57 protein-coding genes, 1 tRNA gene and 1 pseudogene (2 of these 59 only partly in view) are annotated in these 55,666 nt (G+C 60.3%); 35 read left to right on the plus strand and 24 right to left on the minus strand.

Annotated elements, in window-relative coordinates; translation table 11 throughout:
- Positions 1–173 carry the end of a hypothetical protein gene (locus G6M89_RS01395; protein ID WP_165160014.1) on the plus strand. It extends 406 nt beyond the left edge of the window, so the window shows 173 of its 579 coding nt (coding positions 407–579); its start codon lies beyond the left edge, outside the window; the stop codon is at positions 171–173.
- Between the two features lie 11 nt (positions 174–184).
- Here G6M89_RS01395 and G6M89_RS01400 read toward each other — a convergent pair whose 3' ends face one another.
- Positions 185–424, minus strand: a complete 240-nt coding sequence (locus tag G6M89_RS01400) for a hypothetical protein (protein WP_165160015.1) — start codon at positions 422–424, stop codon at positions 185–187.
- Between the two features lie 127 nt (positions 425–551).
- Between G6M89_RS01400 and G6M89_RS01405 the strand changes: the two genes are divergently transcribed.
- The 3 genes from G6M89_RS01405 (at position 552) to G6M89_RS01415 (ending at position 1,898) form a co-directional block, all read left to right on the plus strand.
- On the plus strand, positions 552–1,106 hold the full coding sequence (locus G6M89_RS01405) for a hypothetical protein (protein ID WP_165160016.1): 555 nt from the start codon (positions 552–554) through the stop codon (positions 1,104–1,106).
- 61 nt (positions 1,107–1,167) lie between these two features.
- Complete coding sequence (locus G6M89_RS01410) at positions 1,168–1,602, plus strand: nuclear transport factor 2 family protein (RefSeq protein ID WP_165160017.1); 435 nt, start codon at positions 1,168–1,170, stop codon at positions 1,600–1,602.
- On the plus strand, positions 1,599–1,898 hold the full coding sequence (locus G6M89_RS01415) for a hypothetical protein (RefSeq protein WP_165159607.1): 300 nt from the start codon (positions 1,599–1,601) through the stop codon (positions 1,896–1,898). The genes G6M89_RS01410 and G6M89_RS01415 overlap by 4 nt, the downstream gene beginning before the upstream one ends.
- A 5-nt stretch (positions 1,899–1,903) precedes the next feature.
- Here G6M89_RS01415 and G6M89_RS01420 read toward each other — a convergent pair whose 3' ends face one another.
- Positions 1,904–2,866: a zinc-dependent metalloprotease gene (locus tag G6M89_RS01420; protein WP_165160018.1), complete on the minus strand. Its 963-nt coding sequence runs from the start codon at positions 2,864–2,866 to the stop codon at positions 1,904–1,906.
- Positions 2,867–2,930: 64 nt separating this feature from the next.
- Positions 2,931–3,284 (minus strand): hypothetical protein, encoded by a 354-nt coding sequence (locus G6M89_RS01425; protein ID WP_165160019.1) that lies wholly within the window; start codon positions 3,282–3,284, stop codon positions 2,931–2,933.
- A gap of 216 nt (positions 3,285–3,500) precedes the next feature.
- Here G6M89_RS01425 and G6M89_RS01430 point away from each other — a divergent pair, with 216 nt between their 5' ends.
- The 4 genes from G6M89_RS01430 to G6M89_RS01445 all read left to right on the plus strand — a co-directional run bounded on the left by G6M89_RS01430 (position 3,501) and on the right by G6M89_RS01445 (position 6,068).
- Positions 3,501–3,743, plus strand: a complete 243-nt coding sequence (locus tag G6M89_RS01430; protein WP_165160020.1) for an LSM domain-containing protein — start codon at positions 3,501–3,503, stop codon at positions 3,741–3,743.
- Positions 3,740–3,916, plus strand: a complete 177-nt coding sequence (locus G6M89_RS01435; protein ID WP_165160021.1) for a 50S ribosomal protein L37e — start codon at positions 3,740–3,742, stop codon at positions 3,914–3,916. The genes G6M89_RS01430 and G6M89_RS01435 overlap by 4 nt, the downstream gene beginning before the upstream one ends.
- Positions 3,917–4,111: 195 nt before the next feature.
- Positions 4,112–4,810, plus strand: coding sequence for a DUF4013 domain-containing protein (locus G6M89_RS01440; protein WP_165160022.1), 699 nt, complete (start codon positions 4,112–4,114; stop codon positions 4,808–4,810).
- A 67-nt stretch (positions 4,811–4,877) separates the two neighbouring features.
- Positions 4,878–6,068, plus strand: coding sequence for a threonine synthase (locus G6M89_RS01445; RefSeq protein WP_165160506.1), 1,191 nt, complete (start codon positions 4,878–4,880; stop codon positions 6,066–6,068).
- 18 nt (positions 6,069–6,086) lie between these two features.
- Here the strand turns inward: G6M89_RS01445 and G6M89_RS01450 are convergent, their stop codons facing one another.
- A complete protein-coding gene (locus tag G6M89_RS01450) occupies positions 6,087–6,407 on the minus strand; it encodes a hypothetical protein (RefSeq protein ID WP_165160023.1) in 321 nt (106 codons plus the stop codon).
- Between the two features lie 26 nt (positions 6,408–6,433).
- Positions 6,434–7,501 carry an mRNA surveillance protein pelota gene (locus G6M89_RS01455; RefSeq protein ID WP_165160024.1) on the minus strand — a complete coding sequence of 356 codons (1,068 nt, stop codon included), beginning with the start codon at positions 7,499–7,501 and terminating at the stop codon, positions 6,434–6,436.
- Between the two features lie 138 nt (positions 7,502–7,639).
- Between G6M89_RS01455 and G6M89_RS01460 the strand changes: the two genes are divergently transcribed.
- The gene (locus G6M89_RS01460) at positions 7,640–8,164 is read left to right on the plus strand and encodes a hypothetical protein (protein ID WP_165160025.1); all 525 of its coding nucleotides are present in this window, start codon (positions 7,640–7,642) and stop codon (positions 8,162–8,164) included.
- A 182-nt stretch (positions 8,165–8,346) separates the two neighbouring features.
- Positions 8,347–9,546 (plus strand): MFS transporter, encoded by a 1,200-nt coding sequence (locus G6M89_RS01465; RefSeq protein WP_165160026.1) that lies wholly within the window; start codon positions 8,347–8,349, stop codon positions 9,544–9,546.
- A gap of 27 nt (positions 9,547–9,573) precedes the next feature.
- On the opposite strand, the pseudogene G6M89_RS01470 reads toward G6M89_RS01465, so the two are convergent.
- Positions 9,574–9,841: pseudogene (locus G6M89_RS01470) on the minus strand (hypothetical protein).
- A 122-nt stretch (positions 9,842–9,963) separates the two neighbouring features.
- Between G6M89_RS01470 and G6M89_RS01475 the strand changes: the two are divergent.
- Positions 9,964–11,751, plus strand: a complete 1,788-nt coding sequence (locus tag G6M89_RS01475) for an asparagine synthase-related protein (RefSeq protein ID WP_165160027.1) — start codon at positions 9,964–9,966, stop codon at positions 11,749–11,751.
- A 62-nt stretch (positions 11,752–11,813) separates the two neighbouring features.
- On the plus strand, positions 11,814–12,935 hold the full coding sequence (locus tag G6M89_RS01480) for a thiamine ABC transporter substrate binding subunit (protein WP_165160028.1): 1,122 nt from the start codon (positions 11,814–11,816) through the stop codon (positions 12,933–12,935).
- Between the two features lie 150 nt (positions 12,936–13,085).
- Here G6M89_RS01480 and G6M89_RS01485 read toward each other — a convergent pair whose 3' ends face one another.
- Entirely contained in the window at positions 13,086–13,400 is a 315-nt protein-coding gene (locus tag G6M89_RS01485; RefSeq protein WP_165160029.1) for a thiamine-binding protein, read from the minus strand.
- 102 nt (positions 13,401–13,502) lie between these two features.
- Between G6M89_RS01485 and G6M89_RS01490 the strand changes: the two genes are divergently transcribed.
- A complete protein-coding gene (locus G6M89_RS01490) occupies positions 13,503–15,317 on the plus strand; it encodes an iron ABC transporter permease (protein WP_165160030.1) in 1,815 nt (604 codons plus the stop codon).
- A complete protein-coding gene (locus G6M89_RS01495; protein WP_165160507.1) occupies positions 15,298–16,491 on the plus strand; it encodes an ABC transporter ATP-binding protein in 1,194 nt (397 codons plus the stop codon). The genes G6M89_RS01490 and G6M89_RS01495 overlap by 20 nt, the downstream gene beginning before the upstream one ends.
- A gap of 91 nt (positions 16,492–16,582) precedes the next feature.
- Here G6M89_RS01495 and rqcH read toward each other — a convergent pair whose 3' ends face one another.
- A complete protein-coding gene (rqcH, locus tag G6M89_RS01500) occupies positions 16,583–18,751 on the minus strand; it encodes a ribosome rescue protein RqcH (RefSeq protein ID WP_165160031.1) in 2,169 nt (722 codons plus the stop codon).
- Between the two features lie 169 nt (positions 18,752–18,920).
- Here rqcH and G6M89_RS01505 point away from each other — a divergent pair, with 169 nt between their 5' ends.
- A complete protein-coding gene (locus G6M89_RS01505; protein ID WP_165160032.1) occupies positions 18,921–19,097 on the plus strand; it encodes a hypothetical protein in 177 nt (58 codons plus the stop codon).
- A gap of 152 nt (positions 19,098–19,249) precedes the next feature.
- Positions 19,250–19,909: a hypothetical protein gene (locus G6M89_RS01510; RefSeq protein WP_165160033.1), complete on the plus strand. Its 660-nt coding sequence runs from the start codon at positions 19,250–19,252 to the stop codon at positions 19,907–19,909.
- 44 nt (positions 19,910–19,953) lie between these two features.
- Here G6M89_RS01510 and G6M89_RS01515 read toward each other — a convergent pair whose 3' ends face one another.
- Entirely contained in the window at positions 19,954–20,352 is a 399-nt protein-coding gene (locus G6M89_RS01515) for a hypothetical protein (protein WP_165160034.1), read from the minus strand.
- A gap of 380 nt (positions 20,353–20,732) precedes the next feature.
- Positions 20,733–21,392: a thiaminase II gene (gene tenA, locus G6M89_RS01520; RefSeq protein WP_165160035.1), complete on the minus strand. Its 660-nt coding sequence runs from the start codon at positions 21,390–21,392 to the stop codon at positions 20,733–20,735.
- A gap of 144 nt (positions 21,393–21,536) precedes the next feature.
- On the opposite strand from tenA, the gene G6M89_RS01525 reads away from it, so the two are divergent.
- Together G6M89_RS01525 and G6M89_RS01530 are read left to right on the plus strand one after the other, a co-directional pair.
- Positions 21,537–22,337, plus strand: a complete 801-nt coding sequence (locus G6M89_RS01525; protein WP_165160036.1) for a ZIP family metal transporter — start codon at positions 21,537–21,539, stop codon at positions 22,335–22,337.
- 72 nt (positions 22,338–22,409) lie between these two features.
- Positions 22,410–23,195 carry an HpcH/HpaI aldolase/citrate lyase family protein gene (locus G6M89_RS01530; protein ID WP_165160037.1) on the plus strand — a complete coding sequence of 262 codons (786 nt, stop codon included), beginning with the start codon at positions 22,410–22,412 and terminating at the stop codon, positions 23,193–23,195.
- Positions 23,196–23,222: 27 nt separating this feature from the next.
- Here G6M89_RS01530 and G6M89_RS01535 read toward each other — a convergent pair whose 3' ends face one another.
- The 6 genes from G6M89_RS01535 to G6M89_RS01560 all read right to left on the minus strand — a co-directional run bounded on the left by G6M89_RS01535 (position 23,223) and on the right by G6M89_RS01560 (position 30,747).
- Positions 23,223–24,269 carry a PAS domain-containing sensor histidine kinase gene (locus G6M89_RS01535; protein WP_165160038.1) on the minus strand — a complete coding sequence of 349 codons (1,047 nt, stop codon included), beginning with the start codon at positions 24,267–24,269 and terminating at the stop codon, positions 23,223–23,225.
- Between the two features lie 93 nt (positions 24,270–24,362).
- Positions 24,363–26,033 carry a tRNA uridine(34) 5-carboxymethylaminomethyl modification radical SAM/GNAT enzyme Elp3 gene (locus tag G6M89_RS01540; RefSeq protein ID WP_165160039.1) on the minus strand — a complete coding sequence of 557 codons (1,671 nt, stop codon included), beginning with the start codon at positions 26,031–26,033 and terminating at the stop codon, positions 24,363–24,365.
- A 124-nt stretch (positions 26,034–26,157) separates the two neighbouring features.
- On the minus strand, positions 26,158–27,513 hold the full coding sequence (locus G6M89_RS01545) for a PQQ-binding-like beta-propeller repeat protein (RefSeq protein ID WP_165160040.1): 1,356 nt from the start codon (positions 27,511–27,513) through the stop codon (positions 26,158–26,160).
- A 131-nt stretch (positions 27,514–27,644) separates the two neighbouring features.
- Complete coding sequence (locus tag G6M89_RS01550) at positions 27,645–28,139, minus strand: SHOCT domain-containing protein (RefSeq protein ID WP_165160041.1); 495 nt, start codon at positions 28,137–28,139, stop codon at positions 27,645–27,647.
- Between the two features lie 134 nt (positions 28,140–28,273).
- Positions 28,274–30,400, minus strand: a complete 2,127-nt coding sequence (locus tag G6M89_RS01555; protein ID WP_165160042.1) for a DHH family phosphoesterase — start codon at positions 30,398–30,400, stop codon at positions 28,274–28,276.
- Between the two features lie 83 nt (positions 30,401–30,483).
- Complete coding sequence (locus G6M89_RS01560; RefSeq protein WP_165160043.1) at positions 30,484–30,747, minus strand: hypothetical protein; 264 nt, start codon at positions 30,745–30,747, stop codon at positions 30,484–30,486.
- Positions 30,748–30,888: 141 nt separating this feature from the next.
- Here G6M89_RS01560 and G6M89_RS01565 point away from each other — a divergent pair, with 141 nt between their 5' ends.
- From G6M89_RS01565 to G6M89_RS01575, 3 genes are all read left to right on the plus strand, one after another.
- Positions 30,889–31,593, plus strand: coding sequence for a metal-dependent hydrolase (locus tag G6M89_RS01565; protein WP_165160044.1), 705 nt, complete (start codon positions 30,889–30,891; stop codon positions 31,591–31,593).
- A 179-nt stretch (positions 31,594–31,772) separates the two neighbouring features.
- On the plus strand, positions 31,773–32,168 hold the full coding sequence (locus G6M89_RS01570) for an OsmC family protein (RefSeq protein ID WP_165160045.1): 396 nt from the start codon (positions 31,773–31,775) through the stop codon (positions 32,166–32,168).
- A 294-nt stretch (positions 32,169–32,462) separates the two neighbouring features.
- A complete protein-coding gene (locus G6M89_RS01575; protein ID WP_165160046.1) occupies positions 32,463–32,981 on the plus strand; it encodes a gamma carbonic anhydrase family protein in 519 nt (172 codons plus the stop codon).
- Between the two features lie 4 nt (positions 32,982–32,985).
- Here G6M89_RS01575 and G6M89_RS01580 read toward each other — a convergent pair whose 3' ends face one another.
- Positions 32,986–33,645, minus strand: a complete 660-nt coding sequence (locus tag G6M89_RS01580) for a hypothetical protein (protein ID WP_165160047.1) — start codon at positions 33,643–33,645, stop codon at positions 32,986–32,988.
- A gap of 102 nt (positions 33,646–33,747) precedes the next feature.
- Between G6M89_RS01580 and G6M89_RS01585 the strand changes: the two genes are divergently transcribed.
- Positions 33,748–34,230 (plus strand): DUF5799 family protein, encoded by a 483-nt coding sequence (locus G6M89_RS01585; protein WP_165160048.1) that lies wholly within the window; start codon positions 33,748–33,750, stop codon positions 34,228–34,230.
- Positions 34,231–34,232: 2 nt separating this feature from the next.
- Here the strand turns inward: G6M89_RS01585 and G6M89_RS01590 are convergent, their stop codons facing one another.
- A complete protein-coding gene (locus G6M89_RS01590) occupies positions 34,233–34,376 on the minus strand; it encodes a hypothetical protein (protein ID WP_165160049.1) in 144 nt (47 codons plus the stop codon).
- A 144-nt stretch (positions 34,377–34,520) separates the two neighbouring features.
- Here G6M89_RS01590 and G6M89_RS01595 point away from each other — a divergent pair, with 144 nt between their 5' ends.
- A complete protein-coding gene (locus G6M89_RS01595) occupies positions 34,521–34,811 on the plus strand; it encodes a hypothetical protein (RefSeq protein ID WP_165160050.1) in 291 nt (96 codons plus the stop codon).
- 89 nt (positions 34,812–34,900) lie between these two features.
- Here the strand turns inward: G6M89_RS01595 and G6M89_RS01600 are convergent, their stop codons facing one another.
- Positions 34,901–39,181 carry a hypothetical protein gene (locus G6M89_RS01600; protein WP_165160051.1) on the minus strand — a complete coding sequence of 1,427 codons (4,281 nt, stop codon included), beginning with the start codon at positions 39,179–39,181 and terminating at the stop codon, positions 34,901–34,903.
- 495 nt (positions 39,182–39,676) lie between these two features.
- Here G6M89_RS01600 and G6M89_RS01605 point away from each other — a divergent pair, with 495 nt between their 5' ends.
- Genes G6M89_RS01605 through G6M89_RS01615 form a run of 3 tightly spaced genes read left to right on the plus strand, consistent with a single transcriptional unit; the run spans position 39,677 to position 41,681 of the window.
- On the plus strand, positions 39,677–40,267 hold the full coding sequence (locus tag G6M89_RS01605) for a biotin transporter BioY (RefSeq protein ID WP_165160052.1): 591 nt from the start codon (positions 39,677–39,679) through the stop codon (positions 40,265–40,267).
- Positions 40,264–40,983 carry an energy-coupling factor ABC transporter ATP-binding protein gene (locus G6M89_RS01610; RefSeq protein WP_165160053.1) on the plus strand — a complete coding sequence of 240 codons (720 nt, stop codon included), beginning with the start codon at positions 40,264–40,266 and terminating at the stop codon, positions 40,981–40,983. The genes G6M89_RS01605 and G6M89_RS01610 overlap by 4 nt, the downstream gene beginning before the upstream one ends.
- On the plus strand, positions 40,977–41,681 hold the full coding sequence (locus G6M89_RS01615; RefSeq protein ID WP_165160054.1) for an energy-coupling factor transporter transmembrane protein EcfT: 705 nt from the start codon (positions 40,977–40,979) through the stop codon (positions 41,679–41,681). Before G6M89_RS01610 ends, G6M89_RS01615 begins: the two co-directional genes overlap by 7 nt.
- Positions 41,682–41,701: 20 nt before the next feature.
- Here the strand turns inward: G6M89_RS01615 and G6M89_RS01620 are convergent, their stop codons facing one another.
- Positions 41,702–42,454: a CatB-related O-acetyltransferase gene (locus tag G6M89_RS01620; protein ID WP_343162612.1), complete on the minus strand. Its 753-nt coding sequence runs from the start codon at positions 42,452–42,454 to the stop codon at positions 41,702–41,704.
- Positions 42,455–42,719: 265 nt separating this feature from the next.
- On the opposite strand from G6M89_RS01620, the gene G6M89_RS01625 reads away from it, so the two are divergent.
- Together G6M89_RS01625 and G6M89_RS01630 are read left to right on the plus strand one after the other, a co-directional pair.
- Positions 42,720–43,445 carry a hypothetical protein gene (locus G6M89_RS01625; RefSeq protein ID WP_165160055.1) on the plus strand — a complete coding sequence of 242 codons (726 nt, stop codon included), beginning with the start codon at positions 42,720–42,722 and terminating at the stop codon, positions 43,443–43,445.
- 432 nt (positions 43,446–43,877) lie between these two features.
- Positions 43,878–44,690, plus strand: coding sequence for an ion transporter (locus G6M89_RS01630; protein ID WP_165160056.1), 813 nt, complete (start codon positions 43,878–43,880; stop codon positions 44,688–44,690).
- A gap of 2 nt (positions 44,691–44,692) precedes the next feature.
- Here G6M89_RS01630 and G6M89_RS01635 read toward each other — a convergent pair whose 3' ends face one another.
- The 3 genes from G6M89_RS01635 to G6M89_RS01645 all read right to left on the minus strand — a co-directional run bounded on the left by G6M89_RS01635 (position 44,693) and on the right by G6M89_RS01645 (position 48,475).
- Positions 44,693–46,342, minus strand: a complete 1,650-nt coding sequence (locus tag G6M89_RS01635) for a hypothetical protein (RefSeq protein WP_165160057.1) — start codon at positions 46,340–46,342, stop codon at positions 44,693–44,695.
- A gap of 909 nt (positions 46,343–47,251) precedes the next feature.
- Positions 47,252–47,325 (minus strand) — tRNA-Thr (locus G6M89_RS01640).
- A 127-nt stretch (positions 47,326–47,452) separates the two neighbouring features.
- Entirely contained in the window at positions 47,453–48,475 is a 1,023-nt protein-coding gene (locus G6M89_RS01645; protein ID WP_165160058.1) for a class I SAM-dependent methyltransferase family protein, read from the minus strand.
- 113 nt (positions 48,476–48,588) lie between these two features.
- On the opposite strand from G6M89_RS01645, the gene G6M89_RS01650 reads away from it, so the two are divergent.
- The 6 genes from G6M89_RS01650 to dph5 all read left to right on the plus strand — a co-directional run bounded on the left by G6M89_RS01650 (position 48,589) and on the right by dph5 (position 53,943).
- A complete protein-coding gene (locus tag G6M89_RS01650; protein WP_165160059.1) occupies positions 48,589–49,014 on the plus strand; it encodes a Rieske 2Fe-2S domain-containing protein in 426 nt (141 codons plus the stop codon).
- Between the two features lie 449 nt (positions 49,015–49,463).
- Positions 49,464–50,144, plus strand: coding sequence for a metal-dependent transcriptional regulator (locus G6M89_RS01655; RefSeq protein WP_165160060.1), 681 nt, complete (start codon positions 49,464–49,466; stop codon positions 50,142–50,144).
- A 63-nt stretch (positions 50,145–50,207) separates the two neighbouring features.
- Positions 50,208–51,191: a metal ABC transporter substrate-binding protein gene (locus G6M89_RS01660; protein ID WP_165160061.1), complete on the plus strand. Its 984-nt coding sequence runs from the start codon at positions 50,208–50,210 to the stop codon at positions 51,189–51,191.
- A 64-nt stretch (positions 51,192–51,255) separates the two neighbouring features.
- Entirely contained in the window at positions 51,256–52,008 is a 753-nt protein-coding gene (locus tag G6M89_RS01665; protein ID WP_165160062.1) for a metal ABC transporter ATP-binding protein, read from the plus strand.
- A 1-nt stretch (position 52,009) separates the two neighbouring features.
- The gene (locus G6M89_RS01670) at positions 52,010–53,086 is read left to right on the plus strand and encodes a metal ABC transporter permease (RefSeq protein WP_165160063.1); all 1,077 of its coding nucleotides are present in this window, start codon (positions 52,010–52,012) and stop codon (positions 53,084–53,086) included.
- 83 nt (positions 53,087–53,169) lie between these two features.
- Positions 53,170–53,943, plus strand: a complete 774-nt coding sequence (dph5, locus tag G6M89_RS01675; RefSeq protein WP_165160064.1) for a diphthine synthase — start codon at positions 53,170–53,172, stop codon at positions 53,941–53,943.
- A gap of 182 nt (positions 53,944–54,125) precedes the next feature.
- Here the strand turns inward: dph5 and G6M89_RS01680 are convergent, their stop codons facing one another.
- Positions 54,126–54,848 carry a ThuA domain-containing protein gene (locus G6M89_RS01680; RefSeq protein WP_165160065.1) on the minus strand — a complete coding sequence of 241 codons (723 nt, stop codon included), beginning with the start codon at positions 54,846–54,848 and terminating at the stop codon, positions 54,126–54,128.
- Positions 54,849–55,065: 217 nt separating this feature from the next.
- Here G6M89_RS01680 and G6M89_RS01685 point away from each other — a divergent pair, with 217 nt between their 5' ends.
- A protein-coding gene (locus G6M89_RS01685) for an RICIN domain-containing protein (RefSeq protein WP_165160066.1) crosses the window boundary here: on the plus strand, positions 55,066–55,666 show its beginning. 1,070 nt of this gene lie beyond the right edge of the window; the window shows 601 of its 1,671 coding nt (coding positions 1–601); its start codon is at positions 55,066–55,068; its stop codon lies beyond the right edge, outside the window.

Raw genomic sequence — 55,666 nt, forward strand, 5'->3', positions numbered from 1 at the left:
CCGTCCTTGGCATCTGGCTCATCATCTCTGCCGCGCTGTTCGAGATGATCGGTGGCATGTTCTGGAGTACGCTCGCCACCGGCCTGCTCATCGCTGGCCTCTCCGGGTACAACGCCTATGAAGCCCGCGACGCACGAACCGTCACTGATGCAGAGCTTGAGAGCGGCTCCTAACACCCCTGTCCTTAGATCTCTGCCTCGAGTGTTCGAAGTCGATACTCGGCGGCGTGATGTCGGAGTGCAACGACAGCAAAGCCAAGAATGCCGACTGCAAAACAGAGCGCGACGACAGGTGAGACGCCGTTGACGTAGCTGTTGAGCACCTGTCCAATCGCGAGCACTAGTGGCCCAACTGTGAGGAGACACGTCGTCGCTGGCGTCGCACGAAACAGTTCAGCAATTGAGATAGGGTGGCGGGTAGACATGTCGAAATCGTCGGTTACGCGTTGTGTCGGGGGACCCATCGTATTCCTTTTGGTTCCTGCCCTGACTGGGCATCCTGGTTTTCGTCCGACCGATACGTTCATTCCGACTGCGTCCCAACCGCCGCTCATGCGGATTCGTGAGTGGCAGGACATACTCGAGGACGTCACTGACCGAGCTGTTGACGCCGAAGACTGGCGGGCAGTTGCCGGTGACCGCGCCGGTGGTGTCGGCGAAGACATGTATCTCGCACATCCTCGCGCAGGGGTCTTTTTCCTGAAAACGTACGCCAAAAATCCCTACGAGGTGCGCGGCGTCGGCACGCGCGTCGCCCGAAATTTGGACGACGAAATCGGCTCGTTCCTTCCGAATCAACAAGACGCCGGCGGCCGCTTTGCCGTCCAATCCCCACCGGAAGACGAGTCCCACGCCGACTCCATCTCGAAGCGACTGCAGACCGTCCTCGAGACCCATGCGGACGCCCCAACCCGGCCACAGGATCTCTTTGATGACGTCATGGATGCCCTCGAGAGCCCAGCGTTCGGGCCGATGGAGTACGATCAGTACGACCGCCCCGACGAACTCGAGAAGCTTGCCGAGCGATTCGAGGAGGCAGACGACCTGCTGAATGCGGAACTCGAGGATCTGATCGAAACGGACGAAGTCGATCGCGGCTTTATGTAGTGTGGGCATGCTGGCGACTGCGTCCGCTGGGTCTATACGAATCGCACCCGACGACTCACCAATGAGCGAGTCACCAGCGGCCGTCGTCCGCGCGTACTACGACGCGCTCCGGGCAGGCGAGACACTCGAGGACTATTTTCTCGAGGCCGAAACCGACGCAGAGAGTGCGGCAGACGACACAACGACGGTCAAGTTCGGCATCAGTGAGGCGCTGTTTGGCTACGACGCAGTCGCCGAGGCGCTTCAGGAACAGACGGCGACGACGGATTCGTGGTCACTCGAGAGTACCGATCTGGTCGTTAGTGAATACGACGGCGTTGCGACGTTCGCGGACGAAGTGGCGATGGCTTGGACGGACACCGAATGCGGCGACCGCAAGCGCTTCGAGACGCGCTGGAGCGGCACGTTGGTGCCTGCTGACTCGAGCGAGGACGCCGAGTCATACCCAGACTGGCGCTTCGTTTCGATGCACGTCAGCACCGCGGAGGCGCTATGAGCGACGAGCGCGGGCGGACGTTCGGTCAGAAACGCGAGCGCACTCAGGACACTCGAGAGCGCGATCGTGGCGGCCGGAATCGCCGGCGACGAGGCCGTCGCGGCGCGAGCGCACGCGATCCCGACATCACGGGCCGACGACAACTCGGTGCCGGATTCGTCGTCCTCGTCGGCCTTTCTGGAGGCCTCATGGCGATTCAGGGCGGCGCTCCGCTCGAGGTGATCGGTGCAGTGACGCTCGGAAGTTTCCTTCTCGGTGGCGGATTATTGTGGTATCTGTCCCGAATTATGGGATGACGACCTCAGCGCTCAACGCGGCGAATCCACGTCTCCGGCGCATCGAGTTCGTCGTGACTCGGCAGGTACTCCGGGCCCTCCCAGACCAGCGAGGCCGTCTCGAGGTCGCGTGCGGCAGCGATGTGTTCGAAGAAGTCCTTGCCGCGTTCGTACTGACGGCGCTTCAGACCGAGGCCGAGCAGGCGACGGAACAACTGCTGAAGCGGGCCACGACCCTGGCGTCGCTCGTCGAGTTTGCGCCGCAGATCCTCGTACTCGCCGTCGAAGGCGTGGTCCATCAGGAGTTCGGCGTATCCCTCGACGACGGTCATCGCCGCGTCGAGTTCGCGGAACGCTTTACGGTCGAACGAGCCGTGTGAGAGCGTCGCGATACCGTCTTCCATTCGTTGCTCAAGGTGTTCGGAAAGCCACGGGGCGGCCCCGAACTCGGCGGCGTGAGTCACTTCGTGGTAGGCGATCCAGCGCCGGAAGCGGTCGGAATCGACCGCGAGCGTGTCCGCCGCATTGAGAATATTCGGCTGGACGAAATACAGCGCATGATCGTCCTGTGGCGAGTCAGCGAGCAAGAGCGGATCGTACTGGCCGAGGACGTTTCGCCCGAGGAACGACAGGAGCACGGTCATGGTACCCGTGTTGACCGTGCGGGCGACGCCCGGGAACGCGCCAGTGTTGGCGTGGGTCTCGAGTGTGCGCATGATGCGCTCGAAGGTCGCGACGTTGGCGTCGATCCAGTGATGTCGGTTTTGGATCTCGACAGTCTCGGGAACGTCAAACTCGAGTCCAGAAACCTCGCGGACGCCGGCACGGGCGTCTCGAACGTCGCGTGCGTACGCCTCGCGCTCGGCTGCCGTCAGCGCGATCGAGCCGGGATCGGTTGCTGCTTTGGCCGCTTCTGCGGCCGACTCCCAGTCGATCGCATCGTCACCGGACGATTCGGCAACAGCCCGGACGCTGCGATAGAGATTCACGCGCTGAGGTACGGCAAGCGAACGCAAAAGGGTTCGGCTCGACACGGTCCGCTCGCGTGACCGATTAGTTAACGATAACGTCCGGCTGTTCCTCGTCGGCCTCAACTTCGGGCTCGTCCTCGCCACCACGGAACTTCTTCACGGCGACGCCGGCGACGACGAGGACTGTGAGCGCGACGACCGCGCCGAGTGCGCCCTTGCCGCTCGAGTCGTCGTCCTCGTCGAACTCCGACTCGAGGTCGGTTTCGGCTTCGAACTCGGTGTCGGTTTCTGTCTCCGTCTCGAGGTCGGTGTCGGCCTCCTCGTCGGCAGTATCCGCAGTGTCACCAAACGGCAGCGCGTCGGTGATCGTTCGTGGGCCAAACTGCGGATTCCCGTCCAGATGCAACTCGATGAGGGTGAAGTTCTTATCTCCCATAGCCGAACGGTCAACGACGCCCTACTTATCCGTTTGGTTGACTCCGATATCCTGATAGTCGCCCCTGTAGGGCCGATCAGGCGACTGCGACCGCCCAGCGCTGCCTCAGTATGGCTGTCCGCGATGAGGTGATCTTCCCAGTAGGCTTGCCCTGATCCCCTGTGCTGTGCACGGCGGACCGGTACGATTAAGTGTCCGTCACCTGCGGTCTTTCGTATGAGTGGACGACCGCTGGACGTCCTCGAGGCGTCACTCGGCGACCGGGTCATAGTACGACTCAAAAGTGGTGACGAGTACGACGGCGATCTCGCTGGCTACGATCAGCATATGAACCTCGTACTCGAGGACGTGACGATTGCGACGGATGCCGTTTCGGGGTCGGAATCGGCCGACGACGGCGAGTCGATCGAAGACACAACCATTATACGCGGCGATAACGTCGTTTCGATCACTCCATGACTGGTGCAGGAACCCCGAGCCAAGGAAAGAAGAACACGACGACCCACACGAAGTGTCGTCGCTGCGGAGAGAAATCCTACCATACGAAGAAGAAAGTCTGCTCGTCCTGTGGCTTTGGCAAATCTGCCAAGCGCCGCGACTACGAGTGGCAGTCGAAAACCGGCGACAACTAACTCTCGCCGATATCGGTACGCGTTCTTCTTCACTTTCAGTGCCTGAGCGTCGCGTCTCTCTCTCGAGATCGCGACCGAACGAAGCCGCCAGAACGCCTGAGATACTTGAATTCGGGCGTAACAAACGTTTATCCCCGTCTCGAGCCTACGTAGTAGTGACCACGCTACATCGGGGCAGGCGGTCGAGGGATACCCATGCTAACTGACGCACTTTCCTACCTAAACAACAGTGACGACGCCTGGAAGACGACCATACTCGGCGGAATCTTTCTCTTGTTTAGCTTCTTGCTTCTCCCCCTGTTTCTCGTCTGGGGCTACATCGTCCGCGTTGTCGACCGAACGGCACACGGCGACGAGGAGGCACCGACATTCGAGGAATGGGGCGAGCTGCTGGTCGACGGCGCAAAAGTGGGCCTCATTTTGCTCGCGTACGCGCTCGTCCCGGCCATCGTCGGGACGGTACTCGTCGGCGGAATTCTGCTCGTAACGGGCGGCGAACCCGGCGTCCTCGGCATCGGCGCACTGACGATCAGCGCGTTCTTGACGCTTGCCGTCGCCATCGCCGCAATGTATGTCGCGCCAGCGGGAATCGCGAACTTCGCCGGCGAGCGACGACTCAGCGCGGGGATCGACCTCGAGGCGCTGCGCCCAACGCTTCGAACCGGAACCTACGCGAGCGCCTGGCTGATCGCACTCGGCATCGTGATCGTCGGCGGGTTCGTCTCCGGAATCCTCGCATCCATTCCGTTCCTCGGAGCGCTGCTGGGTGCACTCGTCTCATTCTACGCGCTGGTCACAGCGTACTACGTGATCGGACACACCTGGGGCGAACTCCACCCCGTCACCCTCGAGCAAGGCGGCACCGAATCGACCGACGAACGACCCGCCGTTTGAACCGTTTTTTCAGTGGCCGACCGATGGACAGCCATTACTTTCAGGCCACAAACTGACCACTATGGAACTGGAGACGACTGACGCCTTCGTCGGCCTCGAGTGCGTCGACTGCGAAACGACGGTCGACGCCGACGAATCGCATACGTGCCCGGAGTGTGGGGGACGACTCGAGGCGCGCTACGACTACGACGCAATCGAACTGGATCGTGAGACGCTCGACTCGAGACCGTTCGACACCCAGTGGCGCTACGAGGAACTGCTGCCGTTTACCAGCGAGAGCGCAGTCTCGACGGATGAGGGAGCAACAGCGCTGGTCGAGTGCCCGGCGCTTGCGGACGAGTTGGGTGTCGAGCGTGTCTACATCAAAGACGAGGGACGGAACCCAACGGGGACGGTCGAAGATCGTGGCCAAAGCGTTGCCCTCACGGCGGCAAGCCAGCACGGCGCGACCGACGTTGCACTCGCGTCGACCGGCGATAGCGGCCAGTCTGCAGCCGCCTACGCGGGCCGCGCAGGCCTCGAGTCACACGTCTATCTCCCCTCGCGCTCGGGCTTTACGACCAAAGCGATGGTCAACGTCCACGGCGGCGACATGAACGTCGTCGGTGGGCGCTACGGTGATGCACTCGAGGCGGCTGCAGAGGGCCTTGCAGAACACGACGACTGGTACTCACTGCAGGCGTTCGAGACACCTTACCGCCACGAGGGCGCGAAAACGCTGCTGTACGAACTGATCGAACAACTCGAGTGGGAGGTGCCCGACGCGATCTGTTACCCGACTGGCAGCGGGGTCGGCCTCGCAGGTCTCTACAAGGGTGCAACGGAGTTCCAAAAACTGGGACTGATCGACGACGTGCCGCCGCTGTATGCAGTCCAACCAAGCGGCTGTGCACCCATCGTCGAGGCCCACGAGGCAGGCCAGGACGCCCACCAGCCCGAGGAAACCCCGGACACGATCTGTGGTGCACTCGAGATTCCAGACCCTGCAGGCGGCCCACAGGCGCTCGAGGCAATCCGCGAGAGCGGTGGCGGTGCCGTCACGAGTGACGATCCCAGTATTCTCGAGTCCGGTGTGCAGGTCGCCCAGCACGCGGGCCTCGAGATGGCACCGAGTTCGGCTGCGGCAGCCAGCGGGGCGTGGGAACTGGCCGAACAGGATGCCTTTGACGGCGACGAGACGGTTGTCATCTGCAACACAGGCACCGGGAACAAGGAGGCGGACGTGTTGCGCAGTCACCTGATGGGGCAAGGAATCTAATCGCGACTGTCAACACAGCTACTGCACCGACCGAATTGCACGAACGTTATTGTACACTGTATAGGACCCAATAATCGCAATTCCAGCCGGAATAAGCAGCCGAACGCGAGCGTCAGGGACGGTGAGATAGCCAGCGTAGAAGATACCAAGAATCATGGCTTTGAACAGCCCGAAGCGGACTGCCGACGGTGGTTTACCGAGTACAGCCCGTGGAATCGACTGCCCTTCCTCGAGGTCGTCATATCTGAGTCCACGAAGCGTCGTCACGAGGTCGCCAATGCCGTACAGGCCGATGGCCAGCGCCCAGAGCACGACCGCGAGTGGTGACGAGACGACCATGGTATGCCCGCTGTGCGGTCTCCGTCTCACTCGAGACGATAGCGAAGCAGCGCTGCGATGCCGCCGAGATTCGACAGCTGTTCGCCCGGTGGAAACTCACTCGAGAACACCGTCACGTCGCCGCCTTTCTGCTCCGTTGTCCGGACGAGGTCGTCGATGTCGAGCGCCCACTCGCCCTCGGGACCGCGCTCTTTTCGCAGGCGGTCGTCCAGAACGAGTAGGCGCTCGATGGCACCGAACTCGGCGGCCTGCTTCACCTGATCGGGGCCGTAAGCGGCTTTCGCGCCCTGTGCCATGCGCTTTGTGAGTTCGTCGATGTACTCGGCCTCGCTCTCGATACGCGTCTCCTGTTGGACATCCGCGACGGCTCCACGTTTCAGGACCTCGTGAACCCCGCGGTCGCCAACGGCTGCTGTATCGACCATCGTGAGCTTCTCGGCGACTTCGGGCTCGTTGTTCTCGATGTACTTCTTTGCGTCCTGTTTCGTAAAGCCAGGACCGGCGAGAATGATCGCGTCGGCGTCCTGGCGTTTGAGGACGTTGCCGAGTTCGGCGAACAGCTCGGAGCGCTCCCGGGCGAACTCGCCCTTGCCGGTCGGGCCGGTGATCGCCGCACGCTCCTCGGTGCCGTACTGGGCGACCGTGTGGACGTGTGCCTGGCCTTCTTCAACCGTCGCGATAGCCACGTCTGGATTCTCGGTGGCCTCTTCGGCCTCCTCGAGGCGGGCCTCCTGATCGGGCTTGAACCACTTCTCGATGGAGAGCTCCTCGCGCTCTTCGACGTTCAGGGTGTGATGAAAGCCGAGTTGATCCTCGCGCGAACAGGCGACGATCTCGCCGCCGACCCGGAGGCGGTTCGCGAACTTGTGAAAGTCGATATCGTCGACGGCGATGGCGACCCACATGTGCTCGCGCTCGCCACCCGTATCCCGCATCTGGTCGTCGTTGCGCTGAATCCGCCGGGTCGTATCGCCTGCGACGCGGTCGCCGGGCTCTAAGACGTACTGGAGGTGCCAGAGATCGTCGACGCTCTCAGGGACGACCGTCACCCGCTCGCGGCCGCCCTCGACCTGCTCCCGGTCTTTAATCTGCATATGCGCCGATTTGTGCGGCGGGGCTAAGTGGGCTGCGATCCCTCGAGTCCCTGCGTCTCGAGAGATGTCCTGGCGTCGTCTCCCGGTCTTGGCACTGTTAGGGACGAGTGGTATCCGCGGTGCGGCCTATGGTAGCATATGAAACTCGCACACGTCTCCACGCTCGAGTCATTCGGCTCCCGGTCGCTCGTCATCCACGGCGTCATGGTGCTTGCGTTCGTTAACGCCGTCCTCGCCGGATTGTTCGTCGGCGGCCAACTCGGCCTTGTCTCGTTCGTCGCGCTGCTCAACTTCACCGCCGGGCTGTGGGTCGCCCACTCGGTTCACTCGCTTGGCAACGCCACGACTGGCGAGTACAGCGGCGTCCTGAACGAACTGGCCGACCGCACCGAACGCGGCGGCGGACAGTGGCTCGGAATCGGCCGCTTCGGTCGCCTGCTCGCGCTCATCGCAGCGGTGACCGCCACCGCGCTGTTGACCGCCGCACAGGTCCTTCCCGGCGCGCTACTCCCCGTCGCAACCGTCGCCGTCGGAATCATCGCGCTTGTAACTGCCATCGTGGGCTTTCTCATCGCCCTCAGCGCCTCCTACGACGACAGCCAACAGCGCTGGGACGACCGTATCGCACACGCCGACGCGGACTCGCGCGAACTCGAGGGCTGATCGGCTCCGCCCGCTTAGCAGCACCATCGACGCCGACGAATCGAGAGGTTCAAATTGCCGAAGTAGCGACGGAGAGGTGTGACCGTCCGTTTCAGCGCCTGCCGATTCGATCCTGATCGACTCGTCTTTTCCTCGGTCGCGCCAGCGAAGCGTCCGACAAGAGACCGGACTCGAGTGCGAGCATGATCCGTGAGCGCGTGCCGTCGCTGTCGGGTCGACTCGGCGTCTTTCTCTCGATTTGTCTGCTCTCGTTTCTCGTCAACGGCGTCCGTATCGCCTTTGCGCCCCTGGTTGACGTCTTCATTCAGATGGGGATCAACCCGGCGACGGCTGGGCTGGCGGCAACGGCCGTCTGGGTTGGCAGCGCGCTCTCGAGGTTGCCGACGGGCTATCTGCTGACCTACGTAAGTCGCCAGCGGACGATCCTCGCGATGGGGCTTTTTCTCTCGATTACGTCGGCGTTCACCGCCATCTCGCCGGACATCCGCTACACAATCGTCGGCGCATTTCTGGTCGGACTCGCGACAGGTGTTTTCTACATTGCCGCGAACCCGCTCGTGAGCGAACTTTACCCCGAGCGCGTCGGGTTGGCGGTCGGCATCCGCGGGATGTTCTCGCAACTGGCAGCTGTCAGCGTGCCGTTTCTGGTCTCACTCGCGATCATCCTCGGCACGTGGCGACTCGTCTTCGGCGCGATTGCCGTCGGTGCGTTCGTCGTCACGATGGTCTTCCGGGTTGCGGTGACGAACGCTGACATGCCAACCGCCGGCGCTGACGACCGCGACTTTCTGGGTGCGATTCGGCGGCAGTGGCGATTGATCGCCGTCGGCATCATCTTCGTCGGCTTCGCGGGCTTCGTCTGGCAGGGCGTGTTCAACTTCTACGTCACCTATCTCGGTGTGGCGAAAGATATTCCGTCTGGACAGGCCACGACGCTACTGACCGTGATGTTCGCTGCCGGCGTTCCCTCGTTCGTCATCGCCGGCCGACTCGCAGATCGGTTCTCCTATCTCCCCGTGCTATTCGCGACGCTTGTCGGCTTTGTCGTCACGCTGCTCGCGCTTACCATGGTCGAGGGCTTCATCGCAATCGCGCTCGTCTCGGTCGCGATGGGACTGATCGTTCACTGCCTGTTCCCAGTCGCCGACGCCTACCTGCTCGATACCCTGCCCGACGAAAATCGCGCCAGCGCCTACTCCGGGTTCAGCGCAACTATGATGCTCATGCAAGCCCCCGGCAGCGTCGCCGTCGGCCTGCTCGCACAGGCTGGCCTCGGCTACACCCGCGTCTTCCAGGGCTACGCCATCTTCGTCGCCATTATTGTGCTTGTAATGGGCGCACTCGCCAACGCTGACCGGCTCCCCCAGGGCAACACCACGTAGCGATACCGTCAACCCTGCTGGCGTCGCTCACTCCCGAAGTTCCTCGAGTTTGTCCTTCGCCTTGTCGACTGTCGTGTCAAAGGTGTCCTCGAGTTCCTCGACGGAGCGTTCGACGTAGTGGACGCGACCGTGGGGAACCCGTCGGATGATGTCGTTTCTCGTCGTCGACATCGTAGGCGAACAGCCAGTGCTGTTGGAAGAAGGCGATGTGTTCGTTGTCGACGGTGACCTCGTCGATCTCGCCGTCGGGCGTCTCGTAGACAATTTTTGCGGTGCCGAGTTCTGCGTCCGTCATACGAAAGCATCAGCAGCCCCGCCCGTGTGCGCTTGCCCTGTTGGTGCAGGCGAGGACGAAGTTGAAGACCGAGGCCCAGCCGCCGACTCTATATACGTCTCGCGGAAAGCAGACCACAACCTATGCAGACGACGCTGTGCGGACCCGACTGGACGCGCGTCGATGAGGTCGCGGTTCGCGGCCGGGCGTTCGCCGACGGACGATTGCTCCAAGGTGAAGCGCTGGCAACGTACCTTCTGGACGCCGTCGAAACCGCACCCGCCGCGGACCCACTCGAGGCCGTCGCGGAGGCCGCCGCCGAACTCGAGGGCTTTTACGCTGCCGTGGTCTCGACTGACGAAAGCACGACGCTCATCGCCGACGGCGCACGCTCGATCCCGCTGTACTACGACGTGGACAGCCGCGTCGTCTCCGACCGCGGCCGCGTCGTCCGCGACACGACTAACGCCGACCGAAACCCCGTCACCGAGAGCGAGTTCTTGCTCACGCGGTACGTGACCGGACCGGAGACGATCTGGTGCGGCGTTCGTGCCGTCCAACCCGGCGAAGTCGTGCGACTCGAGGACGGAACCGTGCGGCGACAGACATACCGCGAGTACTGGCCGGACGGCTCGCTCGAGAATGGCGACGATAGGACCGAACGAGCGAACGGAACCGATCACGCCACACGACTCGAGGCGGCACTCGAGATTGCCCTCGACCGACTGGAGCGTGTCGCCGGAGATCGGCCGATTGTCCTGTCGCTATCAGGTGGGTACGACTCGCGCCTGCTCGCTGCGTCGCTCGTCGAGCGCGGCCGCGAGGTGATCGGGTTCACGTTCGGCCGTTCGGGCCACCCCGACGTGGAGATGAGCCGCGAGGTGGCCTCGAGACTTGGCATTCGCTGGGAGTTCGTCCCCTACGACGAGGCGCTGTGGGCGGAATGGTATCACGGCGAGGTAGGCCAGCAGTACCGCACGCAGGCATTCGGCGGCGACGCGCTCCCGTTTCTCGCTGAATGGCCCGCACTTCGGCTGTTGCTCGAGGATGAGCGACTTCCAACGGACGCGCTGTACTGTCCCGGCCACACCGTCGCGACGCCGAGCGAGCGGCTGCCGGTCTTTGCGGGCGAGTCACGAGGCGACGACTCCGCTACTGGGGCTGTCGGGTGCGGTTCTGGTGACGAGGGCAGCGAGGCCGTCACCCCCTCGCTCGAGGGACTCCTCGAGTACATCCTCGAGATCCATTACAGCCTGTGGGGGTGGGACGACGATGCGTTTCGCGCCGCCGCGCGCGAGCGAATCCGACGCGGACTACTCGGCGAGCGCGACTCGGCGATGATCGACGGCCCCGCGAGCGCCGCCGCAGCCTACGAGCGCTGGGAGTGGCGCGGGCGAATGTCGACGTTCACCAACGGCGATCTGCGGACCTACGAGAACGCCGACGTCGACTGGTGGCTCCCGCTGTGGGATCCGGCTTACGTCCGCGCGTGGCAGCAGGTGCCACTCGAGCACCGACGCGAAAAGCGCGCCCATGCGAATCTTGCCGTGGACCGGTATCGTACAGTCGCCGACGTACCGACCGACCGGGCTTCAATCACGGATCGAACGCTCTCACCGGTTGACCGACACCTCGCGCTGGTTCGCCACACGCCGGCGCAACAGTTCACCGAACGTGGGGGCGAGTGGGACCCACCGTATCTCGCGCCGCGGGAGGCGTGGAGCGAGCCAGGCCAGCACCCGCTGGCGTGGGACGGCGCGGTTGACAACGCCTTACTCGAGCGACTGCCGACGGAGCGGGGGTTCTACGCGCTTCGGACGCTGGCCGAAACGGGACGATTGGATCTCTCCGACGGTGAAAGCACCACCCCGGACTCTCAGTTGTCGCTGCCGACAGACGACCCGAGCGACTCGAGTACCGAGCCGTCGTGACTTCCAGTTGAAAGATCTGCGAAGCGCGAGCCTTACGTACCACCGGGTGCGACCACGGAGTGATGAGACGACGCACGTTTCTTACGTCCGGGACGGCGATTGCGACAGCCGGCCTCGCTGGCTGTTCTGCAGTCGATATCGACGGCGGCGATGGTGATGACAACGGTAACGGGAACGGCAACGGCGGAACCACCGGTTCCGTCGACGAAGACGAGGTACTGACCGTCGGCACCTACTCCTCGTTCGTCGACGCGCCCAGTGACAGTCCGGGCGAGTGGATCAAAGACGAATTCGAGGATCGCCACGACGTCGAACTCGAGTGGCAGTTCCCCGACCAGGAACTGAACTACTACGCCGAACGTCACAATGACGGACAGGACATCGAAGCCGAACTCTACGTCGGTGTCCGACCACAAAACCTCGTTCGGGTCGACGAGCGCGTTGACGGCGACCTGTTCGCGACGACCGACGAGAGCGCACTCTCGAACGCTGCGGACATCGGCGACGAGTACTACTTCGACCCACACGACCGCGCAGTCCCGGTCTTTCGCAGTCACAGTGGCATCGTCTACGACGGCCGGAACATCGAGGGTCCCGAGACGTTCGATGACCTCCTTGATGACCGCTACGAGGGCCAGATCGCGCTCTCGAGCCCCCACGACTCGACGACAGGGCTGCTCTTCTTCCTCTGGACGATCGACCACTTCGGCGAGGACGATTATCTCGACTACTGGTCGGACCTGGTCGACAACGACGTTCGGGTCCTCAACGCATGGGCCGACGTCTACACCCAGTTCGAAGAAGAAGACGTGCCAGTCGTTGTCTCCTACACGAACGACCGGGTCTACGCATACCGGGGCGACAACGACATGGAGAAACACCAGGTTTCGACGCTTCATGACCAAGGCTACGCCAACATGGCCGGGATGGCCCGCTTCGCCGACGGCACCGACGACGACCTGGCCCACCAGTTCATGGACTTCATCCTCGAGCCCGAAGTTCAGGGCGTCATCGCCGAGCGCAACGTCACCGGTCCCGTCAACGAGGCAACCGAACTTCCCGAAGCCTACGCCGAGTACGCTATCGAGCCCGAGGAGACCGTCTTCTTCGGCTACGACGAACTCGAGGGCAACCTTTCGGGATGGCTCGACGAGTGGGAGCGCGAAGTCGTTGGAAGCAGCTAACGCCGGAGTCGGCACCACCAACGGACTTACTCACGTGTCTCACAAACCAACTCCAGCCGCTCGAGTACCCGGTGCGAGCGAGACGCATCGCTCACGTCGTCGACGTTACCCGCTCAAAATGAATCGCCGGCGAACTCGCTGGAGCCGTCCTTACTCCCCTGTGCTTCGGGCTTCCCGCCCGAGTTCGGACTCGACGGTGTCGATTTTGTCGCCGGCAGCCATTTCGACCTCGCGTTTCTCCTCGACCTGGACCAGTGTCTGGATCTCGGCAGTCCCGACGGCCTCGTGGGCCGACGCACACGCCGCGAACAGTTCGTGGACGTCCTCGGCCTCGAGGATGGTCGCCATGGGCGTCGTCTGGTACTCGACGTCGTGCTCTTCGAGGGCGTCGATCGCGGCAGCGACGTCTTCGGTGATATCGTCCTCAGTGACTGGCGTCACGCGCAGTAGTGCAAACACGCTCATACCACCGGGTTGTTCCGACCGACCCATAGTCGTTGGGTTCGACGGTGTCGCCGCTGGCGACCAGCTGAAATCGACCGACTCGAAGATGGGGAGCCAGTTATCATGACAGAGCGAACTACGGCCGACGCCGAGACAGATACCGCCACACGTCGCATCCAGAACAGCATCGAACGCCGTGCGATTGCCGCCCTCGCCGTCGCCACGACAATCGTGCTGGTGGCCCTGTTTTATTACCCCGTCGCGACGGTCTTTCTCGAGTCGGTGTACGTCCAGGGTGTCGTCACGCTCTCGGTTTTCCTCGAGGTCGTGCGGGATCCGTTCTACTTCGGCGGTTTCGCACGAATTTTGAACGGTGAGTCGGCGCTCACCGTCGCTCGTGACACTCTCTTGGGCGGTCGTCCGTCCAGCATCTTCGGCTTCACGACCTACCAAGCGGTGCTGTCGACCCTGCTGAGTGTCGTCCTCGGCGTGCCCGCGGCCTACCTGCTGGCTCGCTACGAGTTCCGTGGGCGGCGGACGCTGCGTGCGCTGACGATCCTGCCGTTCGTCCTGCCGTCGATCATGGTCGCCATCGGCTTCGTCGCGACGTTCGGCCAAAACGGGACGTTCAACAGTGCTTTGGCCGCAGTCGGACTCGGCCCCGTCTCGCTGGTCCCCTCGCTCGAGGTGATCCTGCTGGCTCACGCCTTCTACAACGCGCCGCTGGTTGCGCGCGTGACAACCGCGGCCTGGGAGTCGGTCGACGCGAGCGCGATTGAGACAGCCCGCAGTCTCGGCGCGAGTCCGTTCCGAGCGTTCCGGGATGTCGTCGCCCCACAACTGTATCCTGCCGTGTTGATGGGTGGCGCGCTCACGTTTGTCTTCACCTTCGGTACGTTCCCAATCGTCCTCGCACTGGGTGGGTTCCAACTGGCTACTGTCGAGGTGTTCGTCTATCGGCAGATCCAGGACTTGAACTACGCCGAAGCGGCCGCGCTCGCGATTATCGAACTGCTCATCTCGTTGGGCGTTCTCTACGGCTATCTCCGGTACGAGGCAACCCACGTCGTCCGCTCACGCGGGATTCGCCCACTACCGCGACGGTCGCTGTCTCCGCCGTCGCTCTCGATTCGGGAACTCGCACCGCGATTCGGACTGGCTGTCTACGGCGTTGTCGCCCTCTTCGTCTTCGTCTCGCCCGTCGTGAGCTTACTCTATGCGAGTGTCACCGGCGGGGGTGGGTTCACCCTCGAGCATTACCGATTCCTGCTCGAGCGCCAGGAGACGGCCGCGTCGTTCCAGGTTCGGCCCTGGGACGCCGTTCGGAACTCGCTACTCTTTGCGTTCGGCGCGCTCGCGATTGCGTTGCCGATGGGTGTCGTCGTCTCGGTGCTGACGACTCGCCGGTATCGCGGCCGGAAGATCGTCGACGCCGTGTTGATGGCACCGCTGGCCGTCTCCGGAATCATCGTTGGTATCGGCCTGCTTCGTGGTCCCGTTTTCGGCTTCGAGATCGGCAGCTGGCGGATTTCTGTCGCCGGGGCTGTTGCGATCGTCGCCGCCCACGCCGTCTCGTGTTACCCGTTCGTCGTTCGGACGGTCGCGCCCGGCCTCGAGTCGGTCGATCGGTCGCTGATTGAATCCGCGCGAGCACTTGGTGCGTCGCGGGCGCGAGCGCTGATCGACATCGAACTGCCGCTGGTCTGGCCGGGCGTAGTCGCCGGCGCGGCTTTCGCCTTTGCGATTTCGATGGGAGAGTTCTCCTCGACGATCATCCTCGCAACGGGGACTGACCAGTATACCATGCCGATCGCGATCGAACGCTTCATCGGGCGTCGGCTCGGACCGGCAACCGCAATGGGCGTCGTCTTACTGGTCGTCACGAGCATCAGTTTCATCGTGATCGACCGACTTGGAGGTGAGAGCTTTGGCATCTGAAGAACCACGCTCGAGTACTCGAGCGCGAGACAGAGAGCGAAATCGAGAACAAGAAACGACAGACGACGCCGCGGGTCCGGCACCGAATTCCGACGCCCCAATCGCGCTGGAACTCGAGGGCGTCACCAGACAGTATGCTGAGACGACGGCCGTCGACGGCGTCTCGCTTGCGGTCCACGAGGGTGAGTTTTTCACCTTCGTTGGGCCATCGGGCTGTGGGAAGACAACGACGCTCCGACTCATCGCAGGCTTCGAGACGCCGACCGACGGCACGATTCGATTCCGCGGCGAAGACGTCACCGGCGTCCCACCGGAAGAGCGCGACGTCGGCGTTGTCTTCCAGAACTACGCGCTGTTTCCCCACATGAGCGTGGCCGAAAATATCGCCTACGGCCTCAACTTCGCTGACGCACCCGGCGGCGTCCCCGACGACGAACGCGTCGACGAACTCCTCGCATTAGTCGATCTCGAGGGCATGGGCGAGCGCGACCCAGACCAGCTATCGGGCGGCCAGCAACAACGCGTTGCGATTGCCCGCGCGCTGGCACCCGGCCCCGACGTGTTGTTGCTCGACGAGCCGATGAGCGCACTCGACGCGCAACTGCGCGAGCGACTCCGCATTCAGGTGCGGGAAATCCAGCGCCAACTCGGAATTACGACGATTTACGTCACCCACGACCAAGAGGAGGCCCTGGCCGTCTCGGATCGCGTCGCCGTCATGCGCGAGGGCGCACCCGAACAGGTCGCCTCGCCACGGACGATCTATCGCCGCCCCAAAACCCGGTTCGTCGCCGAGTTCGTCGGCGACAACAACGTCTTTTCCGGCACTGTTGGCGACGTGAGCAATGCGCTCGCAACTGTCGATGTCGGGCTCGAGACGTTCGCAGTCGATGTCTCGAATCGCGATGTTGTGTCGGGTGACGACGTCGCGTTCTGTGTCAGACCCGAACACCTCACACTCGAGGGTCGCAGCGCCGGCGGGGAAATCCGAGCGGCTGACTCGCCGAACGCGACGACCGCAACCGTCACTGGCGCGGAGTTCCTCGGTGAGACGACTCGCGTCCACCTCGAGTGGCACGACCGCACGCTCGTTGCACGGAGTCGTGAGCCACCGTCCGGCGCCGTCACCGTTGGCTTCGAGCCTGACGGAGCACACGTAATCGACAGTTCGTAAGGGAATCGCCCCAGGCAACCGCGACTATCACTCTGCACGACGGGTCAAACCAAAAGCGTCGGCTCGCTCACGGAGCCAGGTTCGAAGACGCCTACTCTTCGACAACTCGACTGCCACCCGGCGGCATAAAGTGCTGGATGCGGTCCGGACTTCCGATTTTCCGGACGAACGACTCGTCCGAGAATTCCTCGCGGAACTGCCGATAGAGTCGCTTTGCTGCATCGGCCTGCGCGTAGCGCCCTGGCTCGAGTTCGATCATCGTCTCGGCCTGTCCCTCGATGGCGGAAGGTGGGCCGCCGATGACGCGCGTGTACGGCTCGCACTGAATCCCAACAGCGACGCCGACCGGTGTATCGTCGTAGTAGGTTCGGTCACCTCGAATCGCGAAGCCGCCCTTTTCTAAATACTCGCCGCTCTCGGGCGTCTTCGTCACCTGATCCGAGTCGACGGCGTAGACGTCGCCCGCGTAGCGGCCGTCCTTCCAGACAGACGCATACGAGACCGCAAACTGGGCGGCTTCCTCGATGCTCGAGTCGGGCAGTTCGATATCCGACGAGGACGCCTCGCTCGGATCAGTCGCCTTCAACACGGTAACGGGGCCGCCGTGGGCCTGCGTGTGGAGGACTTTGTCACCTGGCTCGAGATACTTCTTGACTAACTCCTCGTTCTGGTCGGCGTTGCGTCCGCCGATGACGAGATAGCCGTCACTGGTGTGGAACCAGCGGAAGCGGTCGTACCACGGTTCGTTCTCTCGAATTGGAACGGACTGCATCGACAGCCAGTCTGTGTCGTCGTGGTCTTCATCGGACTCGTCCTCGTCGCCGTCATCGGCGTCCCACTGGTCACGGCGCTGCTTTGCATCCTCGAGATCCTCGCGGGTGTCCTCGATGGCCGCGAGCGCGCCCTCCTTTTTCTCCTCGACGCGCTTGGCTTCGGTGTAGAGTCGGTCGGCGTTCTGCTCGACGCCGTCGTGAGCGATCAGGTCGATGTACTCGCCGTCGACCTCGACCGTGACGATGCCCTCACTGCCGTCGACGTCGATAACCGCCTCAGCGGCCTCGATTCCCTGCTCGGCGCCCTCCTCGAAGCGTTCCTCGATGTCGTCCCAGGGGCGATCCTGCGCGCGAGCGTTCTGGATCGTCGAGAGGATGTCGTCGACCAGTCCGTACTCGGCGTACAGCGACTCGGCCTGCTCGCGGAGATCGTCTGCTTCCTGTTCGAAGCCACTGATCGCGCCCTGCTGCTGTTCGATGATCCGCTCGTACTTGGCGATCTCCTCCTCGAAATCGGGCTTCTGTTCCGTTGGGTCGGGTTCGGACTCGTCCTCGAGTTCGAGCCGGAAGAAGTAGTCATCCAGTGCGGCAAGGAACGAGTCATAGCCCTCCGCGACCAGCCCCTCGGCTTCGTGTTCCTCGAGCGGGAACGGTGTCACGTCGATGACCTGTTCGCTTGCGTCACCGCCTGCGCCGTCGCCGTCCGCCTCTTCACTGTCGGTGTCGTCTTCCTCGTCGCGCTCGAGGTACAGTCGCGGCTCGAAGTTCCCGTTTCGCGTGTCGAGTGCGAGTCGCTCGATGGCCTCGTAGAGCCGGTCGTAGACGCGTTCGTCAGCTTCCTCGATGTCCATCGCCTTCTCGACGCCAGCGCGGGTACAAACCTCCTCGGCGTAGAGGCCACCGAAGTTGAGCTGCGTCGCGAGCGTCCGGACCACGTCCGTATCCGAGTCGTTCATCTCGTGGTCGAACGCCTCTCGAGAGACCGTCAACGGATTCGTCCGCGTGTCGGGAAATTCGTAGCGCGAACCGGGAACGACGGTTCGGGATTTGAGCCGGACCGTCTCGAGGGAGTCGATCACCTCGTACTCGCCGTCCGTCACGGCGACGTTGCCCTGACCGAACAGTTCGACGATAATCCGGGTCGTCCCGTCGTCACGGTCGAACGTGAACTCGAGGATGCGGTCGAACTCGTACTGTTCGACGTCAACGAAGTCCGCGCCTGAGAGGCGATTCCGCAGCATCATCGCGAACTGCGGCGGTCGCCCGGGTGCGTCGGGAATTCGCTCGGGGGCGACCGTGTGGGCACGTTTGGTCTCGCCGACCTCGAAGACGAGTTCCATCCGGCCGCGGTCGAAGTCCCGCATCTTCAGGCGGACCATGTCGTCGCCGTAGAGATAGGCCTTGTCGACCTTTGCACCCTCGAATGCGCCGAGTTCTTCGACGAGGGCGGCAAGGTCGACGCTCGTAAGCTCCCGCTTTTGCTCCATACTATCAGTGCCCAGCGCTGTCAAAAAGGCGTGTCGCTCCGAACCGGACTCGGTCGAGGCCGTTCGATCACTCAGCGGATGAAACGAGGACGCACTCTCTTTTCGTTCCAATCACGGTCCAACCGAATCAATTATCGTCTGAAAGTTCGGTTACTGAGACGTCATCGATATGCTTGGCGCAGCAATCCAGCGGTTCGCGATGGTTCTCGCACTCGTCGGCGGACTCGGCGAGTTGGCCCTCGGTACCGGCGCACTTTTGTTGGTCGTGGCGCTTCCGGTCGGCATCGTCGGAGTCGCTCTCGAGCTATCCGAATTTCACTATTTCCGCACGGAGGGGCGCAGGTAGCGAGCGGTGAGATGGGGCCGGGACGTGCCGGCAGCCGCGACGATCCGTCCGCCGTGGTCGGAAAAGCTAATCCGGGTCGACCCGTTTCACACACCTATGAACGGCGCTCCCGTCGATCGATCGAACTCGTTCGAGCGAACCGGAGGACACCCATGAGCACGCCGAGTGGCCATCGTCCCTGGCAGGACATCCGCGAAATCCCGTCACTGCTCGAGCAACTCGAGGCCGACGGTGGGATCGCCATACTGGACTTGCTCGAGCAGTTGAACACGCACAACGACCTCGGAATCGATGTCGATGGGCTGGTCTATCACGACCGCGGGATTCGCGTTCCCGGCCACGATGGGGCGTTCGTCCACGAACCGACCGGTTCGCGGGGACGGCCCGCATTCAGCGTCGAAATCAATACGGTCGGCCCGCGCAACTGCTGGGCGAAGTTCGACAACACGAACTCGTGGGATTTCTATTTGCTGCGCACGCAGGGACTGGCGGCCATCGCCTGGCTCAGCGATGAGGAGTACAAAGTCGAGGAAGCCGACCAGTTCGAAACGAAAGCCGAGGCCGTTGCCTCCGGGCGCTTCTCGTTCGGGATCTTTCTCCACGGCGGCGAGGGCTGGGACGAGCAAGTCGAGCGAATGCGACAAACCAACGCGCCCGCCTATCTGCAGGGCGAAGACGGGCGCGTCATGATGCCATCGACACAAAACGAGTTCTACCAGTACGTCGATTCGACCCCAACTGAGTTCCGCACGAGCGGCGGAAACGCCCCATCGTACCTCGGTATTCTCGAACTCGAGATTTCGATTGAGTAACCGATAGTGGGCACACCAAACCCGGCAACCAGTCGTTAGCCGGTTTACTCTCGATTCAGTTCGCGCTCACACTCGAGTCGCTGACAGCCGTCGACGAGCGAGTTGGGAAGGTCCGGCGCGGCGGACTCAAGCGCCGCAAGAACGGCCCCGATTTCGGTAAATCGCGGACCGCGCATTGCGATGAGTGGGTCACGCTCCCACTCGATGAATCCGCGATCAGCCAACTGTGGCAGGTGACAGTGGATGAGTTCCTGACGAAGCGCAGTCGGATCTGCCGGAACGGTTGGATTGATCGCACTCTCCGGAAGCGGGACGGATGCCTCCGGCGGGGCATCCAGCAGCGAAAATATGAGTTGTCGCCGCGGCTCTGCCCGTGCTGCTTCAAACACGCGGTCCCAGTTCTGAATAACTCGCCTCCCGTTTTCGAATCGTGGCACCGACATACGCACCATGTTCTATACACCCATGCTAAGGTGTTTCGGATGTTTGATTCTGTTCAGACCTATTCATCGCCATATATCACCGGCAATTGCGCTCGATCCGACTGATTTGGATTCGAGATCCCGAACGACCTTTGGAGAAAAGCCGTCGAATAGCACGTCTCTCACAGTGAGGATGTTCGCTGTGATATTGAACTACATTCCATATACAAGAACAGTGTTCTCTACTCCAATCTTCGATTGGTGTATTGGTAGTCTCTGTCACACACACACGGTCAGTGATACGATTCTGACGCGGTGTCAGCTATAGTAGCCACTGACAGTCAGTGCACACCCAATCGCATAGCCGTCATGCGATTGGGTGTAAACAGTTTCAGTTGTTACTATAGTTCCCACCCCTCGAGCGTGTAGGCCATCTCCCAGAATCGGTGCTCAAGGTTTGCGCTCGTGAGGAAGGCTTCGCGCATGGCCTCGTGTTCACCTGGGTACTGTTCGCCACAGCGGTCGACGAATTCGCGGCACCAGGCCGTCGCCTCACGAAACTCCTCGCCAGTGTACATCTCGATGAACGGCGTGTACCGATGCGTGTCCGTCGCCAACTCGGCCATGTGCTCGCCGACGTCAAGATAGCCCTGCATGCAGGGATACAGTGCCGCTGCGATTTCTGCGAGTGATCCCTCATACGCCGTCCGAACGAGGAAATTCGTGTAGGCGACACAGGTCGGCGCTTTCTCGACAGCCTCGAGTTCCGCCCTCGAGATGCCGTAGTCCGCTGCGAACTCACGGTGGAGATCCATCTCGTGGTCGAGTACGTCGTGGGCGACGCCAAGCAGTCGCATCATCGTTTCCTCGTCGCGTGCCTTGACGCCGGCGAGTGCAAACAGCCGCGCGTAATCGAGCAGGTAGCGATAATCCTGTTTCACCCAGTGTTGGAAGGCCGCGTCATCGAGCGTTCCCGCCGCGAGTTCTTCGACGAACGGGTGCTGTTTCTGTGCCTCCCAGATCGATGCGCCCTCTTCGAGCAGGTCGTCGCTGAACGCCATCAATGGTGTACTCGAGCGCCTCGAGTGAGTTATAACTGACTACTACAATCGGCTTGTTCAGCTGTTGATGGCAGCGACAACGTTGACAAACGAGTGTGCTCAACCGACAGGTGTCTTTTTGCCCTCAGGGAGTGTGTCACGCGTGTGTCGAGTCTTACACTCGTCATCGCCGTGACGCTTGTTGCGGGCTGTGCGACTGGCCTCGGGGCCATACCGACGCTAGTCACCGAGCGCGTCAGTCACCGCCTCTACGACGGCGCACTCGGTTTCGCCGCCGGCGTCATGGTTGGGGCTGCGATGTTCGCACTCATCGTCCCCGGCCTCGAGTTGGGGACGCCGCTCGAGGTCGTCGTTGGCCTCGGTGTCGGGGCTGGCTTCCTGCTCGGAATGAATGCACTCATTCCGCATCTCCATCTTCGATTTCGTGGCGACCAACTCGAGGGGACGGCAGCGCTCGAGACTGCGGACACCGGAGACGAAACGGTCACGGCCGACGACCGCCGCCGGGCGCTTCTGGTCGGCAGCGCGGTGACGATCCACAACGTCCCCGAAGGCCTCGCCGTTGGCATCGCATTCGCCAGCGGCGAGGCTGGACTCGGGTTCGCCATCGCCACCGCCATTGCTGTCCAGAACGTGCCCGATGGGTTCGCGATGGCCGTTCCCGCCGTCCGCGCTGGCGTCTCGAAACCGAAAACGATCCTCTATACCACGCTCTCCGGCGGCGTTCCAGAACCAATCGCTGCCGCCGTCGGGTTCACGCTGGTCGTCTTCGTTACCGGTCTCTTCCCGCTCGCTGCTGGCTTCGCCGCGGGTGCAATGATCGCCGTCGTCTTTCGCGAACTGGTTCCCTCGAGTCACGGCCATGGCTACGCCGATACCGCAACAGCAACGTTCGTCGCCGGGTTCGCGCTGATGCTCATCGTCGACACCGTCTTAGCAGTGTGAGTTGCGCCAGCCGAGGCGACCACCCCAGGCGGTATCCGTGACCTTTTCTCGGTGATGGACTAACGCTGCGCCATGACGTTCGCATCGGAACTTCGTAATCGGGAGCCACTTGTCGGAACTTGGGTTGCACTGGGCGATCCCGCAATCGCTGAACTCAGTGCCAGCCTCGCGTTCGACGCCGTCGTCATCGACGGCGAACACTCGACGAACTCACTCGAGACGATCACCGAGATGGTCCGGGCGGTCGACGCGGCGAGCGCCGACCGCGAGGTTGGCTCTATCGTCCGCCTCTCAGAAAACGACGCGACAGAAATCAAACGCGTGCTCGACTCGGGCGTCAGCGGCGTCATGGCTCCGATGATCGACTCGCCCGAGGATGCCCGCGAATTGGTCGAGGCCACGCGCTACCCACCCGACGGCGTTCGCGGCGTTGGCTACGGCCGCGGAACCGGCTACGGCGAGGCGTTCCCCGACTACCTCGAGCAGGCAAACGACGAAATCGTCACCATCGCCCAGATCGAAACCGAAGCCGGCTTCGAGCACGTCGAGGAAATCGCCGCTGTTGACGGCCTCGACGGGCTCTTCGTCGGTCCTGCTGACCTTTCCGCTGCGCTCGGAATGTTCGGCGAAACGGAGAGCGACGATTTCCTGTCGGCTGTTGATCGCGTGCTCGAGGCTGGTCACGCCGTCGACAAACCTGTTGCAACGCTGGCGTTCGAGGAGGCAGAAATAGAGCGCTGGGTCGATTGCGGGTTCGACTTTGTCCTCGCTGGTGTCGACATTGACTACATTCAGGCGGGCGCGACACAGGCGATTACGATGTTCGAGGACGCACTCGATGGACGCGACGGTGTGTGACTGGCGGTCGTACGACCATTCTCCGGTTTAGGTTGCTCGAGCGAGTTTGACGACGAATACCGTTCCCGTCGGATCGTTGTCTTCGGCCCAGACCTCGCCACCGTACTGAGAAACCAGCGTCTGAACGAGATAGAGACCAATTCCTGACCCGGGACTCCCAAGACTTTTTTCACCTTTTCCGAAGATCACGTCCTTCTGCTCATCCGGGATTCCGGGGCCGTTGTCAGCGATCCGAACAACGGCGGTATCGGTACGTATCTCACACGAGAGTTCAACGACAGGGTTGTCTTTGTCGTTATGTTGAACAGCATTGTTCAACAAATTTCGAAACACCGAACTGAGCATCCCATTGGCAGCGACCTCACTGTCGGGAAGCGTGTCCTCGAGAACGAACGTCGCCTCCGGGAAGGACTCTTCCCGAAGCGATAATTCCGTCTCGAGGACTGAACACAGTGAAACTGGTTCGACCGTGAGTTCGTCGTTTGACGACAACGCCTCCACGTAGTCACGAGCGATTTCGGTGACCTCGACAATGTGTTCGCCGCTATCGAGGATGTTCCGGAGATACGCTTCACCCTCGTCGTCAACGTGTTCCTCGAGCATTTCTCCCCAACCGAGCACAATTGCCATATCGTTTCGAACGTCGTGACGGACAACCCGATTCAGAATCTCGAGTTCCTGTTCCCGATGCTTTTGCTCCGTGATGTCCGTACAGATGCCAACGACTTCGGTAATCTCGCCGTTGTCGTTTCGAAGAATAATCTGATACGTTAGCACCCACCGGATCGAGCCGTCCGGTCGAACAACACGGCCCTCGTATGTCGCGTCAGCGGGCTCGTTGCCGGATGATTCAATATTTTCGCGTACACGGTCTCGGTCATCGGGATGGATGGTCTCCAGTAGCCTGCTTACGTCTTCTTGAACCTCTTTCGCCGGAATCCCCCAGATATCTTCGAAGCCAGCGCTGATGTAGTCGAACTCACCGGGTGTTGTCACCGTCCAAAGTGCGACCCCGTCGAGTTGATCGAACAGGGCGCGAAAGTCGCGGTGACGACTGAGCGAGGAATTACTCATATCTTTCTTTCCGTACTGTAGCGGATAAACGTGGCTGTCGTTCCCAATTCGATGTCTCCTGTGCTGAAAGCGTACTTTCGAGACCGTCCGCTATCAGAGGTGTTTGCTCACGTACGGTCCGTCCTGGTGATAGCCCAGCTTGTTCCGGTAGTACTCCCGCGCACCGATCCCCGAAATTACACTGACCTTGTCGTAGCCGGCGTCGGCGGCGAGTGATTCCGCTTTTTCCATTAGGCGGCGACCGTACCCCTGGTGCTGGTGCTGGCCCGATTCGCCTTCCTCACCCATCGTCACCTCACCACCGTAGACGTGAAGTTCGCGGATGAGCGCCGCGTTCTCGAGTTCCCGCCGAACCGGGTCGTTTGGGAACCGCAGCCGACAGAAGCCGATCAGGAGGTCCTTCTCGAAGTCCTCGACGGAGATGAAGTGTTCCGTGCCGCCGCAGGCGTCGTAGGTCATGACCTCGAGGTCGACGTTCTCGGGTTCCTCGTCGTTCATTCCGGCCTCGCGACAGCGGATGCAGTCACAGGACCAGCCGTGGTCCTCCATGCGCTTTCGGGCCAACTGTCGAAGGTTCGACTTCCAGACACCCGCATCGATGAAGTCCGCCGGAATGTCGCGCTGGACGCGCTGGAGACGCGTATAGCGCGGGATCATATCCTTTATCTCGGCGACCAGTTCGGCGGCTTCCTCGTTGCCCAGTGGATCGTACTCTCCCTTGTGCCACCAGTCGTAGGTTGCGGTGCCGCGGACGATCAGCGTCGGATAGATTTTGAGGTAGTCCGGTTTCCACTCCTCCTGTTCGAAGATACGCCGGAAGTCCTCGAGACACATCTCCTTACTCATTCCCGGCTGACCGGGCATCATGTGGAAGCCGACCTTGAACGCCGAATCGCGCAGGCGCTGGTTGGCCTCAATCGAAGCCTGTGCGCCGTGGCCGCGGTGCATCTCCCGATTGATGCGCTCGAAGGTGGTCTGAACGCCGACCTCGACTTTCGTCCCACCAAGATCGAGCATCCGGTTGATCTGTTCGGGATCACACCAGTCGGGCTTCGTCTCGAACGTCGTCCCAATATTTCGAATGTCGTTCGTCTCGTTCTCAGTGATGACGTCTTCGAGGTACTTCCATTCGTATTCGTCGGGGTCCTGTGCGAAGCTGACGCCCTCGGCTGGTTCTGGCTCCTTGTCCACGTCGAAGTCGTTCATCGCCTCGAGTGCGCGCTTGACGAACCACTCCTGATAGTCATGGGAACGGGCGGTCATCGTCCCGCCCATGAGAATCAGTTCGACCTTGTCGACCGGGTGGCCGATCTCGCGCAGTTGCTCGAGGCGCAGCGTGACCTGCCCGTAGGGGTCGTAGTCGTTCTGGACGCCGCGGGCAGCCGCAGGCTCTTCGCCCGTGTAGCTCTGGGAGGACGAAAACTCCGAGTCGGGGCCGCCAGGGCAGTACAGACACTTGCCGTGGGGACAGCGCTCGGGCGAGGTCATAATCGCCACTGGCGACACGCCGGAGGCGGTCCGGACGGGCTTGCGCTGGAGGACCTCCTCTAAGACCTCGCGGTGTTCCTGACCCGCGTGATCGAGGAGTTCGGAGTTTTTGGGCACCTTGGGTGCCGAGTGTTCCGAACAGGCCTCGAGTTTGGCCTTTTCGACCTCGTCGCGTTCGATCTCGCCCGCGAGGATCCGCTCGACGAGCGTCTCACAGACCTGCCGGAAAGCCTCCGTCTCCGTGGGATCGTCGGAATCGGGCGTCTCGGTACTCACTACACGTCTTTGGACGCGCGGCGCGAATAAGCGTGTCGGACTCGCGACCCCCACTGGTCTCGGCGGTTCGACTGTGGCCTGTTACAACCCTATCGGGATCGATGAGAGGTCACCGTTCTCGTGGTTATTGGGGATCGAGTGTTACGATAACTTGGCCAGTATTACTGTTGATGGTTAGGACGACAGAATCCTCGAGAATCGCATATCCCTCAACCATAGATCCGTGGAGGCTTGTCTCTATGTGATCGAGTGTATACGTCGTCCACTGTTCCGCTCCCGTTTCTGGATCGAGAGCATGCAGATGTGTATATCCAAGATCACGCCAGATGTAGAGCGTGTCATCTGAGACGAATGGTTGAAGCCCATTTGGGCCGCCCTCAATGTTCTTTGACTCCCATTCGCTGGGTTCGTCGCCAGTCTCCACACCTGTCGCAAACACTGAAGGGTAATTATACGCACCCCCCGAATAGATCGTTCCGTTCGCAACTGTTGGTGCAGGGCCATTTACTGGATACGTCTCTTCTGTTTGTTCGTACTCTGCTACTGTTTCTGCATCGCCAGTTCCGGGATCAATCGCGACAACACTGGTTTCTTCGTGCGTATAGACCGTTCCGTCTCGGACCATCAGCTCAAATCCGGCCGGACTGTTTCCTGGCGGCGAATACGTCCACAGTCGTTCATCTTCGAAGACATCGAACGCTATAACTTCGAAATCGTTGTTCGTACGCCGGATTACAAAGAGCGTTCCATCCTCTCCAATCGCGATATCCTCTGTCCCACTGGCCTCGTCCTCCCAGATAATGTCCTCGGCGTCACTGTCGATCGCGTACAACTCTCCGTCGTTGTTGACGTAGACGATCCCCTCGAAGATGCGAATATCGCCAGCGTACAACGACCCGAGTTCGATCGACCACAACTCCTCACCGTCGTCCAGGTCAATCGCGTAGAGTTTGTCGGTGAGAAAGTACACGGCGTCGTCGGTCACTGCTGGTGTCGTCGGATCCCACTGCGGGTTCGACGGCGCTCGTGGTGGTAGTTCTGCCTCGAACGTCCACTCGATTTCGCCGCTCGCTAGATCGACTGCGTGGAGCGTCGGTGTTTCGTCGGAAACGTATACCTGTCCGTGATCGACGACGGGAGCCGACAGCGTCACGTCCTCTACTTCGACCGTCCAGCGTTCCTCGAGCGGGCCGTCAGGACCGCTCCGGTCGTCGGCGACCATTTGATTGTCGGCGGTAAATCGGTCCATCGGCCACGAGCTAGTGGCCGTTTCAGTCGACTCACTGCTGTCAGCTTCATCTGTCTCGTCGAGTTCGTTATCACCGTTGTCAGTCTCTTCGGCCCCGTCGGCGCCGTCACCAGTGTCAGTTCCTGAATCATCGTCACTACTCAGACAGCCGGCGATCCCTGCCAGACCTGTCGTTGTCCCACCACAGACGGCGAGCCATTGTCGCCGCGTTCGATTCCATCCCTCTGTCATATTATACGAAAGGTCAGAACCAATCAACTAAATAAGTTCTCACGTGAGGATATTGCTTTCAAAATACGTGTGGGATCGAGAAGGATGGTCGCCACTGGCTATCAGTGACTACTCGAGGATATTCGGTTGAATCAGGTCTCGTACTCGGGTGTCCGATTGCGGTCCCGGTCCCGTACACTCGTTTCTCGAGTACGCTGGTGTCGCTGCTCGACATCCTCGAGTGACTCCGTCTCGAGCAGACGCTCGAGTTTGCGTTCGAACTGGTCGTCAGTGATCTCACCCGCAGCATAGCGCTCGCGCAGCGTCTCGAGGGCGTCGCCGGGCGTCGACTCGTCTGCGGTGCGTGGTTGTGTCTCGGTTGACGCGGTTTCGCGCTCGCTTGCGTCCTCGCTCTCACTGGTTCCCCACCAGTCGTCCCAGGATTCCTCGTCCCACCACTCCGCTCGATCCGCCTCGTCGCCGTACAGGAGCGCTACGAGTGGAATAACGACGATGTAGCCAAGCAGTAAGACCGGCAGCCAGAAGCTACTCCCGGCTAACAGCAGGGCGAGCCAGAGCCCTGTGACGACCATCGATGCGATCTCCGTGGCGTTCTCTCGAGCCCGTGTCGCAGGATCGTCACTCATACTGTCTTTCACGCGTCAGACCGCGAAAACTGTTTCCACGCGTTCGCGTTACGGAGACGCCCCAGACGGTGTCGCCACTCTCTGGTGTGTTGTGAGCGGAGGAACTGGACACGGGTTGCGTCCGAGGTGTCGTCTTACGCGAGCGTCTCGCCGAGTGCCTCGAGTGCGGCTTCCTTGACGGCGTCGCGTTCGCCGGGGAGGAACTCGAGGTGGCCGTCTTCGCCGCCGACAACGTGGCTGCCGGCTTCAGGAACGCGGTCAGCAACAGCGTCGCCGAGGTCGCGGACGTTCAGCGAGTCAGTTGCGCGGACGTGCAGTTCGTCGTCACCGACACCGAGGGTGACGGCCGACTCGTCTTGCTGGCGGTGCAGTTCATCGAGCAAGAGCGTCGTCGTCGGGAAGTTGTACCGGTGCGTGAACGCGCCGGTGTCGAGGACGGCGACCGAAACGCCGTCAACGGACTCCGTCGTCATGTTCTCGCGGGCCGTCTCGAGTTCGGTCTCGAGTTTTGCGCGGAACTGCTCGGAGACGTGGGCTGCGAGGTCGCCGTCAGCACCGCCGTCGAACAGCAGGTCTGCGACGAGTTCGCGTTTGTCCTTGTAGGACTGGTAGTACGCCTCGAGTGCGACGGCTTCGCGCCGGTCACTGAGTGCGGTCTCGTCGTAGCCAGCCTCAGTTGCGAGGTCGACGTAGGTCGCGGGTGCGTTCTCCCAGTAGCTGACCGCAGGGAGGTGTGCGAGGTCGTCGCGAACGTCGTCGTTGATGTGGGCAGCGACGTTTGCGCCGAGTGCCGTCGAGGTCACGTCGGAGACGTCAGCGCCCGCAAGCGATGGGGCAGCGGCGACGGAGACGGCGTCGACGATTGCCTCGTCGGCGTGACTGTCGTCGATGACTATCGACTCGGCGTCGTAAATCGAGAGCAGGTCGTAGCCGTCAACCGACTCCTCGGTCGAGCCGGCGTCGACGAGGACGACGAGCGGCAGTTGCTCGCCGTGGCGGTCGCGCGCCTCGAGCATGGAGGTCACGTCGTCGGTTGCGGTGTCCATGCCGTAGACACGCCCGTCGAGTGGACGGCGCTCGAAGTAGTGATACTGTGCGTCTTCGCGGGTGTGTTTCTCACGGATCAGCGGGAGCACGGCGCGTTCGATGGCGGCACCGGCGACGTAGCCGTCGGCGGTCGCGGCGTGGCGAACGACGACGGGACGTGCTTCCATGACTGCGCGGCGGATTGCCGTTGCAGCGCCGACGAGTTCGTCCTCGACGGCAGCGACGGCGTCGTGGTCTGCAAGGAGCGAGACCTCGGTCGGTCGGGCTTCCGCTTCGATTGCGCTCTCGAGGCGGTCGACGACGGTGTCGCGGTCATCGTCCTCGAGAATGTCGAGCGATTCGGTTTCAATCTGCAGGTCGCCGTTGTGGCGTTCGACCTCGCCCTCGAGGGCGACGATGTCGTCGAGTTCGACGTCGGGGTAGGCACGAACGCCGGCTTCCTCGAACGCAGCACATTCGACGGTGCCGGACTCATCGCGCAGCTCGAAGACGGTTGGGCCGCTGGTCTGGCGGATACTGGTAATTTCGCCCTCGAGGCGGACGATGCTGCCGACCTGGTTGTCGATTGCATCGACAGTCGTTCGGTTGAGTGCGGGTTCGTCCGCAGTGGTGTCGTCGGCGTCGGTTGCGTCGTCCGCTGGCGGGGTGGACGCAGCAGGCGATTCAGCAGCGACGGAGCCGCCCGAGCCGCCAGATGACGGATCGGCGGCAGCCTGCAGGTCGCCCGCATCAGCGTCAGCGCCAGCGTCAGTGTCGGCGCTGGCGTCGGTTTCGGTTGATGTGTCAGCGGTCTCGTCGGTGTCCGTTTCCGGCTCGCTCTCGTCGCTCTCGAGTTCGTCCGGGAGCAGTTCCTCACTACCAGTATCGACGAGTTTGCCGCGGAATTCGCGTTCGCGCTGGCGGATCGACCAGCCGAGGTCGATATTCCCGTTGTCGCGGACGTCGAGAACCTGGACGAACACATCGTCCCCGGGTTCCCAATCGAGACTTTCGAGTCGTTGGTCGAGTTCGCTTCGGTGCAACAGGCCAGTGACGTGATCGCCGATATCGACGAACACGCCGAAGTCGGCGTAGCCGTCAACGGTGCCCCGGTAGTACCGTCCGGGGGAGAGTTGCGAGGCGGACGAGCCGGTAAACTCGAAGACGGCGTCCTCCTCGTGGCTCTCGCAAATCTTCCCGTCGACAGCGGTGCCGCAGATGATACAGTTACCCATCTACTCGGTTCAAGCAGGTTCGCCCTAAAACGGTTGTCGAAATGTCTTCGCGCCGCAGCGACGAACTAAATCGGTCTGATCGGTTACTCGAACGCCGGTGATTCCGCCTCAAGTGCCTCAATATCGTCTGCGAGTTTGCGGACCTGTTCGGGAAACAGCGACACCTGAATCTCGTTGCCCTCCTCGTCTTCGAAGACGAGCTTCGCGCGTTTGTCACCGAACTCGCGCGCTTCAGCATCCTCGACATCGAACAGTTTGACCGTTGCCGACTTGTTCTTCGGGCCGACGTTTTTGATCGATCCATCGTTCAACTCGACCATGAAATCCTCGAGGGTCAGTGCAAGCATACGCTCTCGTATGGCCTCCGGGTAAAAAACGTCGTGGCATTCGATCCCTCACTATTCCGGCCACATTACCTCCCCGAAAATCGACAGTGTAGCCGCAGCCACCTACTTTTAAGGCCATTTCGCGTCAATCGAACACACGCTATGGAGCTTACCTGGCATGGCCACTCGACGTGGCACGTCACCGTTGGGGAGACTGACCTGTTGATCGACCCGTTCTTCGACAACCCGAAGACCGACCTCGAGCCGTCGGACCTCGAGACGCCCGATTACGTCCTGTTGACACACGGCCACGCCGACCACATCGCCCACGCCGAGGCATTTTCGGACGCGACGCTGGTCGCGACGCCGGAACTCGTCTCGTACTGCGAGGCGGAGTTCGGCTTCGAGGACGCCGTCGGCGGGATGGGCATGAATCTCGGCGGCACCGTTGAGTGTGGCGACGCGACGGTCACGATGGTCCGTGCTGACCACACGAACGGCATTATGACCGAAAACGACCAGAGCGCCGGCATGCCAGCCGGGTTCGTCATCGCCGACGGCGAGCCGACCGCCGCAGACTCGACGACGCTGTACAACGCCGGCGACACCGCCCTGCACTCGGAGATGCGCGACGTCATCGGCGACTATCTCGAGCCTGACGCCGCTATCGTCCCGATTGGCGATCACTTCACCATGGGACCGGAACAGGCCGGCGTCGCCGTCGACTGGACCGGCGCAGCCCATGCGTTCCCACAACACTACGATACGTTCCCGCCGATCGAACAGGATCCCGCAGACTTCGAAGCCGCCGTCAGCGACGCCGACGTCCACATTCTCGAGGCCGACGAGCCGTTTAGCCTCGAGTAACGCATCGTCCGCTGCGCTCTCGAGTAACTGCGTCGCTTGCTCCGCCCGTGAGGCGGGCACTGCTCATCGCTGGCCCGCCATTCATCCCTCGTTTTCCTCAGAATCGAATTCTTGCTCGACAGACCGTCCTGCGAGCGAGAACAACGTTTAGGAGTCTCGCTGTGGACGGTCGGAGTGCAATGGCGAAACAGGTCACCACAGTCTCCGAGGAGGGCTACAGCGCGACAAACGACATCCGCGAGTTCGAGACGACGATCGATGCCAACGGCGAGGACGCACCCGATACACTCGAGAGCCTGCTCGCGGCCTATGGCTCCTGTTACGTTCCCGCACTCCGCGTCGGGAGCAAACAACGCGGTGTTGATGACGTTGGGCGGATCGAAATCGACGTTACTGGCGATCTCAATGATGACGACAAACTCGAGTCGATTCACTTTGAGATCGGACTCGAGGCGACCGTTGACGACGAGCAGGCAGCCGATATTCTCGAGCGGGCGAACGAACTCTGTAAGGTACACGATGCACTCAAAGCCGATCTGCACGCCGAGATGACGCTCGAGGGTGACGCGTTCTGATCGTACAGGACTGCGGTGCAGTGACTGGGAGTGGCTGCGCGAAGAGAGAGAGAGAGAGAAACGAAAGTGGGTGGAATCCCAACACCGAGTAGGTGGGGTGGGTGAGGTGGTGGGATGACACTCAGCGGAACGCGGGCCGGGGGAGGCCCCATCGTCCGCTGCACTTGAATCATCAGCCGGGATGATAATAGCCATACTGCCAAATCATATTGGCATCCGGCGTCGACCTGTACGGAAACCACCCGTCATATAGCGGGGCGAACCTTCTTTGGGCCATCGCACACAACCCGACGTATGTTACGATCGTTTGAGGGCACGTCGCCACAGATCGCCGATTCTGCAACCGTCGATGAAACCGCCGTCGTCATCGGCGACGTTATCGTCGAATCCGACGCGAGTATCTGGCCCAACGCGACAATTCGAGGCGATCACGGCCGTATTGTGATCGGCGAGCGTGCGAATGTGCAGGACAACGCCGTTCTCCACGAACAAACGACACTCGAGGCCGCAACAACGGTCGGCCACAGCGCACTCGTCCACGATGCAACGGTTTGCGAAGGCGGGTTAGTTGGGATGAACGCGACCGTACTCGACGGCGCAACTGTTGGCGAGAGAGCCGTCGTCGCCGCCGGCAGCGTCGTCACCGAGGGGATGACGATCCCACCCGAAACACTCGTCGCGGGCGCACCAGCCGAGGTGAAAACGACGCTCGAGGACCCCCATCTCGAGGCAACGGCTGATCGCTACGTGGAATTAGCGACTCGACACGCAGAAACAAGCGAGCGACTTGCTGGCGGCGACGAGAACCCGTAGTCCGTCACCAGTGGCAATGGCCGACATCGGCAACATTCATATCGGGTTGCAGTTGAGACGTCGACTCGAGTGTCAGCCCACGGAACGTTGTTCCCAGATTAATCGACCACGATTCCTCGAGTGAGTCGAAGTCGCCGAAATCGATCTCAAGCGTGTAGCGACCGTACTGCTGCCACGAATCAGGAATGGTTTCGCTCTCGCCGACGGGTAGCTCGAGGCGGTCGTCACGAATCGTCTCCGTGTCGTCGTCGCCAGGTGGCTGGTACGTGACCCTGATCGCAGCGTCGATAGCCTCGCCGGTTCGATTTCTGAGTGGAAGGTCGCCTTCATCCTGTCTCGGGATGGATTCCCCGAGGACGAGCGTGGTCGTCTCGCCATCCGTGTCGATGTGGGGTTCGAAGTACTGCCCGGACACGTGGATGTAGGTTGTGTCTGGCCCCATCACCTCTTGCAGTCTGAGGTCGCCATCCGTTTGGTACTGGCCGTCCTCGAGAGCGGTCTCGACTTCCGAAGCAACGGGGCCGGGGAGATTGCCGCCAAGAATAATGGACAGTTCGCATTCGTCATATTCGGTTACGTCATCGCGAGCTGTCGGCGTCGAACACCCCGCAACCGCACTCGCTGTGGCCGCGCTGACCGATGCGAGAACCGCACGTCTGTTCATACAACGTGCATACTGTGCTGACATATATGTTTTCTCACGTCAGAACCGCCAGTGGCGTCGGGGAGGGAAACGCTGATACACACACCGTCCGAATCCGGGAGTATGAGCGACAGCAACTGGACGGACCGGATCGTCGGTGCACGAATGAGCGTCGACCAGGAGTTTTCCTCACGGATCGCCCAGTCGGAGCTCTCGAGTCAGCAGTGGAGTCTGGTGATGACGGCGACGGAACTCGAGATAGAGAACCCCGACGATCCCGAGAACGCCCGAATGGTTGCGAACACGGACAAGGTGGATCAGATCATGCCCGAACTCGAGAACATCGAGTCAGGGATGGGCGCGATGGGTGGCGGTGGTGCTGGCGGCGCAGGGTCCGGTTCCGGCTCCTCGGGCGGCCTCGTTGACTCGATCAAGGGTGCACTCGGGCTGGGTGGTGGCGGCAGTGGCGTCGACGACGCCAAACGTGATGCGGCTGAACAGCTCACAACAGAATACGCCGACGAGCTACAAACACAGATTGAGTCGAACGGCCAGTGGGACTCGATCTGTGAGGCCGCCGCGAGTGAGACCAGCGACGAACGCTGATCTCAGTCACCCGCGTGAAAGAGCGTCAACTCGCTCGTCTCGTAGATATTGATCAGTTCGGTCACCAGTTCGTCGTACGATTCATCCTCAATTCGGAGGCCGTCTAACCGTTCAACCGTCTCTTCCTCGAGTTCAATCTGTGGCATGGCTCGAGTTGACATTGGACGGCGAGCAGCAAAAACGTCGTGGGAAAACCAGACTAACAGGCGCTGAAACTCAGTCTGAGTCGAGTTTCAGGGTATCCGTCGAAAGCCACAGCATCTTTACGGACGCTTCCCGACCATACGGATATGTCCGACGACGTAGAGACGATTACGTTCTCGATTGAAGCCGACGACGAGACGACTGACGACGTGACCATCCCGGCCGGCCTCGTCGACCTCGTTGCCGAAGGTGACCAGACCGCTGCCGAAACTGTCGGCGACCTCACACTTCTATCGTTCGCCAGCCGTGCCCACCACATCGTTCACCACGGCCACGACGCCGACGAGGACCTCGAGGAACAGGAAGCACGCATCATGGACCTGTTCGAAGAACGGTTCGGCGTGACCTTCGGCGAAGCAACCGGCCACCAGCACTAATCCGTTTTAGGCATCGCTGCCTGCTGAACGCATAAGCGGTCCACTGATTTTGACCAGAAATTGATCCACCGTTTCAACGGTGACTGCGGCTACATAAGCGCCGCTACCGTCTCGTTTTCGTCACCTGCAGGTTCGTCGGTGGTCTCTGCCCCCTCACCTGCCTGCTCGTCGGTCTCGTCCGAACCGGCAGTGTCAGCATCGCCGTCCGCGTCGTCAGCGTCGTCATCTGCGGGCGGGCCGTCGTCCGCAGGTGGCGTCTCTTCTTCCCCACCGTTCGTTGCGCCCGGATCGGTCTCGGTGTCGCCCTGCTCAGTGTCGTCGTCCTGTTCGTCCTCGTCAGTCACTGGTGGTTCATCGTCCGCCGTCGTATCGTCATCCGGTTCCGCAGTTTCTTCATCATCCTCGAACTCCGGTACATCTGGGTCGGCAAGGCCTTCGACCGTCGCCGTACCAGCGTCGTCTTCGGTCGCAATCTCGTGTTCAGACTCACCTTCTATCGCTTCAGAGGTGAACTCGACTGTCTCAGTCTCGCCGCCCTCGAGTTCCAGTTCCGTCTCATCGACGAGATCGCCGTCGACGCTGTAGGTGACGGTCTGGGTGCCCTCGAGGTCACCGACGTTCGTGATGTCTGCCTGGACAGTGACCTCGTCGCCGACGGAAGCGACTGGGTCAGCGAACACCGGTCCAACCGTGAACTCGGCAGCCTCACCGGCTTCCTCGATCGTCACCGGCACCTCGTCGCTGTCGTCTTCGCTCGCGACGACTGCGGTGTACTCGTCTGGCTCGATCTCGTCAGTGTCAGCGGTCAGCGTCACCGACTCAGTCTCGTCGCCCTCAAGTTCGACCGTCTGTGAGTCCACTTCGAGGTCGAGTTCGGCGAGCGAGAGCGTCACGTTCTGCTCGCCGGCGTCGTCACCGACGTTCTCGATGTCGGCATCGACCTCGAGTGGCTCACCCTGCTCGACGGGCGAGTTCGTCTCGGTGATCGAGACGCTGTAGTTAGCGGGGTCGTCGGGGTCGATCTCGCCCGCTGGCTCGGTTTCAGCGGTAAGCACCTCATCGTAGTCGTGGGTCGACATATCTACTTCCCAGACGAGTCGCTCATCGTCGCTTTCGGGCGTCCAGAGGGCCATGAACTCGTGTTCACCGGGCTCGAGTTCGCCGACTGGGTCGTCTTCGGTCGTGCCCTCGACGTACTCACTGATGACCGCGAGCATCGCGTCGTTCGGGTTGTCGTAGCCGAACGTGACCTCAATGCCGTCGTCATCCTCGAGTGGCTCGGTTTCTTCGACGCCAATGTCGGGCTGTTCTGGCCGGATCTCCTCGAGACAGGTCTCAGAATCCGGGTGTGGGTGGTCGATACCAGCAAACGGGATCGCTTCGTCCGAACTGATGCCCGTGATCGCAGTGCCGAAGTCGCCGTAGTCGTTGACGCCGACGGTCACTTCGTCGTCGCCAGTTTCTGTCACGCCGTCGTCCGCGTCGATGTCGAAGACGACTGTTCCGATAAACGGCGCTTCGATGTCGTCACCGACTGTGACGAAGTCCTCGATGATCGTGTTACCGAAGCCTGCAGAGTCGTAGAATCCGGTGCTAGCGGCGATCTGGTCGCCGTCCTCGAAGTTACCGGAGACTTCGGCTCGCGTGCAGTCAATGAACTCGACCATGAACGTCGGATCGACCGTGTACTCGAGCGACTCCGCAGCCAGCGTCTCACCCTCGTCCGTCGACTCGAGGGCGACATCGACCGTCGCGTTGTCCGTGAGTGGCTGGTCGAGGTCGACCGTTTCGTTATCGAGTCCGGTATCGGGCGCGAACGGCTCGGTCTCGACCAGTTCCGTCTCGTCAGCCGTCGCCGTCAGCACGTACTCGACCGAGGCGTTGGATTCTTGGACTGTCAACGTCTGTCCGTCACCGGTCTGGTCGGTCACATTGAGTTCCGCATCGTCATCTGGGTCTTCAGGATCGTCGGGATCGGTAACATCCTCGAGCGTGTACGTAATCGTCTCACTCGCCAGTGTCTCGTCGTCGTCGCTGGCGCGTACGGACACGTTGATTGTCGTCTCGTCCTCGAGTGCTGGCTCGAGGTCAACCTCGAGATCGCTCACTGATTCGTCTGCGTCGAACGTCTCGCTGTCGACGCGCTCGCCGTCGTACTCGGCCGCGACGGTGTAGGATTCGCTCGCGTTCGCCTCGTCGACGAGGAGCGTCTCGCCGTCACCGGTCTGGTCGCTCACCGAGAGCGTTGCCTCCGGGTCTGGGTCCGGCTCAGGATCTGGCTCTTCCTCGTCCGCAATCGTCACGAACGCGCCGTCGAGAACCGGGCCACCGCTTGCGGTGACGTATGGCTCGTCGTCTGCGCCGTCGCTCTCGACGTACTGGAACGTCTGATCGTCGGTCGTGTTGTGATGGACGACCGCGACAAGCGGCTGGCTCTCCTCGAGTGGTTCATCCAGTTCTATCTCGAGGTCTTCGTGGTCGCCGCTCTCGAGGTAGTCGGAGACGCCGATGACCGCGTCAGGGTCCACATCGGTTGCAACTCCATCGTAGACCGCGACAAAGCCGCCCTCCGAGAGGTCGACGTTGTCGACGACGACACTCTCACCATCGGACTCCTGATCAGTGAACGAAATCGAGGCCGTTCCCTCGAGTTCGTCGATTTCTTCGATCTGCTGGCTGATCTCGATTTGGACGTGTTGGATGATCTGCGTAACGTCGTCAGTGTCCTCGCCGACGGCGTACGCCGTTGCATCGGCTGCCGTATCTTGGGTGAGGATCTGCAGCTGCGTGATGCTGATCTGCTGGTACTGGATCGCACGAGCAGTCTCCTCGCAGGCGGCCTGGGCCGCCGTCTGGATCTGCGTGACTGACGCCTCCTGGTGCTGGATGAGCGCCCCGCTCGAGGCACCGTGGGCGAGCGTCTGGATCTGTGTGATGTCGACGACCTGCGTCTGGGTGACTGCACCCTGACCAGCGCCGAATGCAGCGGCCTGAATCTGCTCGACTTCGACGACCTGCTGTTGCACTGCCGATTCGATTGCTCCTTTCGAGGAGCCAAGTGCCGCGTACTGTATCTGCGTGACCGAAACCTCCTGGTGCTGGACTAACGCACCCTGCGCACCACCATCAGCAGCGGCCTGAATCTGCTCGACGCTCGCGTCCTGGCTCTGCTGGATGGACCCCTTCGCCGCACCGAAGGTCGCCTCCTGAATCTGGGTGATCGAAATGCGCTGGACCTGCTCGATCGTCACCGACTGGACCTGCGCCAGCGAGCCTTTACTCGCCCCGCGCGCTGCGGACTGGGTCTGCTCGACACTCACTTCCTGGCGCTGCTCGAGTGCGCCCTTCGCCGCACCCGTTGCTGCCTTCTGGATCTGCTTGATATCGACGCGCTGGTGCTGTTCAACCTCGATATCCTGCTCCTGTTCGAACACCGCCTCAGTGCTGCCCTCGAGCGCACCCGCTGCAGCTCCTGCCGCCGCGTGCTGGACGTGCTCGAGTGTGACCTGCTGGCGCTGCTCAACAGTTATTTTCTGATACTGCTCGAGGACGCCGTACGCTGCACCTTGTGCGGCTTCCTGAATCTTCGGCGTGCGGTCGATGTCTTTCTCGCCGGCCTCGCTCGCCGCACCCGCGGCCGCGCCGTAGGTTGCAACCTGAATCTGCTCGACAGTCACGCGCTGTTCTTGCGCGAGCGCGCCGTGGGTCGCGCCCCAAGTGGCACTCTGCATCTGGGTTGCGTTGACCGTCTGATGCTGGGCCAGTGCACCGTCAGTTGCGCCACCGACTGCGTACTGGACTTGTGTCGCGTTCACCTCCTGCTCTTGCATCATCGAGCCGTGAACCGCCCCTTTCGTCGCCTCCTGTACCTGCTCGGTGTCAGCCTCTTGATGCTGGCTCGCTGCCGCGCTTGCCGCCTCGAGTGCCGCTGCTTGTTGTTCCTGTGTTACCTCGACGCCCTGTGCCTGGGCGAGTTCGACACCCTCCTCGACACCGGCTTCGACGGCATCAGGCGCGTCAGGCTCGTCCTGCGTGGCAGCTTCATCGGTTTCGGTTGCGTCGGCGTCCGCATCCGCCTCCACATCTGCGCCGTCCAATCCGATTGGCGACTCGAGTGCCACGATGTCGACGTCACCCTGGCTAGTCGTCACAGGGGTCGATTGGTCGTCGCTCTCGTTGCCGGCATCCTCGTCGTCCTGCTGTGCCTCGACGTCCGTCAGCACGTTGTCGTCATCTGTCGTCTCGTCGCCGTCGACAGTTCCGTCCGCGAACGGGCCCATCCCGCCACCAAGCAGTGGGAGTGCCACGACGCTCGTGACCATCAGTGCAGCAACCAGAACGACACCGAGTGCCCCCTGTTGCCACCTCATAGCGCACGCTCACTGGGTCCCATCCGGGCTGTCCGCTGGCGGTTGCGTCCTGATCGAGGCCGGCCGTCTCGCGCGCGGTGGTCTCCCCGCCGGACCGAAACGCGCCACATCGCGCCCCAGCACCGCTGTCTCGCCCCCGCGTTGCAATACCATCGGTCGTCAGCAGTTGCACTACCGGATTGCATTCGTTTCCGAGCACCCGACCGAATCGATGCATAAACACGCCGGTCGTTTCGGTTAGGCAGCGGATACAATCCCTGATTACTCACCGTTTCAGGGGCAAAAATTGACTTATTCAGCCGCTCACCGCCTCCTCGAGTGTGATTTCACGTCTGTCATGAATTGCCTCGAGTAGCCGGCAAACTGAGAGGAAGCGCGGTGTTTCGTCGGTCACTTGTTGCCTTGAACCTGCAAGCCATCGACACAGCGAGCGTTCTCCGACAGCCGTTTTCGTAAACCGAAGTTTTGATGGCTGTTTACGAGCGAGCCACTGGCATGGCAACTGAACAGCAGTCGGTCGACCTCGTCGACGGCGATGTCGTCCGGTCGTTTGCACGCGCAGCGCTGCTTGCCGTCCTCATCGGCGCATCTGCGCCCGTCGCGATTCCGATTGGACCGGCACCGATCACGCTGCAAGTACTGTTTGTCTTCCTAGCTGGGCTCGTGCTCGGGCCACTGTGGGGCAGTTTTTCGATGGTGCTCTATCTCACCGCGGGCGCAGTCGGCGTGCCCGTCTTCGCCGGGATGGAATCCGGCTTTGGCGTCCTCGTCGGCGAGACGGCCGGCTACCTCTGGTCGTACCCCATCGCTGCGGGCCTCATCGGCTTGTTCGTCCACCGCGGAACTGAGCTTCGTGATCCCGCCGAACAGTCCCTCGCGGTCGTCGTTGTCGCGCTTCTCGCCGGACTGATCGTTATCTACGGCATGGGTGTCGGCCACATGATGTGGCTGCTTCATCTCGACCTCTGGGAGGCGCTTCTCACCGGCATGGTGTTCTTTCTCCCCGGTGATTTCCTCAAACTGGTCGCCGCAATCCTTATCGTCAAAAGCGGCCAGCTTGCAGTTGGAACCCACGAGTCCAGATGATCGACTTTCGCGGCGTCTCATACGCGTTCGGCGACGTCCCCGTCCTCGAGGAGGTTTCGCTAACGCTGGGCAACGGCGAGTTCGTCGTCCTCGCGGGCGCAAACGGTAGCGGGAAGACAACCCTGTTGCGCCACTGTAACGGCCTCCTCGAGCCCGATTCGGGAACCGTCGTCGTCGACAATACGCCGGTCGCCGACAACGTGGTTGCAGCCCGCTCGAGCGTCGGCATGGTGTTTCAACACCCGCGCGATCAGTTCGTCGCCGCGACCGTCGGTGCCGATGTCGCCTTCGGCCCCGAAAACCTCGGCCTCGAGCGTGCAGAAATCGACCGGCGAGTCACGAACGCACTCGAGGCCGTCAATCTGGGAGGCCGTAATGACGAGCGCATCGACGCGCTCTCGGGCGGCGAGCAGTCTCGCGTCGCCATCGCCGGCGCGCTCGCGATGGAACCGAGTCACCTCGTCCTCGATGAACCCTTCACCGGACTCGATGAACCCGCCCGTCGCTCCGTCCTCGAGCGCCTCGAGTCGCTCTCGGCTGGAGGAACCGGTGTCGTGGTCGCGACTCATGACCTGCGCGACGTACTCTCGCTTGCGGATCGTGTCGTCGCTATGCAAGACGGGCGGGTCGTCGTAGATGATGCGCCAGCGCAGGCGCTTCCCGCCCTCGAGTCGCTCTCGGTCCGGATTCCGGAGACCACCCGCGAACGATGCTAACCTACGAACCCGACGACACGCTGGCTCATCGACTCGATCCGCGCGCGAAACTCGCGGTCCAGATCGGGTTCGCTGGGACCGCACTGGCACATACCACGATCCCGGCACTGGCAATCCTCTCGGTTCTGACGGCCGGTATCCTGTACAGCGCGCGCGTGTCCCTGCTCCGGACGCTCGTCGCCTACCGGTTCGCCCTCGTGATCCTCGCCATTGCGCCACTGATCGCCGCGCTCACGATTGGGCCACCCTGGATCGATTGGGCCGACGGGCAGACCTCCCTGCAAGCCAGTTACCGCGTGTTGCTCATCTTGCTTGTGAGTGCGGCGTACGTCCGGTCGACCCCGATCCGAGACTCGAGAGCGGCGATTCAACGGACGATCCCGGGCAAGCCGGGCCAACTGCTCGGCATCGGCATCGCGCTCGTCTTCCGGTTCCTGCCGGTGATCCAGCGCGATATCCAGACCATTCGCGACGCGATGGCTGCCCGACTCGGCGGCGAACGCCGCGCAGTTGATCGAGTCAGTACGCTCGGCATTCGCAGCCTTGCGCGAGCGTTCGAACGTGCAGATCGACTCTCGCTCGCCCTGCAAGCGCGATGTTTCGCGTGGAATCCGACGCTCCCGCCACTTGCGTTCTCGAGGCGTGACTGGGTCGTGCTCGGCTTCGCGCTGGCGCTTGGGCTGACAGCATTTCTGTGAGATCAGATCGTCGCAGGACCCTACACCGACGAAAACGGCACGCGATCACTGTCCGAGTCGCTTTCAGGTAGTGCCTCGAGTCCAGCAGGGGGTGGGACGTCGTCAGCGTCCTCGAGTTCCTGCTCGAAAAACGGCTGGTTCGCTCGAATCCGATCTTCGTCCCACTCCCACCACTCGAGGTCGAGCAGTCGTTCCCTGACCGATTCGGGGAATCGCCACTTGATGCGTTCGGCCGGAACACCGGCGACGACGGCATACGGCTCGACATCGTCAGTCACGATTGAGCCGGCGCCGATCACTGCTCCATCGCCGATTGTGACACCCGAAAGAACAACCGCACGCGCGCCGATCCAGACATCGTTCCCGACTGAAATCGGGCCGTTCGAAGTGACATCGAGCCCGCTGTCGAGAACCTCGTCGTACAGCCGAATCTGCAACGATGGTTGGTCGAGCTTGTGATTTGGTTCCTGAAAAATGCAATCTCGAGCAATCGCACAGTAGTTCCCGAGCGAGACGTCCCCGATCAGATCGCAGTTCGGCTCAAGATTCGTGCCTCGGCCAACGCGGACGTCGCCACTGAGTACACAGCCGCGGCTCAACCGCGTTCGCGGGCCAAGCTCAATCGTTCCCCGCAAGAGACACCCTCTCGAGAGTCGTGCAGACGAGGCCACTGCTAACTCGAGCGAATCGGTGTGCCGGTTGAGTACGCCGTGGATTGCGCTCGGGTAGCCAAGCACTGAAAGTACTCGGTTCATGAGGGTCTCGAGGGTCACAGCTAGCTAACGTCCCAACAGCCCACAGTATATACTTCACTGAATTGAGGCGTACACTCGGCTAATATGACTGATTACAGGCACTCCATACGACACAGCCAGCGGGTGCAGATTCGGATAGCATCTTCTTACACGGAGACACTGCTCGCGTGGTCGCCCGTCTCTGACACGCACGCAGTTCGTCGGTGTCCCTGATGACGCGTCGCATGCTGTATCCGGGCCATAAAATTAACTGCGCACCGTGGAGGGAACGAGTGGGCATACAATGAGTTACGATCCATCAGCAGGAGACGACGACAGTGAGAGCCTCGTCCACGATGAGTGGCCACTCGATGACTACGAGGCCCCTGACCGAGAGCCGACCTACATCGGCATCATGAACCCCGACGAGGAGCAAAAATCGACGGCACTCTTCTACGACAACCGGAACGAGACCATCTTTCAGGCCGACGTCGAAGAAGAAGAGCAGCGGTTCGTCAGCCGCGACGACACCGAACGTAACCTCGAGCCAACCGACACGCTCGGCGAGGTACTCGAGGACTTCGGTGACCGACTCGAGTGGGACTCGCTGTCGTCGTTCGGCCGCGAGCAGTTACAGAGTGACAACGGGGACACAGAGACTGACACGACCAGTCCCGATTCGATCACGTTCACTCAGAGCAACGTCAGCGAAACCGCAGCTCACGACCTGGAATTTTCGGGCTCCTATCTGTACCAGCACGCAGACCAGGAACTCACCGTCGAACGCACGTTCGAAATCACATACGACGACCCCACAACCCCACACAGTGCGGTTGCAGTAGTTACTGACCGGCTTTTGGAAACGAGCGACGACGCCGGAACGCTGGACACCGACGCCGACAAACTCGAGGAACACGAGCGCACGTTCGAAATCGACCTCGATGCGAGCGACCCCGAGCGACAACTCGAGACGCGACTCGAACAGGCGTGTAAAGACTGGCACACGGCCCACGCCGACCCAACAGTGTGACCACGAGAGTCGAAACCCACCCTCGAGGCACTCGTGGCGTTACGGACAGGGATCGGTCACGAAACGATGAGGTCAAACCATTGTTCCACACAACAGATAGTCTCCGGTAAATTTAACTCGGGATAGAAATAATACTCATATGGCGAGTGAGCACAGCCGTACTGTGTCCTCAGCCAGACACCGACTCGGTTATCGTTCACTCCTCGCCACGATTACTTCCGCGTCTTGTGCGTCTCACTCGAGAGACATCTACATCGAAACCGCTGATCCCGAGTTCATTAAAGAGGGTCAGTAATTCACTGCCGGCTGATTCATCAAATTCAATCCATGAAAAGACCTGAGGATACGTCTAGTGGGTAGCTCAATAGTGGTAGGTCAGACCAGTCAACCAACCTCAGAACAATCATATAGCCTTAATTGAATGTTTGCCACATGAGCGTGGGGCGTTACTCGGCAACTCGCCGATGGACTTGGGAGCTTTTCGAACCAGATCTCGGTGGGAAACTTGGGTACTACACGGACTGGTTTATCATGACACTGATCGCCGTGAATGTAGCGATGGTCATTCTTGAAACGGTTGATGCGTTGGCTATCGCTTACAGCGGGGCGTTCTACTATTTCGAGTTGTTCTCGGTGGCTGTCTTTACCATCGAGTATCTTGGTCGCGTCTGGTCAGCTGTCGATAACCCTGCCTACGAGGGGCCAATCACTGGGCGACTCGAGTTTGCGTCGCGCCCACTGCTAATCGTAGACTTTCTGGCAATCATCCCCTTCTATTTGACAGTAGTAGGAGTACAAGCAGATCTACGGTTCCTCCGAGCCCTCCGGCTTATTCGTCTCTTTCGACTGTTGAAGCTCGCCCGGTACTCAACAGCGATGCAATCGTTTGGGTTGGTTATCGAAGAGAAAAAAGAGAAGCTTATACTGGCATTCTCAGCGAATTTACTACTGTTAGTCATTGCCTCGAGTGCAATGTATTACATCGAAAACCCCCACCAACCAGAGGCTTTTTCGTCGATTCCGCAGGCGTTCTGGTGGGGTGTTGCAACACTGACGACAGTTGGCTACGGTGACGTTCATCCGATCACTCCACTAGGACAGTTCGTTGGTGCAGTTGTTGCAATGTTGGGTATCGGTCTCTTTGCACTCCCTGCATCAATCCTTGCCTCCGGGTTTATTGAACAAGCTGAAAATGATGAGAAATCCGCCGACTACTGCCCCCATTGTGGAGAGAAGATCGAGTAGAGTTATGAAAACTCTCGCTTGAGAGCTTCTTTTGCAATCTCTGGTTCTAATACCTCGGAGCCATAGAACACCGATAATGGAAGCTCATATCCTTCTTCGGCATATGTCTCAATCCAATATTCTGCAAATTGTTTGAGATCACTTGCCTTTACTAGACGAATATCGATACCACCGACTTGCATTTCGAGTTTCTTTGCGTTCTGCTTTGCGTTGTCCGTGAAATCAGGTGCAATGATAAGGAACCATTCGACCTGATGTTGTTGGCTTTTTGTATCGATATAGTTCTTGATCTTACTTTGTGTATTGCTCCCTAGTTTGAACTTGTTGATACGCCGCTTGTTGTCCCATAAGAGCCATTTCCCATCCTGTTCAATCTCTCCATCTGCAACAATCCCACTCGCCTTCTGGCCCAGAAGTTCTGTTCCATCGACATTGAATATCTCTTTGAAAATCTCACTCGTTGCCTGTTCAAATAGCATATCCATCTTTCTAGATGGATCATCTTCGTCAACGACCTGCTGTAGCTGTGGTGGGATTCTCTCGACATTTCCATCTGAGATATCCTCATAACACTTCAAGAAGAGTTCTGCAGCAGCTTCCTCATCATCGGTTGTGATCTGTTTTTGTGATTGCTCGAAATACTCGATGGTCGCTTCAATCATCTCGTCGGTTTTTTGCTTGTGAGCGTCCAGACTATACTCGTCAACGATTCCTTTCAATTCCTTTTTAGTTAGTCCCTCTGCGAGCAACTGACTCGGAAAAATGCCAGCCTTGACGAGACTCTCGCGGCGCTTATCGTTGCGGCCTTTGGTTCCTGTCTCGACACCGAACGTGTTCCGAGCATCTACAAGCGTTTTCTGTTTGTCGAATGGTTCCAGTGTCTCGAGCATCTGTAGATAATTCTCCTCAGACATCTCATAATAGAGCCAGTCCCGGATATAGTCGATATAGTCCTCAGGAATGCCAACTAATTCGTTTGTATCCTCGGTGTTGACTTCATAGATGATGGCCTGTTCTTGCAACGACCATAGGCCCTTCTCAATCGTATCTAACGCATGCTCAGGCTTCTCCGAGCGAGAAACTTTTGGGAACCGTCCAATTGCTGAAAGTCGTTTAAAGAAATCAAACCAAGTATAGTATTCGTGTTTCTTTTCCTTGGCCCTGTTGTGGAGTTCGAAGTAACTATAGACCATATGGAGTTCGGAATCGTACACATCTGAGCCATAGTCAACTGCTGCCTTCGCAAGGTGGAGCAGTTCATCACTATCATCAAAATCGTCCTCACTATAGTCATTGATGAGGTCCTGCTGCCAAGATTGGACACTCTCAAGTAGAATCTCCTTTTCCATGTTAAAATCCAGTTGTTGAATTAGTGTGCGGAGAATCCCATATCGAATCACCAAGGCCTGATAAGAAGAGTCGTTGACTGAGTCGAGTCGTGGTGGTGTAAAATTATTGAGTTCAGCATCCAATCGCGTGTCCTCCGCTAATGCTGGAACATATGTCTCGAAATATCGCTCGCGGTTATCGAAACCGTCGTGTTTGAACGATTCTGGATCAAACGATTCGGTTTTTTCCTTAGTCCTATCCTTGAGAAACCGTTTTCGCTCATAACTATTCCATTGAGTATCAATCAAATCACGTAATTTCATATGAATAAGACAATCAGGGACATACACACAGATATAACTTATTGTCTATTTGATTGCTTAGTCTACTGAATTGGAATCTAACCTCGAGTTTACACTCTCAAAAGGATAACAAGCCATTCTGGTAGCTCCACTAATTGTTTAAGATCCATCTAATTCTACGATTCACTCCACAGTCGTCTTGTCGAATACAACTCCAAACCGGTAGACGTCTCATCGTCCTCGAGATCGAGGAATACCACCAATCCGTATCGGCTTCAGAGCTTTCCCTCAAGCAGTGCTATGTCCAATGCGGTCGCCGGCTGATCACACCCGCAGTCATCTCACCCCCACACCTTCGTGTGGGTTTCCAAATTACTTGGGAAGCACAGCTAATACAGATAGTCTCGATTTTCGAAATGGCGAGGGGTGGGGGACTGTCGTTGCCACCGGCTCCCGTGCGAAGACATCACCACCTCGCCAACTACGGAGATGGACACGCAGCCATCTTCGAGAATCCCACCACCTATAGTTCTCGAGCAGCGCTTTAGAACGGAGAATCCACGAAAAGAGAACGTTCAGATGTGCTCTTCGCTGTGACTGATCCAGTCCTCAATCTTGGCAACGCCCTCGTCAGGCGTCTGCCTCCCTGTAATCGAATCCCGCTCGAGTGGGGCTTCGAAACAGCCAGCTACCATGCCGGCGCATCCCCGTTACCCGCAATTTCGGCCTGTGATTCATGACGACTTGTGGGGGTGCTCGAGGATGTGAAACCCCACGCAGGTCTCGAGGTGTTCGTCTCTGAGACTGGGATTATAAGTAATTTAGTAGGGGCCGGTGGAGGGATTTGAACCACGGTCGGAGCGGAGCTCCTCCCTGATTCAAATCCCTCCAGTCGCTCTTTCACTCCTCACGTTCGTTCGTCGCAGAAAGAGCCGGTGGAGGGATTTGAACCCTCGACCTAATCCTTACGAAGGATTCGCTCTGCCAGTCTGAGCTACACCGGCACTGGTACGAGTGCAATTACAAATAGGTGCGATGTAGGCCATAAGGATTGCGAATCAATTCGCTCGTGTGAACGCAGTGCGTGGGTTACACTGTCGTACGACCCTCGAGGACTACAGGACAAACTGCTTAGCGCTCGAGACGAACATCCAGACAGACGTTGAGTTCGTGTGGGGCATACGAGCGGACGGTGTGGCGCGTCTCGACGGTCACGTCGTATTCGGGTTCGGCGGCGGCACGGATTGCCTGCTCGCCGGGGCCAAACGGGTCGTCTTCGTGCTGGATATCGTAGTAGTGGAGCACGCAGTCGTCACCAGCGAGGGCAACGGCCGTCTCGAGGAATGCGTCGGCGCTGTGGGGGAGGTTCATCACGATGCGGTCGGCCCAGTTGTCGTAGTTGGGTGCGCCGCCTTTGGTCGTAGACACTTGGCCTCTGTCCGGGTCGGCAAGGGTTCGGACGTTCGCATAGATGGCCGTCACGGACTCTGAAACGTCGTTCCGACGCGCGTTTTCGCGGAGGTACTCGATTGCGTCAGGGTTGATATCGACGCCAACGCACTCCGCGCCGCGTTTGGCGACCGGAATCACGAACGGGCCGACGCCGGCGAACATATCGAACACCTGTTCGCCGGCAGTGACCTGCTCGGTGACGCGGTGGCGTTCGGTTGCGAGTCGCGGCGAGAAGTAGACCGCACTGAGATCGAGTGCGAACTCACAGCCGTACTCGCGGTGGACGACCTCGGTGTTCTCGCCGGCCAGTAGCTCCCAGTCGCGCACGCGGGTTTCACCTTTGACCTTTGACGCTTTGTTCAGCACCGTCTCGACGGGGAGGTCAGACTCGAGGATCGCATCTGCAATTGTGCGAGCGCGTTCGGGGTCGTCCTCGTCGAGCAACGCCGCCGTTCCGAGGCGCTCGTAGGAGGGATCGAATTCGAGGATGTCGGCAGGCCGAGTCTGTGTCTCACGTTCGTCGACACGTCTCGAGACGAGTTCGAAGTCGTCGGCGACGGCGTCGGGGTCGGAAACCGGGATGTAGAGGGTTCCGTCTTCGACCGTGATCTCGTAGTCGTCGTCGATCAGGTCCGCGTCTGCCAGTTCGCGACGCGTTTGCTCCCCCGATTCGCGGGCGACGCGGACACACGGCACTTCCATACCAGTACTGAACAGGCCGATAGTGTAACGCTGACGTTTTTCTCGTGTCTGGCCGCAGTCACACCCGAGTCGTCGATACGAACGCTTTCCTTCGGCCACGATAAGAGGCGGGCATGAGCGCTCGAATGCGACTCACCAGCGTCGAGACGGTACACGAAGACGGGTCGTGGCTGTTTACCGTTCGGGACAGACACGGCGAACTCGAGGAAGTGCTCCTTGTCCCCTGTGAGGACGGTGTCGAAGCCTGGATCAACCGCTGTACGCACGAAGCCCAGCGCCTCGATACAGGCTGCGGCGCGGCGATGCGTGATGGACAGATCATCTGCCCACGACACGGTTCGATGTTCGACTCGTGTTCGGGGTATTGCGACAACGGCGATGCCGCCGAAACGACGCTGCCCGACGTCGAAATTGCTGTCGACGACGCGACCGTCTATCTCACCGACGACGATCTGTCGTATCTCCATGACGGCGGAATTGAGGAATCCGATCGCGACGATGACAGCGGGCCATCGTCCACATCGCACATCTCTTTTTGAGCCACTGGTAGGCAACTCCGCTGACTGCCTCGAGTGGAGCGTAACCTCGAGCAAAAACACGAGGAAATGACTGACGATCTGTCAGCAGAGAAGTGCACGAGAGGGTGACTGACCACTGTTGCCTCGCGCCTGGAGCTCACCAGTTACTGCGAACGTTCCATGGGTGGAACGCGAGTCGGTGCAGCGCTTCGGGAAATCGAAGCGCAGTCGGTGCTACTCCACACCAGTATGTTATTGTTTGGTCTAAAAATAAATTTAGGACAATCTAATTTTCTTTGCGGTGCGAAGAGGGCCAGATTCGAGCAGTTGGGACTCGAGAAGAGAAAAGAGAGAATTACCTCTCTGCCCATCATATTCCTTATTAGATGGTCTTGTCCATTCATACAGCATACATAGCAGCCGGGTAGAAGTCGGTACAATTTATATAATTAGTTCTATCTAATCTTTGTATGCCGACTCCAATCATGGAAGACTACCTCCAGGCCCTCTATCAGTTGGAGGCTGCAAACGGCGGCATTCGTGTTCGAACGTCCGACCTCGCCGACCAACTCGAGGTGGCACCGCCGACGGTCTCGAGTATGTACGCCACCCTCGCCGATGCAGCGCTTATCGATCACGAAAAGTACCGCGGCGCGGCGACGACGGACGCTGGCGCAGAAGTCGCCGTCGAGACGAACAGGAATCGCCATCTTCTCGAGGCGTATCTCTCCCTCGAGTGTGGCTTTCGAGCGGGCGAGGCAGAGCGGGAAGCGGACACGCTCGAGCACCACATCAGTGACCGATTCGTCGAGGCAATGGAAGAACGGATTCAAAACGCACGACACGCCAGCGACAGTGAGCTAGGCTCGAGAGCGGACGACAGCGCTCGAATACCGGCCGAATGCGATCTCCTTGCAGACTGCGAAGCGAGGAGTACTGTAGTCGTTCGCGGCATCACCGAGTATGACCCGGTGCTGGAGGCGACGCTGTCCCGGTGGGGAATTGTATCGGAGCAACCGCTCACCGTCCTCGAGAGTCCGACAGTTGCAACGACTGTCGTTTCCGGCCTCGAAAGTGGCAATATGGTGGTTCTTCCGGATGCTATTGCAGCGTTCGTCACAGTGAGTCATACTCCCGAGCCGAGTTATTAGACTAGTCTAATCTATTTTCTCGCATCGGAAATTACTTTACTTCGGTTATACAAACTGCTGGTGATGGTCGAAAAAAGACCGACGATAGATGGCATCACACGACGACACGCACTCGCAGGAGCAGGCGGGCTCGTTGCCGGGTTCGCTGGCTGTCTCGGTGACGACCCACAAGACGATTCGAGCGACGATACTGACGAGTCTCAGAACGGGGATGGTGATAGCGATACACAGACAGTCTCTGCTGGTTTTCTGGCGCTCTGGGATCTCACTCGGAATATCACCGGCGACCAGATGGACGTCGTCGATCTGGTGCCCGTTGGCGAACACGGCCACGAGTTCGACCCCGGCCCAAGCGTCGTCTCCGATATTGAGAACTCGGACGTCTTCATCTACCTCCGTGACTTCGCCAGCTGGCAGGACGACGCAGCCGCAGAACTCGAGAGCGACGATGACGTTCACGTAATCGAAGCCGCAGAGGGCATCGAATTCTTCGATAGCCCAGCCGAAGACAACGACGAGCACGTCTGGATGGATCCTGTCGAGTGTCAGTCGATGGTCGACAACATCGCCACCGAGTTGGGTGCGTACGACGACGAGAACGCCGATCTCTACGTGGAACACGCCGAGGCATTCAACGACGAACTCCAGTCGATTCACGAAGACTTCGAGGATATCGTTGACCGTGGGTCACAGGACCACCTGATCGTTGCCACGCACGATTCGTTCCAGTGGTGGCATCGTCGCTACGACCTCAACATCCACTCACCTGTAGGCACCTCACCTGATGACGAAGCCTCTCCACAGGACGTCGAGGAGATCGAGTCTATCATGGACGAACACGACATTGAGCACGTGCTCTACGACGTTGGCGAACCCGACGATCTGGCCGAATCGCTCGCAGCCGAAACTGACGCCGAGGTACTTCCAATTTCACCCGTCGAAACCCAACTGCCCGAATACGACGAGCAAGACTGGGGCTACCTCGAGCACTATCGCGAAGTCAACTTCCCCACGCTCGAGGCAGCACTCGATGCAGACGAGAATTAGCCGAATCGAATCAGAGAGATAGCTAGTACAAAGATTAAATTGCGGACGCATTCTACATCACACTATGAGCGCTGCAGTACGTGTTACAGACGTTAGTTTCGCCTACGATGACCAACCGGTACTAGAGAACGTCTCGCTCGAGATTGACGAGGGGGCGTTCCTGGGATTGATCGGCCCGAACGGCTCCGGGAAGACGACGCTGTTGAAGATCATGCTGGGGCTGCAACAGCCAGATAGCGGGTCGGTTGAGCTGTTTGGCACGCCAGCGTCAGCGTTTCGGGAGGGGACGCGACTCGGCTACGTCTCCCAGCAATCTTCGGAAGCCGATTCGATGATGCCTGTGACGGTCCGCGAAGTCGTCGAAATGGGTCGCTATCCCCACGCCGGCTTGCGCCGATTGAGCGATGAGGACCACGCAATCATCGACGATGCACTCGCAGAGGTCGGCATTGCGGATCTCGCAGACAGACGAATCAGCCGGCTCTCCGGCGGCCAGAAACAGCGTGCGTACATCGCACGCGCACTCGCCTCCGAGGCAGATTTCCTCGCGCTCGATGAACCCACTGTCGGCGTCGACGCCGAGTCGGTCGAGCAGTTCTACGACCTGCTCGATGACCTCAACGAGCACGGGATCACCATCGTGTTGATCGAACACGATCTCGGGATGGTCGCCGAACACGCCGATACGATGGCCTGTCTCGACGGAACCCTGTACGAACACTGCGGAACCGAACAGTTCCTCGCAAGCGATGCGCTCGAGCGAGCGTATGGCTCGACTCGCGTGAGAACGGTTGCGGGCGCCGCCGCAGGTGACTGAGATGGCGGTTGAACGGATTCAGCGCTGGAATCACACGCTTGGCATTCTTGCGGCGTTACCGGTCGTCCTCGTCGGGTTTTACGTCTTCGTCTACCTGCTCTTTCCACCGCTCTTTGGCGGGTTCTGGGATAGTACGTGTGGGGCGTTTGACACATGGCTCGTCTGCAGTGGCTTCCTGCAACGCGGGTTCACGGCAGGGATGTTGATCGGAATTTCCGCACCAGTCGTCGGTGCGTATCTGGTCAACCGGCAGATGGCGCTGATCGGCGAAGCGCTCGCGCACATGGCCTTCGGCGGCGTCGCGATTGGGCTGTTCGTCGGCGCGGCAGTGCCGAGCATGGATTTCCCCCTACTCTTTGCGCTGATTGCGGCGACCATCGCTGCCCTCTGCATGCAGTACATCGCGGTCAAAACTGACGGCTACGCGGACATTCCGATTGCGATTATGCTGACCGGCGGATTCGCACTCGGCGTCGCCGTCATCTCCTACGGCGTGACCTTCCACGCGACCGTCGAGAGCTACCTCTTCGGAGATATCCTCTTCGTTCCGTTCGAGAACGTCCAGTTGATGGTCGGCCTGACGATGTTGGTGATCGGAACCGTCGCGCTCACGCACAAACAGCTACTGTACATTACGTTCGACCGCGAGGCAGCTCGGCTCGCCCGAATCAATGTCCAGTTCTACGATACGTTGTTGATCGTCTTGACGGCACTCGTCGTGGTCGCTGCGATGCAAATTCTAGGGGCAATCCTCGTCGCCGGCATGCTCGTGATCCCCGTCGCTGCCGCGATGCAGGTCACCGATAGCTTCAATCGCGGGCTCTTGCTCTCAGTACTGTTCGGTCAGGCAGCCGTCTTTGCGGGCATCTTTCTTTCCTATCAGTGGGATATCGCGACCGGCGCGATGATTATTCTCGTCGCAATCGTTCTGTATCTCTGGTCGTTCGACCCCAGGACTGGTGTTATCCTCGGTCTCGCCGGCTTTATTGGCTGGTTCTTGCTCTCGGTCAATATCGTTCTCGCAGGACTCGTCGCCCTCCTCGCAGTGGGTCTGATACTTGCGACTCGAGTGCGATAACTCGATCCTCGAGACCCCGTCACTCTCAACAAGAAACTGATCGACTCGAAAGCTTATAGCCGCGGCTGTGACTACGAGACGCTATGCTCACGTTCATTGGACTCGGCCTCTACGACGAGCGATCCATCACTGTCGAAGGCCGGGATGCGCTTCGAAACGCTGATCGCGCCTACGCCGAGTTCTACACCAGCAAACTCATCGGTACGACACTCGACGACCTCGAGGCCTACCACGGAACCGACATCGAGGTTCGAGACCGTGCCGGCGTCGAACAGGAACCCGAGGAGATGCTCGCAGCCGCCGAAACCGAAGACGTGGCTTTCCTCACAGCCGGGGACACGATGATCTCGACGACGCACGTCGACCTCCGACTCCGGGCGCACGAACGCGGAATCGAGACACATGTGATCCACGGCGTGACCGCCCAAACTGCTACCAGCTCTCTTACTGGATTGCAGAACTATCGGTTTGGAAAGGCAACAACGCTTCCGTTTCCGTACGCCCACGGCGCAGATGGTCTGCCCGCGAGCGTTACCAACACAATCGACGAGAATCGGGCAGACGGCCTTCATACCGTCGTCTACCTCGATATCAAAGCCGCACGCGAGGAGTACATGACCGCCAGTACGGGTGCGGAACTACTTGCCGACGAATACCCCGATCTCGTCGGCGTTGTCGTCGCTCGAGCGGGCAGTCCCGATCCACTCGTCGAAGCCGGGACGATGGCCGAGCTCGCCGACCGTGAGTTCGGCGATCCGCTGCATTTGCTCGTTATCCCCGGCGAATGCCACCTTCTCGAGGCTGACGCGCTCGTCGAACTGGCCGGAGCAGACAGGGACGCGTTGGAAATTGCCTAACTCGAGGACACGCTGTCTGCTGTGCGGGTAGTGTCGATAGGTACTGAATCGGATCGTGTGCAGTTACCAGCCCCTTCTCCAAACATACCAAATTATAAACTATCATTCGAATCTTTCAAATTGGCGTTTATCGAGGTGCACTGAGAGTGAGACATGAACGTGAGAGTAGGAGGGACTCAGCGTTACTCGAGCGATTCAATTGGATCGTGTTGGCCCCAGTCGGGGTCGGCCGCGCCCTCGTTCGGCGCAGCCCAGTGGACGGCGTTTTCGATCACGCGCTGGACTTCCACCTGGTAGTAGATTGGGTACTCCTCGTGGCCGGGGCGGAACGCGAAGATGCGCCCGCGACCGCGGCGATAGCAGAGTCCGGAGCGAAACACTTCGCCGCCTTCGAACCACGAGATGAACACCGTTCGGTCGGGTTCGGGCACGTCGTAGGGCTCGCCGTACATTTCGGTTTCAGGAATCTCAAACGATTCCGGGAGGCCGTCGACGATGGGATGGCCAAAGTCGACCGCCCAGAGGCGTTCGGTTTCGCCGCCGTGGCGATACTTGATGTTACAGGTCGTCCCCAGCAGTCGTTTGAACGGTTTGGAGTTCTTCGCGGAGTGGAGGGGAACAAAGCCCATTCCGTTGTGGACCCGGTCGACAACGCGCGTTGCAACCTCGTCGCTCAGTTCGTGATTCGCACAGTGTGACCACCAGACGAGCACGTCTGTCTCCGCGAGCACATCCTCAGTCAGACCGTGGTCTGGCTCCTGCAAGGTCGCCGTCTGTGTCTCGAAACCAGCCTCCTCGAGGAAGGCAGCGATTGCACCGTGGATGCCGTCGGGGTAGCGCTCGGCGACATCATCGGATTCCTGTTCGTGGACGTTCTCGTTCCAGACCGTCACGCGTGTAGCCATACCTGTTCGGCCGATGGGAACCGTAATCAAACTGGCGGCACGGCCACGCCTCGAGTTGGATGGGCGCTCGAGACACGCGCATGAGTCCCGAACCCCGAATAATTAACACAAAATAGACAGACAGCACGGTGGTTGCTTCTTGCTGTCAAAAATACCGATCAATCAGTCCATGTATAGAAGGAATTAAATACAGCATTGTTGATCGTGATAGTATCGTATGGCAGACAGTGACTCACCAACGGAGAGTGCAGTGGATCGATCAACGACCGACCGAACACGCGTAAGCCGCCGACGGACGCTGGCAGTGCTTGCAGCAGGACTCACGACTGCTGGCGTCGCCACCACCGCGAGTGCGGACAGCCACGAGGCGGATGTCTGGTCCGACGGCGGAACCTGGTATGCCGAAGCGCATGGTTCAGAAGTGTACAGCGGCAGCGACTACATCACGGCAATCCAGGCCGCGGTCGACGGGCTCACTACCGGTCGCCAGTCGAAAGAGACGGTCATCGTCTGGGACTCGGGAACCGCGAACCTTGGCGGGGGAACCGGCGTCGAACTCCCAAGTGACACCGTACTCGACATCCGCGGGACGATGACGGTCTCCGGGTCGGGCGGCGTCCCCATCTACGCTGACTCGGTCGACTCAATCGAGATTCCCACCTACTCACTCGAGGGCAGCCCCGATATGGGCGTCCAGATCCAGCGTGCGAGCGACGTGCACTTTGGAACCGTGACGATGCACATCGACTCCGGACTGGGCATTCGAATCGACAACGCCTACGAGACCGGCAACGCGGTGACGACCGAAGATGTGACCA

Source organism: Natronolimnobius sp. AArcel1, assembly GCF_011043775.1.
GTDB lineage: Archaea > Halobacteriota > Halobacteria > Halobacteriales > Natrialbaceae > Natronolimnobius.

Excerpts from the sequence above, each read along its gene's own strand:
- G6M89_RS01545 (WP_165160040.1), bottom strand. The coding sequence starts at position 27,513 with ATGACAGAGGGATGGAATCGAACGCGGCGACAATGGCTCGCCGTCTGT.
- G6M89_RS01565 (WP_165160044.1), top strand. The coding sequence starts at position 30,889 with ATGGAGCTTACCTGGCATGGCCACTCGACGTGGCACGTCACCGTTGGG.
- G6M89_RS01650 (WP_165160059.1), top strand. The coding sequence starts at position 48,589 with ATGAGCGCTCGAATGCGACTCACCAGCGTCGAGACGGTACACGAAGAC.
- G6M89_RS01605 (WP_165160052.1), top strand. The coding sequence starts at position 39,677 with ATGGCAACTGAACAGCAGTCGGTCGACCTCGTCGACGGCGATGTCGTC.
- G6M89_RS01405 (WP_165160016.1), top strand. The coding sequence starts at position 552 with ATGCGGATTCGTGAGTGGCAGGACATACTCGAGGACGTCACTGACCGA.
- G6M89_RS01480 (WP_165160028.1), top strand. The coding sequence starts at position 11,814 with ATGAGACGACGCACGTTTCTTACGTCCGGGACGGCGATTGCGACAGCC.
- G6M89_RS01595 (WP_165160050.1), top strand. The coding sequence starts at position 34,521 with ATGTCCGACGACGTAGAGACGATTACGTTCTCGATTGAAGCCGACGAC.
- G6M89_RS01580 (WP_165160047.1), bottom strand. The coding sequence starts at position 33,645 with ATGAACAGACGTGCGGTTCTCGCATCGGTCAGCGCGGCCACAGCGAGT.
- G6M89_RS01435 (WP_165160021.1), top strand. The coding sequence starts at position 3,740 with ATGACTGGTGCAGGAACCCCGAGCCAAGGAAAGAAGAACACGACGACC.
- G6M89_RS01475 (WP_165160027.1), top strand. The coding sequence starts at position 9,964 with ATGCAGACGACGCTGTGCGGACCCGACTGGACGCGCGTCGATGAGGTC.
- G6M89_RS01410 (WP_165160017.1), top strand. The coding sequence starts at position 1,168 with ATGAGCGAGTCACCAGCGGCCGTCGTCCGCGCGTACTACGACGCGCTC.
- G6M89_RS01450 (WP_165160023.1), bottom strand. The coding sequence starts at position 6,407 with ATGGTCGTCTCGTCACCACTCGCGGTCGTGCTCTGGGCGCTGGCCATC.
- G6M89_RS01680 (WP_165160065.1), bottom strand. The coding sequence starts at position 54,848 with ATGGCTACACGCGTGACGGTCTGGAACGAGAACGTCCACGAACAGGAA.
- G6M89_RS01635 (WP_165160057.1), bottom strand. The coding sequence starts at position 46,342 with ATGAAATTACGTGATTTGATTGATACTCAATGGAATAGTTATGAGCGA.
- G6M89_RS01600 (WP_165160051.1), bottom strand. The coding sequence starts at position 39,181 with ATGAGGTGGCAACAGGGGGCACTCGGTGTCGTTCTGGTTGCTGCACTG.
- G6M89_RS01430 (WP_165160020.1), top strand. The coding sequence starts at position 3,501 with ATGAGTGGACGACCGCTGGACGTCCTCGAGGCGTCACTCGGCGACCGG.
- G6M89_RS01615 (WP_165160054.1), top strand. The coding sequence starts at position 40,977 with ATGCTAACCTACGAACCCGACGACACGCTGGCTCATCGACTCGATCCG.
- G6M89_RS01575 (WP_165160046.1), top strand. The coding sequence starts at position 32,463 with ATGTTACGATCGTTTGAGGGCACGTCGCCACAGATCGCCGATTCTGCA.
- G6M89_RS01490 (WP_165160030.1), top strand. The coding sequence starts at position 13,503 with ATGACAGAGCGAACTACGGCCGACGCCGAGACAGATACCGCCACACGT.
- rqcH (WP_165160031.1), bottom strand. The coding sequence starts at position 18,751 with ATGGAGCAAAAGCGGGAGCTTACGAGCGTCGACCTTGCCGCCCTCGTC.
- G6M89_RS01530 (WP_165160037.1), top strand. The coding sequence starts at position 22,410 with ATGACGTTCGCATCGGAACTTCGTAATCGGGAGCCACTTGTCGGAACT.
- G6M89_RS01625 (WP_165160055.1), top strand. The coding sequence starts at position 42,720 with ATGAGTTACGATCCATCAGCAGGAGACGACGACAGTGAGAGCCTCGTC.
- G6M89_RS01415 (WP_165159607.1), top strand. The coding sequence starts at position 1,599 with ATGAGCGACGAGCGCGGGCGGACGTTCGGTCAGAAACGCGAGCGCACT.
- G6M89_RS01610 (WP_165160053.1), top strand. The coding sequence starts at position 40,264 with ATGATCGACTTTCGCGGCGTCTCATACGCGTTCGGCGACGTCCCCGTC.
- G6M89_RS01590 (WP_165160049.1), bottom strand. The coding sequence starts at position 34,376 with ATGCCACAGATTGAACTCGAGGAAGAGACGGTTGAACGGTTAGACGGC.
- G6M89_RS01660 (WP_165160061.1), top strand. The coding sequence starts at position 50,208 with ATGGTCGAAAAAAGACCGACGATAGATGGCATCACACGACGACACGCA.
- G6M89_RS01465 (WP_165160026.1), top strand. The coding sequence starts at position 8,347 with ATGATCCGTGAGCGCGTGCCGTCGCTGTCGGGTCGACTCGGCGTCTTT.
- G6M89_RS01400 (WP_165160015.1), bottom strand. The coding sequence starts at position 424 with ATGTCTACCCGCCACCCTATCTCAATTGCTGAACTGTTTCGTGCGACG.
- G6M89_RS01460 (WP_165160025.1), top strand. The coding sequence starts at position 7,640 with ATGAAACTCGCACACGTCTCCACGCTCGAGTCATTCGGCTCCCGGTCG.
- G6M89_RS01645 (WP_165160058.1), bottom strand. The coding sequence starts at position 48,475 with ATGGAAGTGCCGTGTGTCCGCGTCGCCCGCGAATCGGGGGAGCAAACG.
- tenA (WP_165160035.1), bottom strand. The coding sequence starts at position 21,392 with ATGGCGTTCAGCGACGACCTGCTCGAAGAGGGCGCATCGATCTGGGAG.
- G6M89_RS01570 (WP_165160045.1), top strand. The coding sequence starts at position 31,773 with ATGGCGAAACAGGTCACCACAGTCTCCGAGGAGGGCTACAGCGCGACA.
- G6M89_RS01630 (WP_165160056.1), top strand. The coding sequence starts at position 43,878 with ATGAGCGTGGGGCGTTACTCGGCAACTCGCCGATGGACTTGGGAGCTT.
- dph5 (WP_165160064.1), top strand. The coding sequence starts at position 53,170 with ATGCTCACGTTCATTGGACTCGGCCTCTACGACGAGCGATCCATCACT.
- G6M89_RS01440 (WP_165160022.1), top strand. The coding sequence starts at position 4,112 with ATGCTAACTGACGCACTTTCCTACCTAAACAACAGTGACGACGCCTGG.
- G6M89_RS01560 (WP_165160043.1), bottom strand. The coding sequence starts at position 30,747 with ATGCTTGCACTGACCCTCGAGGATTTCATGGTCGAGTTGAACGATGGA.
- G6M89_RS01550 (WP_165160041.1), bottom strand. The coding sequence starts at position 28,139 with ATGAGTGACGATCCTGCGACACGGGCTCGAGAGAACGCCACGGAGATC.
- G6M89_RS01670 (WP_165160063.1), top strand. The coding sequence starts at position 52,010 with ATGGCGGTTGAACGGATTCAGCGCTGGAATCACACGCTTGGCATTCTT.
- G6M89_RS01535 (WP_165160038.1), bottom strand. The coding sequence starts at position 24,269 with ATGAGTAATTCCTCGCTCAGTCGTCACCGCGACTTTCGCGCCCTGTTC.
- G6M89_RS01655 (WP_165160060.1), top strand. The coding sequence starts at position 49,464 with ATGCCGACTCCAATCATGGAAGACTACCTCCAGGCCCTCTATCAGTTG.
- G6M89_RS01510 (WP_165160033.1), top strand. The coding sequence starts at position 19,250 with ATGAGCACGCCGAGTGGCCATCGTCCCTGGCAGGACATCCGCGAAATC.
- G6M89_RS01455 (WP_165160024.1), bottom strand. The coding sequence starts at position 7,501 with ATGCAGATTAAAGACCGGGAGCAGGTCGAGGGCGGCCGCGAGCGGGTG.
- G6M89_RS01555 (WP_165160042.1), bottom strand. The coding sequence starts at position 30,400 with ATGGGTAACTGTATCATCTGCGGCACCGCTGTCGACGGGAAGATTTGC.
- G6M89_RS01665 (WP_165160062.1), top strand. The coding sequence starts at position 51,256 with ATGAGCGCTGCAGTACGTGTTACAGACGTTAGTTTCGCCTACGATGAC.
- G6M89_RS01515 (WP_165160034.1), bottom strand. The coding sequence starts at position 20,352 with ATGTCGGTGCCACGATTCGAAAACGGGAGGCGAGTTATTCAGAACTGG.
- G6M89_RS01505 (WP_165160032.1), top strand. The coding sequence starts at position 18,921 with ATGCTTGGCGCAGCAATCCAGCGGTTCGCGATGGTTCTCGCACTCGTC.
- G6M89_RS01425 (WP_165160019.1), bottom strand. The coding sequence starts at position 3,284 with ATGGGAGATAAGAACTTCACCCTCATCGAGTTGCATCTGGACGGGAAT.
- G6M89_RS01485 (WP_165160029.1), bottom strand. The coding sequence starts at position 13,400 with ATGAGCGTGTTTGCACTACTGCGCGTGACGCCAGTCACTGAGGACGAT.
- G6M89_RS01585 (WP_165160048.1), top strand. The coding sequence starts at position 33,748 with ATGAGCGACAGCAACTGGACGGACCGGATCGTCGGTGCACGAATGAGC.